Annotated in this window: 59 protein-coding genes and 1 riboswitch (2 of these 60 only partly in view); of the genes, 31 read left to right on the top strand and 28 right to left on the bottom strand. The window is 66.1% G+C overall.

What is annotated here, in order from left to right; translation table 11 throughout:
* From ON32_RS04300 to ON32_RS04285, 5 genes are all read right to left on the bottom strand, one after another.
* On the bottom strand, positions 1–523 hold the beginning of the coding sequence (locus ON32_RS04300; RefSeq protein ID WP_040788744.1) for an aminotransferase-like domain-containing protein. Its footprint begins 653 nt before the window's first position; 523 of the gene's 1,176 nt are visible here — the first part of the coding sequence; the start codon lies at positions 521–523; its stop codon lies beyond the left edge, outside the window.
* A gap of 319 nt (positions 524–842) precedes the next feature.
* On the bottom strand, positions 843–1,013 hold the full coding sequence (locus tag ON32_RS29520; RefSeq protein ID WP_157224069.1) for a hypothetical protein: 171 nt from the start codon (positions 1,011–1,013) through the stop codon (positions 843–845).
* 128 nt (positions 1,014–1,141) lie between these two features.
* The gene (locus tag ON32_RS04295; RefSeq protein WP_040788743.1) at positions 1,142–2,155 is read right to left on the bottom strand and encodes a DUF8176 domain-containing protein; all 1,014 of its coding nucleotides are present in this window, start codon (positions 2,153–2,155) and stop codon (positions 1,142–1,144) included.
* A gap of 74 nt (positions 2,156–2,229) precedes the next feature.
* Positions 2,230–3,210 carry a hypothetical protein gene (locus ON32_RS04290; RefSeq protein ID WP_245550786.1) on the bottom strand — a complete coding sequence of 327 codons (981 nt, stop codon included), beginning with the start codon at positions 3,208–3,210 and terminating at the stop codon, positions 2,230–2,232.
* 354 nt (positions 3,211–3,564) lie between these two features.
* Positions 3,565–4,968 (bottom strand): NAD(P)H-quinone dehydrogenase, encoded by a 1,404-nt coding sequence (locus ON32_RS04285; RefSeq protein ID WP_040788742.1) that lies wholly within the window; start codon positions 4,966–4,968, stop codon positions 3,565–3,567.
* A 196-nt stretch (positions 4,969–5,164) separates the two neighbouring features.
* Here ON32_RS04285 and ON32_RS04280 point away from each other — a divergent pair, with 196 nt between their 5' ends.
* Positions 5,165–5,644, top strand: a complete 480-nt coding sequence (locus ON32_RS04280; RefSeq protein ID WP_040788741.1) for a gamma-glutamylcyclotransferase family protein — start codon at positions 5,165–5,167, stop codon at positions 5,642–5,644.
* Between the two features lie 89 nt (positions 5,645–5,733).
* Here the strand turns inward: ON32_RS04280 and ON32_RS04275 are convergent, their stop codons facing one another.
* Positions 5,734–6,900, bottom strand: coding sequence for a M20 family metallopeptidase (locus ON32_RS04275; RefSeq protein WP_040788890.1), 1,167 nt, complete (start codon positions 6,898–6,900; stop codon positions 5,734–5,736).
* Between the two features lie 17 nt (positions 6,901–6,917).
* Complete coding sequence (locus tag ON32_RS04270) at positions 6,918–8,102, bottom strand: M20 family metallopeptidase (protein ID WP_040788740.1); 1,185 nt, start codon at positions 8,100–8,102, stop codon at positions 6,918–6,920.
* Positions 8,103–8,297: 195 nt separating this feature from the next.
* Here ON32_RS04270 and ON32_RS04265 point away from each other — a divergent pair, with 195 nt between their 5' ends.
* Positions 8,298–9,104: a purine-nucleoside phosphorylase gene (locus ON32_RS04265; RefSeq protein ID WP_040788739.1), complete on the top strand. Its 807-nt coding sequence runs from the start codon at positions 8,298–8,300 to the stop codon at positions 9,102–9,104.
* The gene (locus ON32_RS04260) at positions 9,025–10,620 is read left to right on the top strand and encodes a phospho-sugar mutase (RefSeq protein ID WP_051132826.1); all 1,596 of its coding nucleotides are present in this window, start codon (positions 9,025–9,027) and stop codon (positions 10,618–10,620) included. Before ON32_RS04265 ends, ON32_RS04260 begins: the two co-directional genes overlap by 80 nt.
* 59 nt (positions 10,621–10,679) lie before the next feature.
* On the opposite strand, the gene upp is transcribed toward ON32_RS04260, so the two are convergent.
* Positions 10,680–11,303 (bottom strand): uracil phosphoribosyltransferase, encoded by a 624-nt coding sequence (gene upp / locus ON32_RS04255; RefSeq protein WP_040788738.1) that lies wholly within the window; start codon positions 11,301–11,303, stop codon positions 10,680–10,682.
* A gap of 296 nt (positions 11,304–11,599) precedes the next feature.
* Here upp and ON32_RS04250 point away from each other — a divergent pair, with 296 nt between their 5' ends.
* The 5 genes from ON32_RS04250 to ON32_RS04230 all read left to right on the top strand — a co-directional run bounded on the left by ON32_RS04250 (position 11,600) and on the right by ON32_RS04230 (position 15,092).
* On the top strand, positions 11,600–11,914 hold the full coding sequence (locus tag ON32_RS04250) for a hypothetical protein (RefSeq protein ID WP_040788737.1): 315 nt from the start codon (positions 11,600–11,602) through the stop codon (positions 11,912–11,914).
* Positions 11,915–11,918: 4 nt separating this feature from the next.
* The gene (locus ON32_RS04245; protein ID WP_040788887.1) at positions 11,919–13,022 is read left to right on the top strand and encodes an NlpC/P60 family protein; all 1,104 of its coding nucleotides are present in this window, start codon (positions 11,919–11,921) and stop codon (positions 13,020–13,022) included.
* On the top strand, positions 13,019–13,369 hold the full coding sequence (locus tag ON32_RS04240; RefSeq protein WP_051132824.1) for a hypothetical protein: 351 nt from the start codon (positions 13,019–13,021) through the stop codon (positions 13,367–13,369). The genes ON32_RS04245 and ON32_RS04240 overlap by 4 nt, the downstream gene beginning before the upstream one ends.
* A gap of 76 nt (positions 13,370–13,445) precedes the next feature.
* Positions 13,446–13,784 (top strand): YbaB/EbfC family nucleoid-associated protein, encoded by a 339-nt coding sequence (locus ON32_RS04235; protein WP_040788736.1) that lies wholly within the window; start codon positions 13,446–13,448, stop codon positions 13,782–13,784.
* A 33-nt stretch (positions 13,785–13,817) separates the two neighbouring features.
* A complete protein-coding gene (locus ON32_RS04230; protein ID WP_040788735.1) occupies positions 13,818–15,092 on the top strand; it encodes a SatS C-terminal domain-containing protein in 1,275 nt (424 codons plus the stop codon).
* A 149-nt stretch (positions 15,093–15,241) separates the two neighbouring features.
* Here ON32_RS04230 and ON32_RS04225 read toward each other — a convergent pair whose 3' ends face one another.
* The 3 genes from ON32_RS04225 to ON32_RS04215 all read right to left on the bottom strand — a co-directional run bounded on the left by ON32_RS04225 (position 15,242) and on the right by ON32_RS04215 (position 18,310).
* Complete coding sequence (locus ON32_RS04225; RefSeq protein ID WP_040788734.1) at positions 15,242–16,339, bottom strand: adenosine deaminase; 1,098 nt, start codon at positions 16,337–16,339, stop codon at positions 15,242–15,244.
* A 159-nt stretch (positions 16,340–16,498) separates the two neighbouring features.
* Positions 16,499–17,797: a thymidine phosphorylase gene (locus ON32_RS04220; protein ID WP_040788733.1), complete on the bottom strand. Its 1,299-nt coding sequence runs from the start codon at positions 17,795–17,797 to the stop codon at positions 16,499–16,501.
* Positions 17,798–17,872: 75 nt separating this feature from the next.
* Entirely contained in the window at positions 17,873–18,310 is a 438-nt protein-coding gene (locus tag ON32_RS04215) for a cytidine deaminase (protein ID WP_051132823.1), read from the bottom strand.
* 267 nt (positions 18,311–18,577) lie between these two features.
* Between ON32_RS04215 and sdhC the strand changes: the two genes are divergently transcribed.
* The 12 genes from sdhC (at position 18,578) to ON32_RS04145 (ending at position 31,278) form a co-directional block, all read left to right on the top strand.
* Positions 18,578–18,976 (top strand): succinate dehydrogenase, cytochrome b556 subunit, encoded by a 399-nt coding sequence (sdhC, locus tag ON32_RS04210; RefSeq protein WP_040788731.1) that lies wholly within the window; start codon positions 18,578–18,580, stop codon positions 18,974–18,976.
* 4 nt (positions 18,977–18,980) lie between these two features.
* A complete protein-coding gene (locus ON32_RS04205) occupies positions 18,981–19,412 on the top strand; it encodes a succinate dehydrogenase hydrophobic membrane anchor subunit (protein ID WP_040788730.1) in 432 nt (143 codons plus the stop codon).
* 93 nt (positions 19,413–19,505) lie between these two features.
* Positions 19,506–21,275 carry a succinate dehydrogenase flavoprotein subunit gene (gene sdhA / locus ON32_RS04200; protein ID WP_040788729.1) on the top strand — a complete coding sequence of 590 codons (1,770 nt, stop codon included), beginning with the start codon at positions 19,506–19,508 and terminating at the stop codon, positions 21,273–21,275.
* The gene (locus tag ON32_RS04195) at positions 21,275–22,054 is read left to right on the top strand and encodes a succinate dehydrogenase iron-sulfur subunit (RefSeq protein ID WP_040788728.1); all 780 of its coding nucleotides are present in this window, start codon (positions 21,275–21,277) and stop codon (positions 22,052–22,054) included. The genes sdhA and ON32_RS04195 overlap by 1 nt, the downstream gene beginning before the upstream one ends.
* Before the next feature lie 121 nt (positions 22,055–22,175).
* Positions 22,176–22,559, top strand: coding sequence for a hypothetical protein (locus ON32_RS29515; RefSeq protein WP_157224068.1), 384 nt, complete (start codon positions 22,176–22,178; stop codon positions 22,557–22,559).
* Between the two features lie 758 nt (positions 22,560–23,317).
* Entirely contained in the window at positions 23,318–23,761 is a 444-nt protein-coding gene (locus ON32_RS04185) for a CBS domain-containing protein (RefSeq protein WP_040788726.1), read from the top strand.
* Between the two features lie 43 nt (positions 23,762–23,804).
* Positions 23,805–25,097: an ArsB/NhaD family transporter gene (locus ON32_RS04180; protein ID WP_040788725.1), complete on the top strand. Its 1,293-nt coding sequence runs from the start codon at positions 23,805–23,807 to the stop codon at positions 25,095–25,097.
* Positions 25,098–25,754: 657 nt separating this feature from the next.
* Positions 25,755–27,335: a sodium bicarbonate transporter family protein gene (locus ON32_RS04165; protein WP_040788722.1), complete on the top strand. Its 1,581-nt coding sequence runs from the start codon at positions 25,755–25,757 to the stop codon at positions 27,333–27,335.
* A 405-nt stretch (positions 27,336–27,740) separates the two neighbouring features.
* Positions 27,741–28,208 carry a CBS domain-containing protein gene (locus ON32_RS04160; RefSeq protein WP_040788721.1) on the top strand — a complete coding sequence of 156 codons (468 nt, stop codon included), beginning with the start codon at positions 27,741–27,743 and terminating at the stop codon, positions 28,206–28,208.
* Between the two features lie 498 nt (positions 28,209–28,706).
* Positions 28,707–29,624: a metal ABC transporter substrate-binding protein gene (locus tag ON32_RS04155; protein WP_169331586.1), complete on the top strand. Its 918-nt coding sequence runs from the start codon at positions 28,707–28,709 to the stop codon at positions 29,622–29,624.
* The gene (locus ON32_RS04150) at positions 29,621–30,355 is read left to right on the top strand and encodes a metal ABC transporter ATP-binding protein (protein WP_040788720.1); all 735 of its coding nucleotides are present in this window, start codon (positions 29,621–29,623) and stop codon (positions 30,353–30,355) included. The genes ON32_RS04155 and ON32_RS04150 overlap by 4 nt, the downstream gene beginning before the upstream one ends.
* 5 nt (positions 30,356–30,360) lie before the next feature.
* On the top strand, positions 30,361–31,278 hold the full coding sequence (locus ON32_RS04145; RefSeq protein WP_051132858.1) for a metal ABC transporter permease: 918 nt from the start codon (positions 30,361–30,363) through the stop codon (positions 31,276–31,278).
* A gap of 6 nt (positions 31,279–31,284) precedes the next feature.
* Here the strand turns inward: ON32_RS04145 and ON32_RS04140 are convergent, their stop codons facing one another.
* Positions 31,285–31,977 (bottom strand): JAB domain-containing protein, encoded by a 693-nt coding sequence (locus ON32_RS04140; RefSeq protein ID WP_083873985.1) that lies wholly within the window; start codon positions 31,975–31,977, stop codon positions 31,285–31,287.
* Between the two features lie 228 nt (positions 31,978–32,205).
* Here ON32_RS04140 and ON32_RS04135 point away from each other — a divergent pair, with 228 nt between their 5' ends.
* Together ON32_RS04135 and ON32_RS04130 are read left to right on the top strand one after the other, a co-directional pair.
* Positions 32,206–33,090 carry a phenylalanine 4-monooxygenase gene (locus ON32_RS04135; RefSeq protein ID WP_040788719.1) on the top strand — a complete coding sequence of 295 codons (885 nt, stop codon included), beginning with the start codon at positions 32,206–32,208 and terminating at the stop codon, positions 33,088–33,090.
* Between the two features lie 65 nt (positions 33,091–33,155).
* Positions 33,156–34,448 carry a D-alanyl-D-alanine carboxypeptidase family protein gene (locus tag ON32_RS04130; RefSeq protein WP_051132822.1) on the top strand — a complete coding sequence of 431 codons (1,293 nt, stop codon included), beginning with the start codon at positions 33,156–33,158 and terminating at the stop codon, positions 34,446–34,448.
* Positions 34,449–34,633: 185 nt separating this feature from the next.
* On the opposite strand, the gene ON32_RS30475 is transcribed toward ON32_RS04130, so the two are convergent.
* Complete coding sequence (locus ON32_RS30475; RefSeq protein WP_281032213.1) at positions 34,634–34,756, bottom strand: hypothetical protein; 123 nt, start codon at positions 34,754–34,756, stop codon at positions 34,634–34,636.
* A 190-nt stretch (positions 34,757–34,946) separates the two neighbouring features.
* Between ON32_RS30475 and ON32_RS27545 the strand changes: the two genes are divergently transcribed.
* Complete coding sequence (locus ON32_RS27545; RefSeq protein WP_083873984.1) at positions 34,947–35,381, top strand: hypothetical protein; 435 nt, start codon at positions 34,947–34,949, stop codon at positions 35,379–35,381.
* On the opposite strand, the gene yhjD is transcribed toward ON32_RS27545, so the two are convergent.
* The 3 genes from yhjD to ON32_RS04105 all read right to left on the bottom strand — a co-directional run bounded on the left by yhjD (position 35,378) and on the right by ON32_RS04105 (position 38,584).
* Positions 35,378–36,403 (bottom strand): inner membrane protein YhjD, encoded by a 1,026-nt coding sequence (yhjD, locus tag ON32_RS04115; protein ID WP_051132821.1) that lies wholly within the window; start codon positions 36,401–36,403, stop codon positions 35,378–35,380. The genes ON32_RS27545 and yhjD overlap by 4 nt on opposite strands.
* A 177-nt stretch (positions 36,404–36,580) precedes the next feature.
* Positions 36,581–37,615 carry a tryptophan--tRNA ligase gene (gene trpS / locus ON32_RS04110; protein WP_040788718.1) on the bottom strand — a complete coding sequence of 345 codons (1,035 nt, stop codon included), beginning with the start codon at positions 37,613–37,615 and terminating at the stop codon, positions 36,581–36,583.
* Between the two features lie 21 nt (positions 37,616–37,636).
* On the bottom strand, positions 37,637–38,584 hold the full coding sequence (locus ON32_RS04105; protein ID WP_040788876.1) for an oxygenase MpaB family protein: 948 nt from the start codon (positions 38,582–38,584) through the stop codon (positions 37,637–37,639).
* A 207-nt stretch (positions 38,585–38,791) separates the two neighbouring features.
* Here ON32_RS04105 and ON32_RS04100 point away from each other — a divergent pair, with 207 nt between their 5' ends.
* Positions 38,792–39,427 carry a TetR/AcrR family transcriptional regulator gene (locus ON32_RS04100; protein WP_083873983.1) on the top strand — a complete coding sequence of 212 codons (636 nt, stop codon included), beginning with the start codon at positions 38,792–38,794 and terminating at the stop codon, positions 39,425–39,427.
* Positions 39,428–39,437: 10 nt separating this feature from the next.
* Here ON32_RS04100 and ON32_RS04095 read toward each other — a convergent pair whose 3' ends face one another.
* The 3 genes from ON32_RS04095 to ON32_RS04085 all read right to left on the bottom strand — a co-directional run bounded on the left by ON32_RS04095 (position 39,438) and on the right by ON32_RS04085 (position 41,363).
* Entirely contained in the window at positions 39,438–39,968 is a 531-nt protein-coding gene (locus tag ON32_RS04095; protein WP_040788717.1) for a barstar family protein, read from the bottom strand.
* The gene (locus ON32_RS04090; protein WP_083873982.1) at positions 39,968–40,465 is read right to left on the bottom strand and encodes a guanyl-specific ribonuclease; all 498 of its coding nucleotides are present in this window, start codon (positions 40,463–40,465) and stop codon (positions 39,968–39,970) included. Before ON32_RS04090 ends, ON32_RS04095 begins: the two co-directional genes overlap by 1 nt.
* Positions 40,466–40,580: 115 nt before the next feature.
* The gene (locus ON32_RS04085; RefSeq protein ID WP_040788873.1) at positions 40,581–41,363 is read right to left on the bottom strand and encodes an exodeoxyribonuclease III; all 783 of its coding nucleotides are present in this window, start codon (positions 41,361–41,363) and stop codon (positions 40,581–40,583) included.
* Positions 41,364–41,433: 70 nt separating this feature from the next.
* Between ON32_RS04085 and ephH the strand changes: the two genes are divergently transcribed.
* Positions 41,434–42,273, top strand: a complete 840-nt coding sequence (gene ephH / locus ON32_RS04080; RefSeq protein ID WP_040788715.1) for an epoxide hydrolase EphH — start codon at positions 41,434–41,436, stop codon at positions 42,271–42,273.
* 43 nt (positions 42,274–42,316) lie between these two features.
* Here ephH and ON32_RS04075 read toward each other — a convergent pair whose 3' ends face one another.
* The 3 genes from ON32_RS04075 to ON32_RS04065 all read right to left on the bottom strand — a co-directional run bounded on the left by ON32_RS04075 (position 42,317) and on the right by ON32_RS04065 (position 46,109).
* Positions 42,317–43,558 (bottom strand): acyl-CoA dehydrogenase family protein, encoded by a 1,242-nt coding sequence (locus ON32_RS04075; protein ID WP_040788714.1) that lies wholly within the window; start codon positions 43,556–43,558, stop codon positions 42,317–42,319.
* Positions 43,559–43,793: 235 nt separating this feature from the next.
* Positions 43,794–44,501 carry a hypothetical protein gene (locus ON32_RS04070; protein ID WP_040788713.1) on the bottom strand — a complete coding sequence of 236 codons (708 nt, stop codon included), beginning with the start codon at positions 44,499–44,501 and terminating at the stop codon, positions 43,794–43,796.
* A 390-nt stretch (positions 44,502–44,891) separates the two neighbouring features.
* Positions 44,892–46,109 (bottom strand): NADP-dependent isocitrate dehydrogenase, encoded by a 1,218-nt coding sequence (locus ON32_RS04065; protein WP_040788712.1) that lies wholly within the window; start codon positions 46,107–46,109, stop codon positions 44,892–44,894.
* A gap of 262 nt (positions 46,110–46,371) precedes the next feature.
* A riboswitch (SAM riboswitch) is annotated at positions 46,372–46,482 on the top strand.
* Between the two features lie 49 nt (positions 46,483–46,531).
* Between ON32_RS04065 and metX the strand changes: the two genes are divergently transcribed.
* Positions 46,532–47,674: a homoserine O-acetyltransferase MetX gene (gene metX / locus ON32_RS04060; protein WP_051132820.1), complete on the top strand. Its 1,143-nt coding sequence runs from the start codon at positions 46,532–46,534 to the stop codon at positions 47,672–47,674.
* A 12-nt stretch (positions 47,675–47,686) separates the two neighbouring features.
* On the opposite strand, the gene ON32_RS04055 is transcribed toward metX, so the two are convergent.
* A complete protein-coding gene (locus tag ON32_RS04055) occupies positions 47,687–47,932 on the bottom strand; it encodes a DUF3017 domain-containing protein (protein ID WP_051132856.1) in 246 nt (81 codons plus the stop codon).
* Between the two features lie 465 nt (positions 47,933–48,397).
* Between ON32_RS04055 and ON32_RS04045 the strand changes: the two genes are divergently transcribed.
* Positions 48,398–48,862, top strand: coding sequence for a tRNA (cytidine(34)-2'-O)-methyltransferase (locus tag ON32_RS04045; protein ID WP_040788710.1), 465 nt, complete (start codon positions 48,398–48,400; stop codon positions 48,860–48,862).
* A 65-nt stretch (positions 48,863–48,927) separates the two neighbouring features.
* Here the strand turns inward: ON32_RS04045 and ON32_RS04040 are convergent, their stop codons facing one another.
* The 3 genes from ON32_RS04040 to ON32_RS04030 all read right to left on the bottom strand — a co-directional run bounded on the left by ON32_RS04040 (position 48,928) and on the right by ON32_RS04030 (position 50,675).
* The gene (locus ON32_RS04040; RefSeq protein ID WP_040788709.1) at positions 48,928–49,158 is read right to left on the bottom strand and encodes a DUF167 domain-containing protein; all 231 of its coding nucleotides are present in this window, start codon (positions 49,156–49,158) and stop codon (positions 48,928–48,930) included.
* Complete coding sequence (locus ON32_RS04035) at positions 49,115–50,077, bottom strand: DUF4349 domain-containing protein (RefSeq protein WP_083874017.1); 963 nt, start codon at positions 50,075–50,077, stop codon at positions 49,115–49,117. Before ON32_RS04035 ends, ON32_RS04040 begins: the two co-directional genes overlap by 44 nt.
* Before the next feature lie 145 nt (positions 50,078–50,222).
* A complete protein-coding gene (locus tag ON32_RS04030) occupies positions 50,223–50,675 on the bottom strand; it encodes a hypothetical protein (protein ID WP_040788708.1) in 453 nt (150 codons plus the stop codon).
* A 155-nt stretch (positions 50,676–50,830) separates the two neighbouring features.
* Between ON32_RS04030 and ON32_RS04025 the strand changes: the two genes are divergently transcribed.
* Positions 50,831–51,802, top strand: coding sequence for an SDR family NAD(P)-dependent oxidoreductase (locus ON32_RS04025; RefSeq protein ID WP_040788707.1), 972 nt, complete (start codon positions 50,831–50,833; stop codon positions 51,800–51,802).
* Between the two features lie 157 nt (positions 51,803–51,959).
* Positions 51,960–53,198: a tryptophan synthase subunit beta gene (gene trpB / locus ON32_RS04020; RefSeq protein ID WP_040788867.1), complete on the top strand. Its 1,239-nt coding sequence runs from the start codon at positions 51,960–51,962 to the stop codon at positions 53,196–53,198.
* Between the two features lie 3 nt (positions 53,199–53,201).
* On the opposite strand, the gene ON32_RS04015 is transcribed toward trpB, so the two are convergent.
* Positions 53,202–54,455 (bottom strand): serine hydrolase, encoded by a 1,254-nt coding sequence (locus tag ON32_RS04015; RefSeq protein WP_245550784.1) that lies wholly within the window; start codon positions 54,453–54,455, stop codon positions 53,202–53,204.
* 256 nt (positions 54,456–54,711) lie between these two features.
* Positions 54,712–55,317, bottom strand: coding sequence for a TetR/AcrR family transcriptional regulator (locus ON32_RS04010; RefSeq protein WP_040788706.1), 606 nt, complete (start codon positions 55,315–55,317; stop codon positions 54,712–54,714).
* A 76-nt stretch (positions 55,318–55,393) separates the two neighbouring features.
* Between ON32_RS04010 and ON32_RS04005 the strand changes: the two genes are divergently transcribed.
* Together ON32_RS04005 and ON32_RS04000 are read left to right on the top strand one after the other, a co-directional pair.
* Positions 55,394–56,188, top strand: a complete 795-nt coding sequence (locus ON32_RS04005) for an alpha/beta fold hydrolase (protein WP_040788705.1) — start codon at positions 55,394–55,396, stop codon at positions 56,186–56,188.
* Positions 56,189–56,378: 190 nt separating this feature from the next.
* Positions 56,379–56,654, top strand: partial view of an alpha/beta fold hydrolase gene (locus tag ON32_RS04000; protein ID WP_040788704.1) — the beginning only. Its footprint extends 564 nt past the window's final position; 276 of the gene's 840 nt are visible here — the first part of the coding sequence; the start codon lies at positions 56,379–56,381; its stop codon lies off the right edge, out of view.

Here is a 56,654-nt window from a genome sequence, read left to right as displayed (position 1 = left end):
AATTGCTCACGGTATGCACCACAGCGGGCCGTTCACCACGGGCGAGCAGCTCCGCCAACCGATCCACCCGCAGTCCTTCGGCGTCCATCGGCACCGCCATGATCCGGGCTCCGGCCGCGCGGAAGACCTGGAGCGCGCCGACATAGGCCGGGTCCTCGACCACCACCAGGGCGCCCGGGTCGAGCAACACCTCGGCCAGCAACGACAGCGCCTGTTGGGAGCCGTGGGTGACGAATATCTCGGCCATATCGACGGGCCGGCCGAGACGCGCCGATTCCCGGACGGCGAGCACTTCCCGCAACGGACCCCAACCGGGAGATTCGGTGTATTGCAGACTCGCGCTATCGCGAAGAGCGGCCTGTGCGGCGACCGCGATCCGTTCGCCCGGCATGAGCTCCGCGTCGGGCAAACCGCCTGCGAGGCTGACGATGTCCCCGCGGGAAGTGAGTTTCAGCAGGTCGCGAATGGCGGAGCTGGTGAGCCCGGAGAGCTTACCGGCCAGCCGCGGACGATGCGAGGACATGGAACCTCCGAGGATAGCGGGCGTTGTCCCACTATCTCACAGAGTGACCATACTCTGAAATATAATCCCATAATATGAGATGCAGGACATAATTTGCCTGATCCGCGTCATGCCGAACTACAATTGGTCCCACCAATATCAGCTGCCAACATATCAGCCACCAACATATAAGCCACCAACGTATAAGCCACCGATATCGCGTCGGTCATGCTTCGGCAGCCGGTACTCCCATACGACTCGACCCCATCCCGAAATCGGGATGGGGTCGAGTGCGGTGCCGCTCAACCGAACCACTGTTGGTTCGGCCGGGGATTCGGTTCTACCGGTGCGGGCAGGTCTTCGAGACACCCGGCTGGCACTTCGGCGGCGGAGGCGTATCGGTGCAGTTCTTCGACACCCCCGGCTGACAAGGACCGGCCGCGGCAATACCCGGCGCCATCGACACCAGGCCGACCGCCAGCACGGCACCGGCAACGAATTTCGTGATCACAGGTAACTCCCTCCCATTGATGTAGAACCCGAACGCTACCGGACGAACGGTCGTACAGACAAGGGGGAATACTTTTCGGATCGCGCGAAAAAAGTTGCGGCAGAACTTTTTTCACGCGGCACACGCTGTCACTCGTATGGGTCGATCAACTGGATGAGGGTCCGCCCGCCCAAGTTCACGGTCGTGACACCCTGCCAATACACCAGCCGGGTGTCGTCGGGACGCAGCTCGGTGATTTCCACATTGAAGTGTTCCGGAGCCGTTTCCACGATACGCAGACAGTAGGTCGTGCCCTTCGGGATCTGCTCGTCGATGACCTTCTGCAACTCGGTGGGCGCCAACAGATTCGCTCCCGGCGCCGCGAACGTATGCGCCAAGGCCGCATCACGCTCGGCGTAGTACGCATGCTGGAAACCGAGAATCGCGCCTGCCCCGCTGGAAGTATCGCCCGGGCCGTTACCGGTGACCACCTTCCCGTCCCGGGTGGCCGGGCAGTCCAGGGTGGTGGCAGGCGGCGCGGCGGCGCCCTCCTCGTTTCCTCCCCGGGTCAGCACCAGCACCCCGACGCCGACGGCCACGGCGATCACGACCACGACCGCGGTGGCGAGAAAGATCATCCGCTTACCGATGGCCGGACCACGACGTTTGGTCGGGGACAATGCACTCGCCACCGATTGCGGTGTGAGCTGCTGCGCTATCGGGTCGTTGTCCCAGGACAGCAGGGACGACGACCGTTCCTCGGGCAGCCCGGTTCGATCGGTCGACGGTGCCGACGCCGGGCTCCACCGGGTATCCCGCTCGATGGGATGGCGAACGGTGGCATCCGCATCCGGTTCCCGGGGCGCGGAGGGAAACGCCGGTGGGGCCGACTCCGTGGCGGGCCGGGGTACCGGGGCCGACAACTCCGGACCGAAGGCGTCCGAGGCGCGGAAGGGCGGTGCGGGTGCGGGCGGGGCGGGCTCCGTGGCCGGCCGCCAGGTGAGCTCGGAGTGTGCGGACCCCGAGTCGGGCTGCCACGCCGGGACGGACAGCTCACCGGTCGGCGGCCCGAAATCGGACACCGGCGGACCGAATTCTCCGGTCGGCGGTCCGAAATCGGCCTTGTCCGATCCCCGGTTGCTGCCTTCACCCTCGCCCGTCACAGCCCCTCCTTTCCAGGACATGCGGGTGGGGCGGCCGCACGCAGCGACCGCCCCACCCGTCCGATCTGCCCGTGTCAGTACTGGAGTGAACCACCCCACTGGGTGGTGGCGCCAGCGATATCGATCGTCTCCGGGCCGAAATCACCCGCAGGGAACAGCGGCGGCGGCTTGATCTGCGCCGCGGCGTCGAGCGCGGCCTGACCACCCGGCTGGGCGGCGATCCACTGCTCCACGGCCGCCCGGGCGGCGTTCAGCTGCGTGGTGTCGATCACGGTGCCGACCGTCTGGTCCGTCAGCCCCGGCCCACCCACGAAGGCATCCACCTTGACGGTATTCACATCGACGAACTCCACCGACACACCGGCCTCACCGGGACCCTCCGGCGTCCGGTAACCGACGGTGCCGACATAACCCGACTCGTTGGTGAAGTGATGGGTGTTGGCGACATGCCCGGGCAGCAGGCTGCCGCCATCGATGCTGGCGCCGAACTCGGCGTGCGGTCCCTCCATCTCGACCACCGGCGCGGCCGGAGCCGATTCGAAGCGAGGGGCCTGCCAGGCCGGCGGCTGGACCAGGGTCTCCAGCTCCGAGTCAGGGGTTTCGGAGTCGGGAGCCTCGGCGTCCTCGGCGCCCGGCTGCTGGGCCCGCGGAGCCGATCCCTCGGGGGCGGGCGCTCCCTGCTCGCGCGGGGTCAACGCCGGATCGGCGCTATCGGGACGGCCCGGGACCGGCAGCGGCGCCACGCGCGGCGGGGTGACACCCGGCTGAACGGGCCGGGTGGGCTTTTGGTCCCCGGGGGCGGAGTCCTGTTCCGGGGTTACCACACCCGGCTGGCTCGGGGTCGGCGTGCTGCCCTGTTTGTCCTGCGGGTCCTGTATGCCCGGCTGACTCGGGCTCGGGCTCGGCTGCGTGGTCTGCGGACCGGCTTCGGGATCGGTGGTGCCCGGCTGCACGGGGGCCGGGGTCGTCGGCTGATCGTTCGGAGCTGCCCCCGCGGGCGACGCGAAGAGCGTGGCCACAGCGGCCGCCGTGGCCAACGGCAGCGAGGTACTCACCGCGGTACGCTGCGCCCGGTTCGGCTTATGATGTCTCACTTCTCGCCCAATTCCTCTCGAATGCGGCCCTGACGACCCGCACCCAGTCATCACAACTGACGAGATACGCGACAACGGAACGACCCGGGGCCGTTCGCCGTTCGCGCCCGATAGGACGAGCCCCCGACAACAAACCACGCGACCGCCCGCCGATCGCATCTCTGCCCCGGAAGTGAACCACACCCCGGCCGATACGGCAACGCGGCGAATACATCCCAGTGGAAGGAAGACCTGCCGAGCGGAAAGGTCACCGGAACGCGCCGGGCACAGCCGATTCCGGGGCCCATGCGGTCACCTGCGCGTATATCTCGATGCTCACCCCAGATCGTCGTGTCGCATGAGCTGCCGCGCGGCCTCGGTCACCGAGCCGGTCAACGACGGGTACACCGAGAAGGTCTGCGCCAGATCGGTGACCGTCAGATTGTTCTGCACCGCCAGCGCGATCGGCAGGATCAGTTCGGAGGCGATGGGCGCCACCACCACACCGCCGATCACCACACCGGTGGCGGGCCGGCAGAAGATCTTGACGAACCCGCGCCGCAGACCGGCCATCTTGGCCCGAGGGTTGGTGTTCAGCGGCAACATCACCGTGCGGGCGGGCACCTCACCGTTATCGATGGCCGTTTGACTCACCCCGACCGTGGCGATCTCCGGACGAGTGAACACCGCCGACGCGACGGTTTTGAGCCTGATCGGACTCACCCCCTCGCCGAGGGCGTGATACATCGCGATCCGCCCCTGCATGGCCGCCACCGACGCCAACGGCAACAGTCCGGTGCAGTCGCCCGCCGCGTAGATACCGGGCACCTGGGTGCGCGACACCCGGTCCACCCGCAGGTAGCCGCCCCGGTCCAACTCGATACCGACATTCTCCAGACCCAGATCGGTGGTGTTGGGGGTGGATCCGACGGTCATCAGGGCATGGGTACCGGTCACCGTACGGCCGTCGGCGAGCACCACCTCGACACCGGTGTCGGTCCGCCGCACCGAATCGGCCCGCGCGTTCCGGACGAGCTCGACCCCGCGTTCGGCGAAGGCGTCCTCGAGCACCAGGGCGGCGTCGGCGTCCTCACCCGGCAGCACCCGGTCCCGGCTGGACACCAGCTTCACCTGCACACCCATCTCGGTGTAGGCGGAGACGAACTCGGCGCCGGTCACACCGGAACCCACCACCACCAGGGTCTGCGGCAGTTCCGTCAGATCGTAGAGCTGACGCCAGTTCAGGATGCGTTCCCCGTCGGGCACGGCACCGGGCAGCACCCGCGGGCTGGCACCGGTCGCGATCAGCACCACCTCGGCCTCGAGGGTTTCCTCTGTCCCGTCGGCGAGTCGGGCCTGCACCCGGTGCGTCACCCGTCCGGTGCCGCCGTCCAGCAGATACCCCCGTCCCGCCAACAGCCGCACTCCCGCGGTCTTCAGCTTGGAGCGGATGTCCGACGACTGGGCCAACGCCAATGCCTTCACCCGTTCGTGCACCTCGGGCAGCCGGATTCCGGCCTGACTCGGATCAAGCGTGATTCCGAGATTGCGGGCACGGCGCAGATCGGTGCGCACACCGGTGGAGGCGATGAAGGTCTTCGACGGCACACAGTCCCAGAGCACGCAGGCCCCACCGATACCGTCCGAGTCGATCAGCGCGACCTCGGCCCCGTGTTGCGCCGCCACCAGCGCTGCCTCGTAACCGGCCGGTCCACCACCGATGATCGCAATACGAGTCATGCACCCCTCCGCTCGAAGCAGTTCGGACCGGGATCTCCGGTACCCGTCAACGTTATCGGTCCAGGAAAACGACTGTGCGCGCGCGGGTCGCCACCACTCGGGCATCGCCCCGGCCGGCGTCGAAGCGATATCCGACCACGCCCATCCGACGCGGCGCCGGACACACTCGGTGAGGCACCGGCTACCCTTTTCTACCGTGCCGATCTACGCCGCTTACGGGTCCAACATGGACTCGACCCAGATGCTCGAGCGCTGTCCGCACTCCCCCATGTACGGAACAGGCTGGTTGGAGGGCTGGCGACTCACCTTCAGCGGAGACGACATCGGCTGGGAGGGACCGCTGGCCACGGTGGTGGAGGAACCCGGCTCACGTGTCTTCGTCGTGCTCTACGACGTCTCCCCGGAGGACGAACAGCGACTGGACCGCTGGGAGGGCTCGGATTTCGGTATCCACCGCAAGATCCGGCTGCGGGTGACCCCGAACCCCGGCACCGGAACCGAACCGATCCTGGCGTGGCTGTACGTGCTCGACGCCTACGAGGGCGGCCTCCCGTCGGCGCGCTACCTGGGTGTGATGGCGGACGCGGCGGAGAAGGCCGGCGCACCCGCGGACTATGTGCACGCCCTTCGCACCCGCAACAGCCGCAATGTCGGCCCCGGCAACACCTTCACCTGATATCCGCCCGAGATCACCGGAGCCTTCCCGTCCCGGGTATCGAATTTCCCGCGCCCCACAGGCGGGTCGCGACCGCGCGGTCGCGACCGTCAAACGCCGTAATTCAGCACGATATTGGTGAAGATGCGCACCCCGACGGCGAGAGCACGTTCGTCCAGGTCGAACGTGGGTTGATGCAGATCGAGCTGCTCACCCTGACCGGACCACACCCCCAGGCGGGCCATGGCGCCGGGGACCTCCTCCAGATACCAGGAGAAATCCTCACCACCCCCGGACTGCGGAGTGTCGGCGAGCGCATTGGGCCCCAGATCGGTGATGGCGCGTTCGAACATGCGCACCGAATGTTCGTCGTTGACCACCGGCGGCACACCGCGGCGGTAGTTGAGCTGGTAACGGACCCCGGTGGGGGCCAGCAGACCGTCGACGATCTCGTGCACCATCGGTTCCAGCAGCGACCAGGTGGCGTGGTCACCGGTGCGGACGGTGCCGGTGAGCATACCGGTCTGCGGGATCGCATTGGGTGCCTTGCCGGCGCTCACCGCACCCCACACCATGACCGTGCTGGTGCGCGGGTCGATCCGGCGACTGAGCAGCCCGGGCAGACCGGTGATGACGGTGCCGATGGCATAGACCAGGTCGCTGGTCAGGTGGGGGCGTGAGGTATGACCGCCGGGCGAGTCCAGGACCAGTTCCACGGTATCGGCGGCGGAGGTGATGGCGCCGACCCGGATACCCACCCGGCCCACTTCCAGCCGCGGATCGCAGTGCAGAGCGAAGATGCGCTCGACCCCCGACAGGGCGCCGGTGTCGACCACGTCCAGCGCGCCACCGGGCATGACCTCCTCGGCGTGTTGGAAGATCAGGCGCACTCCCACCGGCAGCTCCAGGTCGGCCAGGGCCAACGCGGTGCCGAGCAGGATGGTGGTGTGCGCGTCATGACCGCAGGCGTGCGAGACCCCTGGGACGGTGGAGGCGAAATCGTGACCGGTGAACTCCTGGAGCGGCAGGGCGTCCATATCGGCGCGTAGCGCGATGCGTGGGCCCGCGTCGGGGCCGATGTCGCAGATCAATCCGGTGCCGCCGGGAAGAACCCGGGGGGTGAGTCCGGCCTTGGTCAGCCAGGCTCCGACGAACTCGGTGGTGGCGAACTCGGCACGGGACAGTTCCGGATTGGCGTGGATATGCCTGCGCCATTGGACGAGATCGACCGTGTGCTCGGCCAGCCACGCCTCTACCGCGTCCTGCCCGCTGCGCACCGAACGGCCGCTTGTGCTCACCGAATGTCCTCCTGTCGTCGAATAACCCCCTGCAACAATCTCTCCCTGTGTGCTTCATCGCTCGTGACCACGATCGCGGTACGCGCGAGTGCCATGGCCCCGTCCAACACGGCGCGATCGGCCGAGGCGTTCACGCTCGCCACCGCGAATCCCGGCTGATGCGTCACCGCGCCGCCGGCCTCGATGCCGATGACGGGGTGAATCCCCGGCAGGACATTGGTCACATTGCCCATGTCCGTGCTGCCGAACGGCCGCTGCGCCTCGAGCTCGGGCGCGATCGGCGTCCGGCCCAATCCGATGATCTGCTCTCGATAGGCAGCCAGTAGTGCCGGGTCGGGCGTGAGCTCGGTGTAGGTCGGAGCGAGCGTCCGTATTTCGTGGGTGCAGCCGGCCGCGAGGGCGCCCGCCTCGAAGCAAGCCGACGCACGTCGCATCAGATTGCCGAGGGATGCGGAGTCGACTGCGCGTAGGTAGTACAGCAGTTCCGCACGTCCGGGCACGATATTCGGGGCCACGCCACCGTCGCCGACTATACCGTGAAGTTGCTGGCCGGGCCGCAGATGCTGCCGCAGCAGGCCGATGGCGACCTGCGCGATCGTCACCGCGTCCCCGGCGTTTCGGCCTTCTTCCGGAGCGGCGCTGGCGTGCGCTTCCCGCCCGTGGAAAACCACGGACAGATCGGCCAGCGCCAAGGACCGCGCGCCGACGATGTCGTATGGCCCCGGATGCACCATCATGGCCATCGCCACATCGTCGAAAACCCCGCGTTCGAGCATGAGCACCTTGCCGCCGCCGCTCTCCTCCGCGGGAGTGCCGAGCACCAGCACGGTGATGTCGAGCTCGTCGGCCACCTCGGCCAGTCCCAGTGCCGCGCCCACCGCCGCCGCGGCGATGATGTTGTGCCCGCAGGCATGCCCCAGATCGGGCAGCGCGTCGTATTCGGCGCACAGCCCGACCGTCAGCGCCCCACTGCCGTAGCGCGCCCGGAACGCCGTGGGCAGCTCGGCGACTCCCCGCTCGATCTCGAATCCGCGTTCGGCCAGCGGTGTGAGTACCTTCGCCACACTGCGGGTCTCCTCGAAGGCCAGTTCGGGCTCGCGGTGGATATCGTGCGAGAGCGCGATCAGCCGGTCACCCGCGCCGGCGATCGCAGCGTCCGAGCTCGCGACCCGATCGTCCATCGACCGAGCCCCCACCTCACCGGAGCCACGGGTAATCGCCATGGTCCCAGTCTGGCACCACCCCCACCCGAACCCGTTCACCCCCGATCCCCTGTCGGGAACGCCTCGGAGCACCCGCACCGGCCGCCGAACACGGAACCCGTCGGCGTCACGACCCCGCGTCACCGAGGACGGCGCGAAAGATACAGTGTCGCCATGCTTGCCGAACAGGCTGTAGACCTCGCGCTCGCGGAAGAAGCCGCACAGGCGATCGCCGAACGGACCTCGGTGAAACGGCATCGGGTGGCGGTGATCCTCGGCTCGGGTTGGCAGAGCGTCGTGACCGAGATCGGCACTCCGACCGCGTCGCTGCCCATGGCGGAGCTGCCCGGATTCGCCGCGCCCACCGCGCAGGGCCATGTGGGGAAGGTGCTGTCGGTACCGGTCGAACAGACGCCCGTTCTGGTACTCATGGGCCGCCGGCATCTCTACGAAGGACATGAGCCCACCGAGGTCGTCCATCCGGTGCGGACCGCGGTGGCGGCGGGGGCCGAGATCGTGGTGCTCACCAATGCGGCGGGCGGTATCCGGCCCGGTCTGCGGGTCGGGGAGCCGGTGCTGATCGCCGACCACCTGAATCTCACCGGCCGCACGCCGCTGACCGGAGCCACTTTCGTCGACATGGTGAACGCCTGGGATCCCGAACTGCGCGCGCTCGCCAGAGCGGTCGATCCCGCCCTCACCGACGGTGTGTACGCCGGGTTGACCGGTCCGCAGTACGAGACACCCGCCGAGATCCGCATGCTGGCCACCCTCGGCGCCGATCTGGTGGGGATGTCGACCGTGCTCGAGGCGATCGCCGCCCGCGCTCTGGGTGCCCGATTGCTCGGCGTCTCGCTGGTCACCAATCTGGCGGCCGGGGTCACCGGCGCACCGCTGTCCCATGCCGAGGTCCTGGCCGAGGGGCACGCGGCAGCACCGCGCCTGGGCCGACTGCTGCGCGGGATTCTCGAGCAGTGCTGACGGCGGTGCGACGCGAATGTTGAGATTCGGCACCGCCGGTCTGCGGGGACCCCTGGCCCCGGGGCCGGACGGGATGAACGAGACCACCGTGGCCCGCGCCACCGCCGGTCTGGCCGCATGGCTCGGCAATCGCTGCCTGGGCGGCGGTCGAGTGGTGGTCGGCCGGGATGCCCGACACGGTTCCGCCGAGTTCGCCGAGGTGACGGCGGAGGTATTCGGCGCCGCGGGGTTCGCGGTGACGCGACTGCCGGACCCGTTGCCCACCCCGGTGACGGCCTTCGCGGTCCGGGAACTGGGCGCGGTGGCCGGGGTGCAGATCACGGCCTCGCACAACCCGGCCTCCGATAACGGGTACAAGGTGTATCTGGATGGCGGCGCGCAGTTGATCGCCCCGGCCGATACCGAGATCGAACAGCGGATCGCGCAGGTCGTCGAGCCGATTCCGCGACGCCCGGTACCGCCGTCGGGCGCCGAGATCCTGTCCCGCTATCTGGAGCGGGTGGCGGGGGTGCCGGAACGGATCGGCGGCACAGGCGCACGAGCCGATATCCGTATCGCCCTCACTCCCCTGCACGGTGTGGGTGGGGAGACCGCGGTGCGGGCGCTCACCGCCGCCGGGTTCACCGATATCCACGTGGTGGAGGATCAGTTCGCCCCCGACCCCGATTTCCCGACCGTCGCGTTTCCGAACCCGGAGGAGCCCGGGGCCACCGATCGGCTGCTGGCACTGGCACAACGGGTGGACGCCGACCTGGCCGTGGCCCTGGACCCGGATGCCGACCGCTGCGCCATCGGTATCCGCACCCCGGCCGGCCCGCGCATGCTGCGCGGCGACGAGACCGGGGTGCTGTTGGCCGATGCCGTGCTGCGCACCGCGCCGCCGAATTCTCTGGTCGCCACCACCATCGTGTCCTCGCGCCTGCTGTCGCGCCTGGCCGCGGCCCGCGGTGCCCGCTACGCCGAAACCCTGACCGGTTTCAAATGGCTCACCAGAGCGGGCGAGGGGTTGGTCTACGCCTATGAGGAGGCGATCGGCCACTGTGTGGACCCGGCGGCGGTACGGGACAAGGACGGTATCTCAACCGCGGTGTTGGCGGCGGACCTGGTGGCCCGGTTGAAGGCCGAGAGTCGTACGCCGGCCGACCGGCTCGACGACTACGCCGTGGAGTTCGGAGTGCACGCCGGCGATCAGGTCTCGCTGCGGCTTCCGGCCCCTTCCGCCGCCGCGGAGTTGTTGCGGCGGCTGCGCGAGGCGCCACCGCGCGAACTGGCCGGGACCCCGGTCGAATGCGTCGACCTGTCCACCGTCCGGGGCCGAATGCGCACCGACGCGCTGGTTTTCACCGGCTCCGGTATCCGCCTCGTCATCCGGCCCTCCGGGACCGAACCCAAGCTCAAGTGCTATTTGGAAGTGGTGCAGCCGGTGGCCGGGCGCGCCGCACTGGAAACGGCCGAATCCCTGGCGGCGGAACGGCTTTCCCGGTTGAGCGAATACTGCCGGACTCTCGCCACCTGAGGTGCGGCCGGCTCACACACACAACCGACTCACACACAACCGACTCACACACAACCGACTCACACACAACCGAATTGACGGTCTCCCGCATCCCCCAATCCGGGCACGATGAAGGCGTTCTCGTTCAATCCCTCGTCCACGGCCGCGGTGACCAATCGGACCGGCAGCCCGGACGCCTCGAGCGCCGCGACCCCTTCGGGGGCGGATACCGCGCATACCGCGGTGATCTCCCGCGCCCCACGCGCCACCAGAAGCTTCAGCGTATGCAGCATCGACCCGCCGGTGGCCAACATCGGATCCAGGACGAAAACCGGTGTGTCGGAAAGGTTCTCGGGTAGTGATTCCATGTACGGGGTGGGCCGGTGGGTCCTCTCGTCCCGGGCGAGCCCGACAAAACCCATATGAGCGCGCGGTATCAGGGTCGCGGCGGCCTCCACCATGCCGAGCCCGGCGCGCAGTACCGGAACCAGCAGCGGAGGTCGGGCCAGCCGAATGCCTTCGGTCGGCGCGACCGGGGTGACGATATCGAACCGTTCCGCCGGTGCGTCCCGCAGCGCCTCGTAGATCAGCAGGCCCGAGAGGTCCTTCAGCGCCGCGCGGAAGGCGTGGTCCGGCGTCCGCTCGTCCCGCATGATGGTGAGCAGACTCGCGGTGAGCGGATGGTCGACGATATGCGTGTGCATGAAAGGAACGATATGCGTCCGTGCGCCCGGGGCCCGGCCATGCGCGCGTGCTCCACGCGTCACCGGGAGGCGGGCGCACCGCGACCGCGTAGGCCGGGCCCGGTCGAGGACACGGTGACGGGCGAGGGCCGCTAGGGTCGGAACATATCGGAACATCGGAACATCGGAACATATTCGCCGCCGTACGCGTCGGGTTCGGAAATTGTCGTCGAACCGGAACCGTTCGGGTTGTCTGCGCGTCCAATCGAGTAGATGACATACTCTGCCCGGGAAACGAAGTCGATGGGGGAAGTCTGATGGTGAACATCTCAGCCGACGCCGAGGGTATCGCCGCCTACGGTGCGACCGCTCAGGTGATGGCCGGTGAGCTCGCCGCGGCCGGCGCCGACGCGGCGATCGCCGCGCCCGCAGCGCTGGGGCCGATCTTCGGTCTGATCGGAGGTGATTTCCTGGCGGCGTACGCGGCCGCGCACGCCGGTCATATCGCAACCATCGGGCAGCTGTCCGCCGTATTGGGCACCATGAGCGGCGCGGCGATCGGTTCCGCGGTGAGCTACGGGGAGGCCGACCTGAACAATGCCGCCGCGCTGCGCAGCGCGGCGCAGGAGTGATCTCGTGATCGACATCAACGCCATCGCGAAACCGATATTCGATCTGCTGGCCAGTTTCGGCACCGGCGTCCTGCCCGCCGACGGTGCCGGCAACGCGCTGCGTTCGGCTTCCACCGCCATCGACCAGGTGCACGCGTTGGGCCGGGCGAGTATCAACCAGATGAACACCGCCTGGGATGGTCAGGGCGCCGACGCCGCCACCTCGAAGGCGTTGCGGGTACAGACCACGGCGGCCACCATTTCCGACCGCGGTAACGAGATGGCGACGGTGGTCGCTCAGGCCGCGACCCATGTGGAGACCGGGCAGAAGGAACTGACCACCATCGCCCAGTCGTTCGTGAACACCGCGACCTCGCTCGCACCCACCCTGGGGACCCCCGCCGGGCTGAGCATGCTGGTGGGCTCGGCCATCGACCATCTCGGCCAGGCGCTGAACGTGGTGGGCCGGGTACAGGGCGAACTACAGACCCAGACCGCCTCGATGCAGGAGTTGACCCCACCTCCGCCGACCCCGACGGCGGCGAATACCGCAGCGGTGGCCCCACAGGCCATCTCGCAGGCGGTATCGGGGGTTTCGGGTATCGCGAGCACGGCCGGTTCGCTGATGAGCTCCGCGATGAGCAGCCCGAGCCTGAGCAACAGCACCTCGAAGGGAATCCTCGGCAAGACGAGCACCTCCGCCGGTGCCACGAACCAGGGCAGCGACGGCAACGGGGTGAAGATCACCCTGCCGGACGGGAGCGTGGTGGAGGCGCCGAACCAGAAGGCGGCCACCGCGGTGAAGGCGGCGCTGAGCGCGGTCGGCACTCCCTATGTCTGGGGCGGTAACACTCCGGGCGTGGGGCTGGACTGTAGCGGGCTCACCAAATGGGCGTACGGCGAGGCCGGTGTCGAACTCCCCCGGCTGGCCCACGAACAGGCCAATGGCGCCACCCCGGTATCCGCGGGCGATCTGATGCCCGGTGATCTGGTGGTGTGGGACGGGCATGTCGCCATGGTGGTCGGTAACGGACAGATGGTCGAGGCCGGTGATCCGGTCCAGGTCGGCGCAATTCGAACGGAGAACTGCGGTATGGAATTCTACGGTTTCTACAGGCCCACCTCATGAGCGAACAGCAATCCCCGCAGATACCCAATGTGACGGTATCCACCAGCACGAACCGATCCGGCACCATCACCGTCCGGGCCACCGACCAGGGCATGCCGGTGGAGATCAAATTCGAGCGCAGCGAATACCGCTACGGCGCACAGGCACTGGCCGACGAGATCCTTCGACTCACCCGGCGCTCCACCATCGCGGCCAAGGCCCGACGGCGGGAGATCCTGGCCGAAGCCGGTATGCCGAACGAGGTCCTCGACGGCCTCGGGCTGCCCACCCGGCAGCAGGCGGTGGACGAACTGGACCGCATCGATGACGCCGATACCGGCCCGACGAGCTGGATGAGGCCCGTATGAGCGGCCGAAACCGGCAAGTGGTGGCGGAGCGTGACCACGCAGGGCGCTCGCTCATGCCACGAAAGGACACAACAGCATGAGTGCGGAAATGGATGCCCTGGTGGCAGGCGCCACCAGGAAACTGGAGGCGCTGGAAGCGGCGCTGTACGGCCTGAAGCAGGTGCGTGGACGGTTCTCCACCGAAGACGGCCTGGTTTCGGTGGAGGTGGACGACAACGGAGCCCTGACGGCTCTGCACCTGTCCGAGTCGGTGACATCGCTTCCGCCGGCCGAGGTGTCCCAACTGATCATCTGGGCCTGTCGGCAGGCCGCCGAGGACGCGGGAAATCAGCGGTCGAACGTTATTGCGGCTCTGAACGAGTCATTCGCCCCGGAACCGCAGGACGCCACGGGAATATCGGGGGCCTCCGGATAGTGCCTGAGCCGGAAGCTCGATAGGCTTCCGCACATGGCTTCTGGAGACATCGTCCCGATCGAGCTCTGTCTCACCGACGGCGATCTGGTCACCCTGTGGGCACCGCGCTGGCGTGACGGCGACGACGAGTGGGAGGCGTTCCTGGGTAATGAGGACGCTCTCTACGGTTTCGAATCCGTAGCGGAGCTGGCCGCCTTCATCCGGACCGACAACGACAACGATCTGGTCGATCATCCCGCATGGAAGATCGTGGCGGGGCTATCGGCGGCGGAGTTGGAACCGGAGGCCGAGCATTCCTACGACCTGGTCGGTGTTCCCGAACTGGTCGCGGGCGATCCGGATGTGGATTCCGTCGCCGAGCTCGAGGACACCCTCACCATGGTTCGCAATATCGGCGAGGTGTGCGAGCTCGATACGGTGACCAAGTTCTTCGGATCGCATCCGGTGCTCGGCGCGCTGGCCGGCGGTGTGCGTTCCTTCGCCGGACGCGAGGGCATGGAGCTGTGGCACCAGATCGGCGCCGCGGTGGCCAAGGACTGGGACGATGTACTCGACGCCATTGATTCGGTGGTCCGCACTCCGGAAGTGGATTCCGAGGCGGTCGCGATCGCCGAGGCCGAGTTGCTCGCCGCCGAGGAGAACATCGTCGATGCCGAGGACGCCGATACCGACACCGAGGACTTCGAGCCGGTCGATCTCGACGAAGACGACGAGGACGAAACCGGCGAGGAGGACGGCGACGACGAGGACGACGAGGAGCTGACGTTCTGGGACGAGGTAGGCATCGACCCGATCAAGATCGTCGCATCGGGCGCGACCTATTTCACCCTGCGCTGTTATCTCGACGACGAACCGATCTTCCTCGGTTCCAAGGGCTCGATCCTGGTGTTCGGTTCCGAACGGGCATTGGCCCGCTACCTGGCCGATGATCACGACCACGACCTGTCCCGGGTGAGTACCTACGCCGAGGTGCAGACCGCTGCCATCGACGGCTCCCTGGAGGTGGAGGTCACCGACGAGAACATCTACGTTCTGCCCGGTCTGGCCGACGACCTGGCCGCCGGCCCCGAAGCGGTGGATGTGGAGCAGCTGGATCTGGCGGTGGAGCTGTTCACCGATGCCGCCGACTACGCCGGGGACGATACGGTCGAACAGGCGCTCGCCAAGTCCACGCCCCTGGGCTGGTATGTCTCCTACCTGCTGAATCCCGATCCCACCCGGCTGGCCCCCAATCCGCCTTTCACCGCCGAGGCCGAGGCCTGGCGGGAACTGGAACGCTACTTCGAATCCAAACTGTCCCCCCAGTAACCATCACCGGCCCTCTCCCGAAACCGTCTCCGTGCGGGTCGCGCCGGCGCGACCCGTTTCGTGCTCGGCACCTGTCACCGCGAGTCCCGGTGCCGTGGCACGAGGGTGTTGCGCACCAGCCACACGAGAACGCCGCACGAGAACGCGGCTCAACCCAACAACACGGCGTAACCGGGTTTGATGATGTCGTCGATGATGCGCAGGCGTTCCGGGAACGGGATGAACGCCGATTTCATGGCGTTGATGGTGAACCGTTCCAGGTCGCTCCATCCGTAGCCGAACGTCTGCACCAGTTTCAGCATCTCCAGACTCATACTGGTGTCGCTCATCAGCCGGTTGTCGGTATTGACGGTGACCCGGAACCGCAGTCGGGCCAGTAGGTCGAAGGGGTGCTTGTCCAGTGAAGGGACAGCGCCCGTCTGCACATTGGACGAGGGGCACAGTTCCAGCGGTACCCGCTTGTCCCGGACATAGTTGGCGACCACCCCCAATCTGGCGTCCTCGATCGCGTCCGGGACGTCGATATCGTCGGTGATCCGTACCCCGTGCCCGAGTCGATCGCTACCGCAGAAGGCGAGCGCTTCGTGGATGGACGGCAGCCCGAACGCCTCACCGGCGTGGATGGTGAAGTGGGCGTGGTTGGCCCGCAGATATTCGAAGGCGTCCAAGTGTCGGGTGGGCGGGTATCCGGCTTCGGCGCCGGCGATATCGAATCCGCAAACACCCTGGTCGCGCCAGCGCACCGCGAGTTCGGCGATTTCTCGAGAGCGCGCGGCGTGCCGCATGGCGGTCAACAGGCAGCGCACCACGATCGGCCGCCCGGATTCGGCCGCCAGCTGTTCGCCCTGCCGGAAACCGGACAGGGTGTGTTCCACCACCTCGTCGAGGGTGAGTCCCCGTTCCAGGTGTTGCTCCGGGGCGAATCGGATCTCGGCGTAGACGACACCGTCGGCGGCCAGGTCCTCCGCACATTCGCGGGCCACCCGACGCAGCCCGTCCGCGGTCTGCATAACGGCGACGGTGTGCTCGAAGGTTTCCAGGTAGCGCACCAGGGACCCGCTGTCGGCCGCCTCCCGGAACCAGTTGGCCAGTGTTTCGGCATCGGCGGCGGGCAATCCGTCGTAACCGCAGTCCTCGGCCAGTTCCAACACGGTGGCGGGTCTGAGCCCGCCGTCCAGATGGTCGTGTAGGAGCGCCTTCGGTGCTTGGCGGATCGAGGCGAGGTTCAACGGCATCGGTCCAGTCATGCCACGACGGTAGTCGTCCGTTCCCGGTTCGGTAGGTGAGTCGGCATACTTCACCGCGAATGGTCGTCGGGTGTTCACCTTGTTCCCCCACGGTTTGCTCGCCTTCCCGCACGTGGTGGCCGATGGGCGTATCCGCCGGTGGTCGGTTCGACCGTGCGGTTACCGGCGTTCGCCGACGCGTTCGAGGACGAGCGGTCCGGGTGGGCGGACCTCCGGTGCGTCGGTGATGGTGATCGCGTCCTCCAGCGCGGCCAGCGCTCGGGGGAATGCGGCCGGAGTGTCGGTGTGCAGGGTGAGCAGGGGTTGTCCGGCGGTGACGGTGTCGCCGCGGCCGGCGTGCAGGTGAATGCCGGCGCCCGCCTGCACGGTTTCGCCCTGTCGAGCCCGCCCGGCGCCGAGCCGCCAGGCGGCCGTACCGACGGCGAGGGCGTCGAGCCCGGTGAGGATGCCGCCGCGTTCGGCACGGACGGTCTCGGTGTGGGTGGCGCGCGGCAGTGGGGCATCCGGGTCACCGCCCTGGGCGCGGATCATGGCGCGCCAATGATCCATGGCCCGACCGTCGGCGAGGGCGTCGGCCGGGTCGGTGTCGAGCCCGGCCAGGGCCACCATCTCCCGGGCGAGGGTGAGGGTGAGTTCGACGATATCGGCGGGCCCGCCACCGGCCAGTACCTCCACGGCCTCGGCGACTTCGAGGGCGTTGCCGACCGTGCGCCCCAGTGGGGTCGACATATCGGTGAGCAGGGCGACGGTGCGCACACCCGCGTCGGCGCCCAATTCCACCATGGTGGTGGCCAGCTCACGGGCTTCGTCCCGGGTTTTCAGCAGGGCCCCGGAGCCGACCTTCACATCCAGGGCCAGGGCCGCGGTTCCCTCGGCGATCTTCTTGCTCATGATCGAGCTCGCGATGAGCGGCAGGGACTCCACGGTGCCGGTGACATCGCGCAGGGCGTAGAGCCGTTTATCGGCGGGTGCCAGGTCGGCGCCCGCCGCACAGCACACGGCGCCCACCGCGGGGTCGGCCAGGATTTCACGCATCCGGGCCGGGGTGAAGTCGGCGCGCCAGCCCGGTATCGATTCGAGTTTGTCGAGGGTGCCGCCGGTGTGACCGAGCCCGCGGCCGGACAGTTGCGGTACCGCTGCCCCGCAGGCGGCCACCAGCGGGGCCAGGGGCAGGGTGATCTTGTCCCCCACGCCACCGGTGGAATGTTTGTCCACAGTGGGGCGCGGCAGATCGGTGAAGTCCAGCCGGCGGCCGGTGCCGAGCATGGCGGTGGTCCAGCGCGCGATCTCCCGACGGGTCATTCCGCGCCAGACGATCGCCATGGCCAGCGCCGACATTTGTTCGTCGGCGACCTCACCGCGGGTGAAGGCATCCACCACCCAGTCGATTTGTGCGTCGGAAAGCTGTCCGCCGTCCCGTTTCGTAGCGATGACCGATACCGCGTCGAATGCTGTCACCCGCCCAGTGTCACAGCGGAACGGCAAGGCTGCGATGTGAAAACGCCCGGTGGTGCGACCCTGGTCTGCTGCCGGTCAGATCCGTCCGGCGTTCAGGTCGTCGGGGCCGAAGGCATCGGCCAGTAGACCGCCCAACCGCACCGGACCGTTGCGGTGGTCCACCAGGAGCTCGGCCCCGCCGAACTCGTAGAGCACTTGTCGGCAGCGGCCACAGGGCAGGAGAATCTCCCCGCGCGAATCGCACACCGAGACCGCCAGCAACCGTCCACCGCCGGCCGATTGGTGGTTACCGACGAGTACGCATTCGGCGCACAGCCCCAAACCGTATGAGACATTTTCCACATTGCAGCCCTGCGCGATCGAACCATCGGCGCGCAGCGCCGCCGCACCGACCGGAAAGCGCGAATATGGGGCATACGCATGACGCATAACTCGAAATGCGTTGTCACGCAATGTTTTCCACTCGATTTCCGGCACCGCGATCCTCCTGCCACAGCGTCGGCGGATGGGCATGCGAAAGCCGCCGCGGAACCCGTCACGACCCAACAAAGGTAACCCTAACCCAGCCGGATGTTACGCAACGCACCGCACGCCGAATTAGTTCCCGGAATCGCAGAGGATTAGAGTCCACATCAGATCGGTTCAGGTTCCGACGCGAGCCGGAATACGGCAACCGCTGGGTATACACCCCGCGCGGGCCGCCGCCGGCGATGCGGCTGTGGCGGCCGGTGTCGGATCCTCAACCGGGTCCATCAACGATGTTGGAGGCACCGAACTCTTATGACCACGATAGAGGCTCCGGCTCAGCCGAAGCGTAAGACGCTCTACCGCGGCGACCCCGGAATGTGGTCCTGGGCACTCCACCGGATCACCGGTGTCACCGTGTTCTTCTTCCTTTTCGTGCACGTCTTGGACACCGCGCTGGTCCGGGTCAGCCCCACCACCTACGACGAAGCGCTCGAGATCTACAAGACCCCCGTCGTGGCGCTCATGGAGATGGGGCTGGTCTTCTGCGTGCTGTTCCACGCGCTCAACGGTGTGCGAGTGATCCTGATCGACTTCTGGTCACAGGGCCCGCGTTACCAGAAGCAGATGCTCTGGGGCATCCTGGGTCTGCTCGTGGTGCTGCTCGTGCCCGCTGTCGGACGCATGTTCTTCCTACTGTTGACGGAGCACTGAGACCATGACCGCACCCGTTCTCGGCAAGTCCTACGATCGTCCGGCGAGCCTGGATCTGCCTCGCGCCCCCCGCGGCCGTACCCGCAACAACTTCGAGAAGTACGCGTGGCTGTTCATGCGCTTCTCCGGTGTCGCGCTGATCCTGCTGGTCCTCGGCCACATGGCGATCATGCTGCTGCTCGACGGCGGCGTGAAGCGCGTGAACTTCGCCTTCGTGGCCGGCCGCTGGTCCAGCCCGTTCTGGCAGATCTGGGACCTGACCATGCTGTGGCTGGCACAGCTGCACGGCGGCAACGGCCTGCGCACCGTGATCGACGACTACTCGCGTAAGGACTCGACCCGGTTCTGGCTCAAGGTCCTGCTGGTCCTCTCGATGATCCTCATCATGGGCGTGGGCACCTACGTCATCTTCACCTTCGACCCCAACATCAGTTAGGAACGGTCTCCTCCGCATGAGTGAGCGCAGCGAACGAATCCATGACACAGCGTGCTTCGCACATGCCGGAGCCGCGCGAAGCGAGGCGCAGGCATGAGTGACACCCGACCGGTTCAGGAGCACCGCTACGACGTCGTCATCGTCGGCGCCGGCGGCGCGGGTATGCGGGCGGCGATCGAGGCGGGACCCCGAGCGCGCACCGCGGTGCTGACCAAGCTCTACCCGACCCGCAGCCACACCGGCGCGGCCCAGGGTGGTATGTGCGCCGCGCTGGCCAATGTCGAAGAGGACAACTGGGAATGGCACACCTTCGACACCGTCAAGGGTGGTGACTACCTGGTCGACCAGGATGCCGCGGAGATCATGGCCAAGGAGGCCATCGACGCGGTGCTCGACCTGGAGAAGATGGGCCTGCCGTTCAACCGCACCCCCGAGGGCAAGATCGACCAACGCCGGTTCGGTGGACACACCCGCGACCACGGCAAGGCTCCGGTGCGCCGCGCCTGCTACGCCGCCGACCGCACCGGTCACATGATCCTGCAGACGCTGTACCAGAACTGCGTCAAGCACGATGTGGAGTTCTTCAACGAGTTCTACGTGCTCGACCTGGTGCTCACCGAGACCGAGCGCGGCCCGGTGGCCACCGGCGTGGTCGCCTACGAGCTGGCCACCGGTGAACTGCACGTCTTCCACGCCAAGGCGATCGTCTTCGCCACCGGCGGTTCCGGGCGGATGTACAAGACCACCTCGAACGCGCACACCCTCACCGGCGACGGTATGGCGATCGTGTTCCGCAAGGGTCTGCCACTGGAGGACATGGAGTTCCACCAGTTCCACCCGACGGGCCTGGCCGGGCTGGGTATCCTCATCTCCGAGGCGGTCCGCGGCGAGGGCGGCATCCTGCGCAATGCCGACGGCGAGCGCTTCATGGAACGTTACGCCCCCACCATCAAGGACCTGGCGCCACGCGATATCGTGGCCCGCTCCATGGTCCTCGAGGTGCTGGAGGGCCGCGGCGCCGGCCCCAACAAGGACTACGTCTACATCGACGTGACCCACCTCGGCGAGGACGTGCTCGAGGAGAAGCTGCCCGATATCACCGAGTTCTCCCGCACCTACCTGGGTGTGGATCCGGTGAAGGAACTGGTGCCGGTATTCCCCACCTGCCACTACGTCATGGGTGGTATCCCCACCCGCATCCACGGCGAGGTGCTGCGCGACAACGACAACATCGTCCCCGGCCTGTACGCCGCCGGTGAGTGCGCGTGCGTCTCGGTGCACGGCGCCAACCGTTTGGGCACCAACTCGCTGCTGGACATCAATGTCTTCGGCAAGCGCGCCGGTATCGCGGCCGCCGAATACGCCCAGCGGGTCGATTTCGTGGACATGCCGGAGAAACCGGCGCAGATGGTGCAGGAATGGCTGGCCAACCTGCTGTCGGACCACGGCAACGAGCGGGTCGCCGATATCCGCACCGAACTGCAGCGGTCGATGGACAACAACGCCTCGGTGTTCCGCACCGAGGACACCCTCAAGCAGGCCCTCACCGATATCCACGCGCTCAAGGAGCGCTACGCCCGGGTGTCGGTGCAGGACAAGGGTCGCCGCTACAACAGCGATCTGCTCGAGGCCGTGGAGCTCGGCTTCCTGCTGGAGTTGGCCGAGGTCACCGTGGTGGGTGCCCTCAACCGCAAGGAGTCGCGTGGTGGCCACGCCCGCGAGGACTACCCCGAGCGCGACGACGTGAACTTCATGCGGCACACCATGGCCTACAAACAGGGCACGGAGCTGCTGTCGGATATCCGGCTGGACTTCAAGCCGGTGGTGCAGACCCGTTACGAGCCGATGGAGCGTAAGTACTGATGACCGCTGTAGCCGAGAACTCCGCTGCGTCGGCGCCGAGCCCCGCGCCGGTTCCCGAGGGCTCGACCATGATCACCGTCAAGGTGGCGCGGTTCAACCCCGAGGACGGTAAGGGCCAACACTGGGAATCGTTCCAGGTCCCCACCCTGCCGACGGACCGTTTCCTCAATGTCCTCATCTACATCAAGTCCTACCTGGACGGCACCCTGACCTTCCGCCGTTCCTGCGCGCACGGTGTGTGCGGCTCCGATGCCATGCGTATCAACGGTGTGAACCGGCTGGCATGCAAGGTGCTGATGAAGGACATGCTGTCCAAGGACGGCAAGCCCATCACCATCACCGTCGAACCGATCCGCGGTCTACCCGTGGAAAAGGATCTGGTGGTGGATATGGAGCCGTTCTTCGACGCGTTCCGCGCGGTGAAGCCGTACCTGATCACCTCGGGTAACGAGCCCACCAAGGAGCGCATCCAGAGCCAGGCCGATCGCGCCCGGTTCGACGACACCACCAAGTGCATCCTGTGTGCCTGCTGCACCACCTCGTGCCCGGTGTACTGGCACGACGGCAGCTACTTCGGCCCGGCCGCGATTGTGAACGCGCACCGCTTCATCTTCGACAGCCGTGACGAGGGCGCCCGGGAGCGTCTGGACATCCTCAACGATGTGGAGGGTGTGTGGCGCTGCCGCACGACCTTCAACTGCACGGACGCCTGCCCGCGCGGTATCGAGGTCACCAAGGCGATTCAGGAGGTCAAGCGCGCGCTCATGTTCGCCCGCTGAAACCTCCCGATAGCACCGAGGGCTGTTCACCTGTCATAGGGTGAACAGCCCTCGGTGCATCTCCAACCATTTCCGCACTGCCCCGATATAGCTCTCTCGCGGTTACGGCGACATCCCATTAATGGTCATACAAGGATTTCACAAGGTCGAAGTGATGCAATTACGTTTGCACCAACAAGCAAGATTGCTCACCGACACCACGAACAGGCATGGATATGACCACCCTTCAGGTGACCGCAGCGACGGTCGTCGCCATCGATGTGCTCGTCATCCTGACAGGACTCTGCTGGCCGACAAGACAGTCGACTCGCCGACGGTCCGCAACCTCGACACGCACCGCGTCACCGCCGGACCGGCTGCCGTAGAACCGATCGTAGTGATCGACAGTCCTCTTCTTCTCCAGGTGGAGATCACCCAGGAAGCTCTCGATATACACGACGGTTGGTTCGAGCGGTTCGCCACGTTCGCCCTCCCGAACCACAGGACGACGAACGGCCCGACCTGATTACCGTCCGTCCCGAACGGATCTGGACAACCACCGTGGAATCCGGGTCACCGGTCGGAGAACACGGCAGCCCGGGGCGAGTATCGACCATTGGCGAGGCGCATCGGATTGTGCAGAAGCACAAGACATGTCGGCTCGGAGGCCGTCCACGCACATGGCCGCCATGACCCGGCCGATCGCCTCGGGCATGAGGGTACCGGCTACGCTGAGCCCACGAGAGCGATGTCCGGGTCGGCGTGGTCCTGCACGGAATACGAATGGACCGCCGAGCATGTCGTACCGTCGCACTGACTTTCGTCCGGGGATGGCAGAAAGGTACAGGTCGGTCGAGGCTTCGGCGTCGGCCGAGGGTCTCGACGGGCTACGCCGCCTTCCATACGAAAAACTGTATCTCGAACGGCGCACCGTGGATCACGGACCGGTCTCTCCGAACATGCCGAATCAACACACTCCCTCCCCATCGTGCACAACGCGGGCATCCGTGTTTCGTTCTCCCGGTGCCGACCGGAACACCGGTCGCCGAATCGCAACTACACCCGGTCGAGCAAGGTTTGCCGGGACGACGGAAGGCTCTGGTTGATTTGCTACAAGCCGATCCTTACGGCATCTTTACAGGGGGCGTGCCGGGAAGTCTGGTCGGCAAAGCGGTCCGCATCCGGGCCGCGTCGAAGTCGAACTGGAGTATTTCTTGGCGCTCGTGGACCGTGTTGCGACCTCTATCCCCACCCCGGATCGCTCGGTGGCCGTCTTGTGCATGTGTGCATGCCGATCAGATGGCCGAGGAATATCCAGTGGCCACGATGGATACCCATGCGCCGGCCGCGGCCGGACTGCTCGCCGAGCACCGGTTGCCCGGCCTCGTGATCGCGGGCACGGATGGCCGCCCTCGGGCGGTGCTGCCGGCCTCCCAGGTGGTGGATTTCATCGTCCCGAAGCATGTGCAGAGCGACTCACTGCCGACCGGGGTGTTGAACGAGTCGATGGCGGACCGGATCGCGGAGAAACCCAGCGGCAAGCAGGTGCGCGATGTAGTGCCCGAGCGGTTGATCGACGTACCCGCCGTCAAGGCCGACGACACCATTGTCGAAGTCGCCGCTGCGATGGCCCGGGTGCGATGTCCGCTCATCGCGGTAATGGACGAACGACAACTCGCCGGGGTGATTACGACCTCACGGCTGCTCGCGGCTGCGCTACACCACTGAACCCCGCCACCAAGGGCTCGACCTCTGGAGTGGGAGGGCTTCGATGACCTTCGTTGCAGTGATGGTGTTCGCGGTCTCCTACGTTCTGATCGCCACCGAACGCATTCACAAGACCGCCGCAGCGCTCGGTGGCGCCGCAATCGTGCTCGGGCTCGGCATACTCGGCGCCGAGGACGCGTTCTACTCCCATGAAACCGGCATCGACTGGGACGTCATCTTCCTGCTGCTGGGCATGATGATCATCGTCGGTGTACTACGCCAGACGGGCGTGTTCGAGTACACCGCGATCTGGGCGGCCAAGCGCGCCAAGGGGTCTGCGCTGCGGGTGATGATCCTGCTCGTCCTGATCACCGCGATCGGATCGGCGTTCCTGGACAATGTCACCACCGTTCTACTGATCGCACCGGTTACGCTGCTGGTGTGTGACCGCCTCGACATCAACCCGGTTCCATTTCTGATCGCCGAGGTCATCGCCTCCAATATCGGTGGCGCCGCAACTCTGATCGGTGATCCGCCGAATATCATCATCGGCAGCCGATCGGGCCTGTCGTTCAACGACTTCCTGGTGCATATGACGCCGATCGTCATCATCGAGTTGTTGGTGTTCACGCTGGTCCTGCCTCGTTTGTTTCGCGGCGCGTTCGACGTCGCTCCCGAGAGAGTCGCCGACGTCATGGCGCTCGACGAACGCGAAGCCATCCACAACCCACGCCTGCTGCTCAAATGCGGAGTGGTATTGGCGGCGGTGTTCACCGGATTCGTGGGGCATTCGGTGTTCCACATCGAACCGTCGGTGGTCGCGCTGCTCGGCGCCGGCGTACTGGTACTCGTTTCCGGTCTGCCGCAACGCGACTACCTGGCCGCCGTGGAGTGGGAGACGCTGCTGTTCTTCGCGGGCTTGTTCGTCATGGTCGGCGCGCTGGTGCATACCGGGGTGATCGAGCAACTCGCCGAGCTCGCCACCGACGCCACCCATGGCAACGCCCTCCTCGCGGTCATGCTCATTCTGGTCGTCTCCACGGTGCTGTCCGGCATCATCGACAACATCCCCTATGTCGCCACCATGAGCCCCTTGGTCGCCGGTCTCGCCACCGGTATCGACCATCCCGCCGTCGACTCCGGCGCCTTGTGGTGGGCACTGGCTCTCGGCGCGGACTTCGGTGGCAATCTCACCGCGGTCGGCGCCAGCGCCAATGTCGTGATGCTCGGGATCGCGCGCCGCGCCGACCACCCGATCTCGTTCTGGGACTTCACCAAGAAGGGCATTGTCGTCACCGCCATCACCATTGCGGTCGCCGCACCCTACCTGTGGTTGCGCTACTTCGTGTTCGGTTGACCGGCGGCACCACCCACCGGTTTCCCGGTTGGACGCGATTCAGCTCCCGGATTGTTGCCGCGGCGTATGAGTAGCACGAGCGCTACGAACGTTGCGATCAATGTCAGAGCGACAATCATGGCCACGGCCAATCCATCTCGATCCAGTGGGGTACTGGTCTCAGGCTACCCACCGCGCCGCCGAGATAAGCTCCTTTCTGGCAGTGACTTTCGAGTACCAAGGCACGAAATCCCAGGTAATCGACCAGAACACGCAGCATCCGGTGTATGGCAACGGAAGGTTGGCCCTGCAGTCAGGGGTAACCGGTAGCAAGTCCACCGCGACCCACGACTTGCCTTGACGGAATCTTTACGGCATCTTTACTGGGAGGAGCGCCGGGAAGCCTGGTCGGCAGCTCGACTCGAGGTGGGTCGAGCTCAGCAGTCCATGGACGAGGTGCTTATCGGTGCTACAACGAATCGCTGGAGAGACCTCGGCGGGCCACCGCCGGCGATCGCATTCTGCATTACCACAACCCCGCCGCTCGCCTACTCATCGTTCGAAAACGTGAGCATCGGCCCGCTCGACACCGCGATCGACCATATCGGCAAAATTCCGGTCCCATCCATATGAGAAGCACTCTTACGAGATCGCCTCACTGTTCGAATAAGGTAATACGTGTCAAAAGAACAGAAAATCATTTCGGACGTCCCGCAAAAGCATGAGATCGACCTCCTGACCTACACCGGCCGATTGGGCGGCGGCCTTCGGGCGGATTTGCAGCGCAAACTACCTTCCTATATCAGTGACTTCAAGGACGGGCTGCATCCGAAAGTCGCAGCGTCCGTCAGTTTTCTCTTTTTTGCCTGCCTTGCGAATGCTATTGCCTTCGGCGGCCTCACCGGTGTCATGACCAATGGCGAGATCGGCACCGTGGAAATGATTATGGTAACCGCCATCGGCGGAATACTGTTCGCGCTTTTTTCCGCCCAACCCCTGACCTTGTTGGGCGGCACCGGACCCATCGTCATCTTCACCGGCCTGCTGTACACGATGTGTCAGCGTTTCGACCTTCCCTTTTTGCCGGTCTACGCCTGGGTAGGTGTATGGTCGGGCATTCTCATACTCGTCCTCGTGGTGACCGATGCCAGCGCCCTCATGAGGTTCTTCACCCGCTTTGTCGACGAGATCTTCGCCGTCCTCATCGCTGTCATCTTCATCGTCGAAGCGGCGCGCTCTGTGGTGTCGCCCTTCACCGCGTCACCTCGCAACAACGCGACCGCCCTGCTGACCGTGGTCCTGGCACTGGGAACATTCCTATTGGCCCGTACCTTCAAGGCGTTCCTCCAGACCAGATATCTCCAACGCGGTTTGCGCGAGTTCGTGGCAGATTTCGGACCCACCATCGCCATCGCGCTGATGACAGTATTCGCTTTGACGTTGCCGGAGGTCGAGGTGGAGGCCGTGGCCATTCCCGACCATTTCGGCACCACCACCGGCAGGTCCTGGCTCGTCGACATGTTCTCGGTGCCTGTCTGGCTGATCATCGCCTGCCTCGGGCCGGCTATTCTGGTCACTGTTCTTCTGTTTCTCGACCAGAATATTACGACTCGCCTGGTCAACAACCCTTCGCATGCCCTCCGAAAAGGTGGGGGCTATCATCTGGACCTGGCTGTCGTCGGCATCATCACCGCGGTGTGCTCGGTGTTCGGTTTGCCCTGGATCGTGGCGGCCACCGTCCATTCCCTCAACCACACCAAGAGTCTGGCGACCACCGCACGACAAGCCGACGGTTCCGGTGCCGAGCGCATCCTGGCCGTCCGAGAAAATCGGATCTCCCCGCTCTTCATTCATATCCTGATCGCGGCCTCGATTTTCATGTTGCCGCTGATCAAAAAAATTCCGATGGAGGTACTTTTCGGCCTGTTCCTGTTCATGGGTTTCGCCACCCTCAACGGGACGGACTTCTTCGCACGGTTGAAACTGTGGTTGACAGACCGCAACCTGTACCCCGACACCCATTACGTTCGCCATGTCCCCTGGAAGGTCATCCACCTCTTCACCTTGATCCAACTTCTCTGCCTGGTGGTGTTGTGGGTCCTCAAGAGCAGCCCGGTGGGGATCCTGTTCCCCTTGTTCATCGCGATGCTGGTGCCGTTGCGCCTCCTGCTCGGCCGGTGGTTCCAGCCACAGCACCTGGCACTGCTCGATAGCGAGGAGGAAACCGACGATGCCGGCATGGGAGATTTCCGACCCTGAGATCGAGATTCAGCGGTGGTTCGTCGAGGTGGGATGCAAAGACTCAGTGGACTCGCCGTAAAGCGCGGGGCCGGTTTCCGATGCCACTGGGTCTCACATCTTCTCCAAGCCGCGCACGACCGAGTCGGATCCGGCGCCGAGGTCGACCTCCAGCGGTTGCCATCACACATCGAGTACCGGATCACCGCTCTCGCAGGCAATGAGCAGCGCGACACAGTGAAATACCGTATCGAATCAGGATGACCCGCCGTATCGCTTCCTTCTGTCATTGATCACCCTGTCGAGCTCCATGATCGGAATGCCGACCAGAAATGCCCGCCTCGCGGCAAGGTTTTACTTTCCGACCACCGCATAAACGGACATAATGGACATTGTCGACATTCCTTTGGCCACAAGGAGTCAGCTATGCGAGCGCGGGATCTTGCCGGGCCGTATGTGTCGGTCTCCACCGATAGCGGCGCCGCGGATGCGGCCTGGCTGCTGGCTACCGAGAGCACGCCTGGATTGGTCGTCGTGGACACGGACGCGGAGCCGTGCGCGATCCTCACCACCGATCAGCTACTCGAGTTCCTCGTTCCCGCATATGTGCGCAACAACCACACGCTGGCCGCGGTGATCGACGAGTCACACGCAGACACACTGGCGGCGGCATTGACCGGACGGCAGGTCTCCGATTGTCTGGCGCAGTGCTCGCCGTTGCTTCCGGCCGTACCTTCCGATGCCACGACCGTTGAGATCGCCGAACTCATGGCCAGTGTGCGTAGCCCCCTGGTTGTGGTGCTCGACGATCACCACGGTGCACGCCGCTTGTATGGCGTGATCACCGCGAACCAGCTGTTGCGCCATCTTCTCACCTCGACGGATCGAGTGTAAGGACAAATGGCGACGTCACGAATCACGTGACAACCCAGATCCCCTCCCCACGGTCACGGCGATATCCCGCCATGTGGGCATACGGCATCAACCGGCGAACAACACAACCCGCTACCTCGTCGGACGTGTGGACGCGATTCACGGTATGCCACGGGAACGCATGCACGGCTGTTCTACTACAGGTATGAGGGATATTCCACGGATCCGGCGAGGAAGACCAGGGAGATTTTCTGGACGTCGAACGACCCGATGGAACATCAGCGCGGGATCTGCACCCGACAACCCATGGTCGGTATGAGCCGATAGGTGGCCGATCCGGAGAAGGATATCGAGAGTCGGCCGCCCGACAGTATTTCGGGAATCTGCGTCGCGCACGGAGATCGGGGTGATCGTGGAGCGTTCCATGCCGATGCGTCGGCTCCACCCGCCGCCTACTTGAATATTAGGGTTACCGAACATTAGAATTTGGGTGTGCTCAATCGACGTTCCGATAAGGGGATGCGATCAGCGCTCCGGATCGGAGCCCTACTCGCGGTCTGCGGACTGGCGTTCGCGACGGCCGGATGCGATTCGTTCCATCTGCCCCGCACCGGAGATCCGGTGGTGGTGACGACGTTCACCGTGCTCGCGGATATCGCCGCGAATGTGGCGGGTGAACATCTGGTGGTGGAATCCCTGACGAAACCGGGAGCGGAGATCCACGGCTATGAGCCCACCCCGGGGGACATCAAGAAAGCGGCCAAAGCGGACCTGATCCTCGACAACGGATTGAACCTGGAGGCCTGGTTCGCCCAATTCGTCTCCGGAATGGATGCCGAGCACGTCACGGTCAGCGAGGGTGTGCGGCCGATGGACATCACCGGCGACGCCTACCGGGGAAAACCCAATCCGCACGCTTGGATGTCGCCGCTGAACGTGCAGATCTACGTCGACAATATGGTCACCGCGTTCTCCGAACTCGCACCGGAGCACATCGCCGATTTCCGGGCCAACGCCGAACGCTACAAGGCCCGCCTGCAACAGGTGCACGACGAACTGATCGCCGCGGTGAGCGCGCTGCCGCGCAACCAACGAGCCCTGGTGACCTGCGAAGGCGCCTTCTCCTACCTGGCCCGCGACGCCGGGCTGACCGAACGCTACATCTGGCCGGTGAATGCGGAGGCCCAGGCCACTCCGCAGCAGATCACGGGTGTTATCGAGTTCGTGCGGGACAATGCGGTACCAGCGGTGTTCTGCGAATCGACCGTATCCGACGCCCCCATGCGGCGGGTGGTGGAGGCCACCGACGCGGAGTTCGGCGGAGTGCTCTACGTCGATTCCCTGTCGGCGGCCGACGGGCCGGTGCCGACCTATCTGGATCTGATCCGCCACGACGCCGAAACCATCGCCACCGCACTCACCGGGAGCAAACCATGACCGTCCCCGCGCTCCACATCGACGATGTCACCGTGCACTACGGCGAGGTGCTCGCGCTGGACCGGGTGCGGTTGACCGTGCAACCGGGCCGGGTGTGCGGGCTGATCGGGATGAACGGCGCCGGGAAGTCGACCCTGCTGAAAGCGATCATGGGTCTGATCACCCCGGAGCACGGAACGGTGCGGATCCACGGGGAGAAACCGGCGGCGGCGCGACGGGCGGGGGTGGTCGGCTACGTCCCGCAGAGCGAGGCGGTGGACTGGGCGTTTCCGCTGTCGGTGCGGGAGGTGGTGACCACCGGCCGCTACGGACGGATGGGGTTCACCCGTCGGGCCCGCCGAGCCGATCGCGACGCCGTGGACACGGCCCTGGCCCGCGTGCATCTGACCGAACTGGCCGACCGGCAGATCGGCCAACTGTCCGGCGGGCAGCGCAAACGGGCATTCGTGGCACGCGGTATCGCCCAGGGCGCGAGCGTGCTGCTGCTGGACGAACCCTTCGCCGGGGTGGACAAACGTTCCGAGTCCACTCTTACCGGTCTGCTGCGGGAACTGGCCGCCGACGGGGCGACGATCCTCATCTCCACCCATGATCTGCATGCCCTACCCGGGCTGGCCGACGAGGCGGTGCTGCTACTGCGGAAGGTCCTCGTCCACGCCGACCCGCAGGAGGCGCTACGGCCGGAGAATCTGGCGCTCGCCTTCGGACTCGATGTACTGGAACAGCGGTGAACGGCATGGATATCGGCACACTCCTGCTCGAACCACTTCAGTACGCGTTCATGGTCCGCGCATTCGCCGCCGCCATCATCGCCGCGGTGGTGTGCGGTCTGCTGTCGTGCTGGTTGGTATTGATCGGTTGGTCGTTGATGGGCGACGCGGTCTCGCACGCGGTACTGCCCGGCGTGGTGCTCGCCTATATCGCGGGGGTGCCGTTCGCGGTGGGCGCGGTGATCTTCGGTTTCCTCGCGGTCGCATTGATCGGGGTGGTCCGCGATACCAGTCGGGTGAAAGAGGACGCCGCCATCGGCATCGTGTTCACCACACTGTTCGCATTCGGCCTGGTGTTGGTCTCGGTGACGCCGAGCCAAACCGATCTCAACCACATCATCTTCGGCAATCTGCTCGGTGTGGCCCCCGCCGAGCTCACCCAGATCGCCACCCTGGCCGCGATCGTCTTCACTGCACTGATTCTGAAACGAAGAGATTTCACTCTCTATGCCTTCGACGCCACCCATGCCTTCGCCATCGGTCTCAACCCCCGACTACTGGGCGCGACACTGCTCGGCCTGCTCGCGCTCACCTCGGTGGTCGCCCTCCAGGCGGTCGGCGTCATCCTGGTGGTGGCCATGCTCATCATCCCGGGATCCACGGCCTACCTGCTCACCGACCGATTCGGGCGAATGCTGCTCATCGCGCCCACGCTGTCCGCCTGCTGCGCCATCGCAGGCCTGTACATCAGCTACCACCTCGACACCGCTCCCGGCGGCACCATTGTGGTCGCCCAAGGCGTGGTGTTCACCCTGACCTACCTGTTCGCCCCCCGACACGGAATCCTCGGCAAGCGGTCCGCCGCGGCGCGGCTGCGGCGCCGATCCGCAGCCGCGCTACCGGCCGCACCGACGTCGGAAGGTGTTCCCACCCCGGAACTCTGATCTCGCTCACGAGCCCGGCGACCACGGCCGGACCGGCTCCGCGGCACATCGCCACCGCTGTCCGGCGATCACCACATGACCGAGGAATCGCAGCCCGACGATACCTGCGGCCTCGGCCAACAGAGCGGTGGCCCGACGGTCGTCGTAACTGGGCGTCGGATCGCCCGACGGGTGGTTGTGCGCAATGGCGAAAGCCTTTCCGTCGTGCCGCAGCACCGTGTTCAGGATTTCCCGCACCGGCACCGCCACCTGATCGATGGCGCCCTCCGCCACGAAAACCCGCCGCCGCAGCCGATGACGGGTATCGCAGACCAACACCACCAACCGTTCCACCCGCGCCCCGGCGAACAACGGACACGCGGCCCGCGCCATGGCATCGGAACAATCCAGCAGCGGCGCCGGGTCCGAACCGTAGCGGGCCCGAGCGGCCAACTGGAAGGCCGCGACCACCGCCGCTGCCTTCGCCGCCCCGACCCCGCAGCGGCGGGCCAACTCCTCCGGTCGCGCCACCGCCAGTCCCGCCACCCCGCCGTACTCGACCAGCAGCGCGGCGGCGAGTTCCAGGGCATTCTCCCCACGCCGCCCGTACCGCAACAGCAGTGCCAACAATTCGACGTCACTGAGCGACTGCGGGCCCAGTGTCACCAGCCGCTCCCGTGGGCGCTGGTCGACCGGCAGACCGGTGATCGGTATCGACAAGATTCCCCCCGTGCTCGACGATGCGTGCTCGGATTATGCCCGCGACGACCGACAGGTCTCGTCGGACGGGAACCCGGCAGGCAGCGGGCGACCACCGGCCATCTCCGACCCCGGGGAGGATTCACCGGTGGACCGCGATACGACGAAGAGTTTCCCGGTAGCTAGGCAGTTTGCCCAGCCGGCGGCGGGTTCGTTGTGAGAACGACCGGACAGTGCTTGCATCGAGGCATGTTCACCGAAGCTCGGCTGTACTCACCGGTGACCCGCGGCCACGACGGTGATGTCACGGTGCATCTGAGCGACGAGCATCCCGGCGTACACGACCCCGAATACCGGGCCCGCCGCAACGCCATCGCCGCCCTGGCACTGGGGCACACCCCCGGCGCGCCGGTCCCGCATATCGACTACACACCCGACGAACACCGGGTCTGGCAGATCGTCTCGGCCGAACTGGCCCGGCGTCATCGCCGCTATGCCTGCGCGGAAGTGCTGGACGCGGCCGCGCGACTGGCCCTACCCACCGATCATATTCCGCAGTTGGACGAGGTCTCGGCGGCGCTGGAACCGTTGACGGGGTTCCGTTACGTCCCCGCCGCCGGTCTGGTCCCCCTACGCGAATTCTTCGGATCGTTCGCCGAACGCACCTTCCACGCCACCCAATACATCCGGCATCACTCCGCCCCGCTGTACACCCCGGAACCGGATGCCATCCACGAGGTGATCGGGCACGCCAACCAGCTCGCCAGTCCGCGTTTCGCCGCCGTCTACACCACGGTCGGCGCGGCGGTCGCCCGGCTGGTCACCGAAACGGCCCTGAAGTTCCTGGCGAATGTGTTCTGGTTCTCGATGGAGTTCGGTGTGCTCCGCGAACACGGCGAAGTCCGGTGTTACGGAGCCGGTCTGCTCTCCTCCTACGGAGAGATCGCGGAGTTCCGCCGCGCCGAACTACGCCCACTCGACCTGACGGCCATGGGCACCGCCACCTACGACATCACCCACTACCAGCCCGTTCTCTACTGCGCCGCATCGCTCACCGAAGTCGAGGACGTGATCGGCGGATTCTTCGCCGAGATGGACGACGAGACCCCGCTGCGACTGCGGGCCGGCCCCTGAGGCGGCAGCGCGGCCTGACCTCCTCCCCCCCTGAGGGATGGCGAATCCACGCTACTCTTCGTCCAATGAATGTCTGGGAGCTTCACCGTCGCACCGCACGTCGAATCTGGCCGGTGCTCACCGCCACCGCCCTGGCGGTCGGTCCGATCGCACTGTGCGGACCCGCGGCGGGCCAGCCACCTCCCATGCCGACACCGTTCGTCACGCCCGCCACCGATCACTGCCCGTACAAGACACAGCCGCGCCCACCGATCGATCTGTCGGAGGTGCCGCGACCGGGTGAGCCGTCCCCGGCTCCGCTGCCGGTGCCGAACCGGACCGTGGGCGGGGAAAAACTCGCGGCCTGCGGCGTCGTGCTGCCGGAAGGGGCGCCGCCACCACCGGCGGATATCTCGGCGACCGCCTGGATGGTGTCGGATCTGGACACCGGCGCGGTATTGGCGGCCAAGGACCCGCACGGACGCTACCGTCCCGCCAGCACGATCAAGATACTGTTGGCCACCGTCGCCCTACGCAACCTGGACCTGGACAAAGTGGTGGTCGGCACCCAGGCCGACGCGGATATGGAGGGCACCCGGGTCGGTATCGGCCCCGGCGGTCGCTACACCAACCGCCAGCTGCTGCAGGCGCTGCTCATGACGTCGGGTAACGACGCGGCCCATGCCATCGCCGCCCAGTTCGGCGGTGACGAGGCGGCCGTGGCGAAAATGAACGATCTCGCGAAATCCTTGCGCGCCTTCGATACTCGTGCCGCCACCCCCTCCGGTCTGGACGGTCCCGGAATGAGCACATCGGCCTACGATCTGTCGCTGCTGTTCCGAGAGGCCATGGCCATTCCACTGTTCGCCGAGATCATCGGCACCGAACAGGTGGATTTCCCCGGCTATCCGCCGAATCCGGCCATTCCGGGTGATACCGACCATCCCGGCTTCCCGATCGGCAACGACAACCAGCTGCTCTACAACTACCCGGGCGCGCTCGGCGGCAAGACCGGTTTCACCGACGACGCCCGCCAGACATTCGTCGCCGGGGCCGAACGCAACGGCCGCCGACTCGCGGTCACCCTGCTACAGGCGGACGTACTGCCGATTCGCCCATGGGAACAGGCGGCCCGACTGCTGGACTACGGTTTCGCGCTCGATCCGGCGCTATCGGTCGGGCAACTACCCGACGACGAACCGAAACCCGAGTCCGAGGTCACGGTCCTGGCCGCGCCGCCCGGGGAGGGAGTCGGCAACCTGGCGCAGGCGCCGAGTGGGAACGACCACGAACAGTGGCGCATTCTGGCAATGATCGCCGCACTGGTGCTGATCCCCACCGGCCTGCTGTGGACCTGGCATATCCGCACCCGCCGCTGATTCGTTCCGCACCGGTCGACCCCGAACGGTTTGCGCGCGAACGGAAAACGAGCGACAAACCTCAGCGATGAACTGCCGTGAAACGGGCCCGAATTCGGGCCCGTAACCAATTGTCGAACGGCTCACCGAGTCGCCGGGGAACAAACGACATGAGTGCCGAACACCGGGGTGGCGGCGAGTCGGCATCACCACTCGACGAGGACCGCGCCGGTACGCAATGGCAGGCCCGGCTCGTGCGGCTGTTCACCGAAACGATCCCGCTCGGCGATCGAGACCAGCACCGGAACCGAATGGCTCGACCTGTTCAAGGCACTTCTCGAGGCCGTCGCGGACTGATCCCGGTTCCACCTCGGACACGGTCCCCGATTTCCGCGATCACCCCGTCGTCGAACAAGTGATCAGGAATCGAGAAGCCCGCCCCCGACTCCGTCATTAGCGTCTTCATCGATATGCGCGCGGCAGACCGCCGGGACGCGAATCCGTGTCGAGGAGATCGCAATGAACTGGAACAAACGGATCCGGCGGACACACCGGATACTGGCCCTCGTCTTCACGGTGACCCTTGTCGTCACCATTGCCGCCCTTGCGCTGAGAGGACCGTTCTGGGTGTCCTATCTGCCGCTGCCCCCACTCGCCCTACTCCTGTTCACCGGGCTCTACCTCTATGGGCTGCCGTTCGTCGCGGCCCGGTCGGGCGGGCGCTCCGCGAGCACCGCGCCCACATCCTGGACCAGGCGCCTGCACCGCCTGGCGGCCGCCGTGTTCACCCTGACCGTCCTCGCGACCTTCGTGGCATTGGCCCTGCCGGAACCCATGATCTGGGTGTCCTTCCTGCCGCTGCTGCCGCTCGGCGTGCTCCTGCTCTCCGGTCTGTATCTGCTCGTGCTGTCGTATCGCGGAGCGCGCCGGCGGACCTCGACGGTTCCGGCCTAACGGCCCCGCCGCAACCGGCCGATCCCCAGTGCCGCAACGAATCCCGCACCGATCAGGGCCAGCGCACCGCCGGGGGACATCCCGGCAGGCGCGGCCACCCGCGGTTGGATGATCGCCGGACCGGGAACCGGGGCCGGGACGAGCTGCTCGTTCTCCCGGGTGGTCGCCGCCCACGCGGTCGCGAACAAAACGATCCGGTACACCACATAACTGAACACCATGAGGCCGATCACCGAACCGAACGCGGCGCCGGCCGGTGAGTCCAGCACCGACCGCAGATAGATCGAGGCCACCGTCTTGAACACCTCGAACGCCACCGCCGCGAGCGCCGCGGCCCGCACCGCACTGGACAGGGTGACCGGTTGCCGAGGCAGACGCGCGATAACCCACACGAACACCGCCCACGAGGCCAATATCGCCAGCACCGTCGACAGCGCCCACAGCACCAACCGCGCCCCGGGCATATCGGCCAGCCCGACGAGTTCGAGCAGCCGTCGACCGATCCCGCTCGACGCGACCGCCGACAACCCCAACGACACGACGAACGCCAAACCGAGTCCGATCAACGCCCCCAGATCCGAGATCTTGGTGCGCAACCAGTTGCCGCCCTCGCTCGGCTGTTCCCACTGTTCGGTCAGGGCGGCACGCAGATTCGCCATCCAGCCCAAGCCGGAATACAGACCGGTGAGCAAACCGAGAACGCCCACCGTGGTGCGGGAGCGGACGGCCTGATCGATCAGATCGTTGAGCTGATCGCCCATTTCGCCCGGGATGTTCTCCACCACGCGGTCCTGCAGCTCTCCCAACAACTCCGCATTACCGGCCAGCACGAAACCGGCGGCGGCGAACGCGACCATGAGCAGCGGAAACAACGAGAGCACGGTGAAATACGTAATTCCCGCCGCATAATAGTCACCACGCTGCCGCTGGTATCTGCCCGCCGCACGCATCAGATGATCGAGCCATGGCCGCTCCTGCACCTGACGCTGCGCCGCGGCCTTGATGTTGTCGATCGCCTGCACCAGCCCTGCCCTCCGCTGTGTTCGATGGCGGTCTCGCTGCCCCTCCGTGGTCACACTCCGCTACCGCCTCCGGGGCCGACGCTCGGCCGCTGTGTTCGATGGCGGTCTCGCTGCCCCTCCGTGGTCACACTCCGCTACCGCCTCCGGGGCCGACGCTCGGTCGCCGGCCGCCGGACGTCACGGGGCGAGGAAACCCACCCGGTCGTAGACCTGTGCCAGTGTGTTGCCGGCGATCTCGCGGGCGCGTTCGGCGCCGGAGGCGAGGATCCGGTCGAGTTCGGCCTGATCCGCCAAATACTCTTCCACTTTCGTCCGCAGTGGCGTGAGGAATTCGACCAGCGCGTCGGCCACATCGGATTTCAGATCGCCGTAACCGCGACCGGCGTAGTCGCGTTCCAGGGTGACGATCGGGGTTTCGGTGAGCGAGGACAGGATCACCAGCAGATTGCTGATACCCGGTTTCTTCTCCGGGTCGTAGCGGATTTCGCGTTCGGTGTCGGTGACCGCGGACCGCACCTTCTTCGCCGTGATCTTCGGATCGTCGAGCAGGTTGATCAACCCCGCCTCGGACGAGGCCGATTTACTCATCTTCGAGGTGGGATCCTGCAGATCGTAGATCTTGGCGGTGCCCTTGACGATATGAGCCTCCGGCACCACGAAGGTCTTCTTGAACCGGCTGTTGAACCGCTGCGCGAGGTTGCGGGTGAGCTCGAGGTGCTGGCGCTGATCCTCCCCGACCGGCACCTGGTGTGGCCGGTACAGCAGGATGTCGGCGGCCATCAGAATCGGATAGGTGAACAGGCCGACGGTGGTGTTCTCGGCCCCCTGTTTCACCGATTTGTCCTTGAACTGCGTCATCCGGCTCGCTTCGCCGAAACCGGTGAGGCAGCTGAGCACCCAGGTCAGTTCGGCGTGCTGGGGCACATGGCTTTGCACGAACAGGGTGGACCGCTTCGGGTCGATTCCGATGGCCAGCAACTGGGCGACGGCGCGACGGGTGCGGTTACGCAGTTCCTTCGGATCGTGCGGCACCGTGATGGCGTGCATATCCGGGATGAAGTACAGCGCGTCGTAATCGTCCTGCAGATTCACCCAGTACTGCAGGGCACCGAGGTAGTTGCCGAGATGGAACGAGGCGCTGGTCGGCTGAATCCCGGACAGCACCCGCTGTTTGCGGTCCCCGGTGGCCGGGGTCTGGGCAGGACTGGACATACCTCGATCTTCGCATGTGGTTCAAGCCGAATTTCGCTCCACCCAATTGCGCGGATCGATCCCGGGCATGCTCGACAGACCTCGTCGGACGAGGCTCTGCTCCCGTTTGGTCACCAGCTGGTACATCGGTGCGCTCGGCCCGGTCAATGCGGCGCGTATCCGGGGCAGCGTCAACCACGACGGCACCCCGTGGGCGGTGCGTACCGCCCGGGTCAGGGCGCGGTGGGTCATTTCCTCGGCGATTCCCCAGCGAATGTCGTACATCCGCCGTATCCGCGGCGGCAGACTGCCCTGGATGAGAAGGAAGAACGTGCTCTCCGCCTGACGCAATGGCGCCGGTGACGGGTACGGCACCATCCGGCCGGCCAGATATTGGCCGACCCGACGGGCCTCATCGGTGAGGTACACCTCGTCGGAGGCCAGGTAGTCGTCGTAGTAGCGGCGGAAGGCCGGATAATCGGCCGGTGCCGCTTCTCGCGGCATCCCGAACAGCTCACCCCAACGCACATAGTCCTGGTACAGGTCCTCACGTTCGGTGTCGGTGAGCCGGCGGACCAGTAGATCGTGCATGACCTCGGCGGAATCGAAGGTGAATGCCATGGTCATGAACATCAGATGCGGATCGTAGGCCGAGTAGGCCGTTCCGGCGGGGTGCTTGTCACCCGCATCCTCGGGGAGCGCCCCGACCACCCGGGCGTGTCGCTTCCCGGTGAAGACGAGGGCCCGGTCGGCTTCTTCCCGGGTGCCGAAGAACACGGCCTCGAACAGTTGGCCGGTGAGCGCCAGCCGGGTGTAGGGGGTGGCGCGGTGTTGGGTGGTTTCGGCGGTGCCGACATACAGCAGCGGATGGACCGCACCGATCACCAGGGCCCGAAGTCCGTAGGTGAGGCCGACGGCGCGTTTGCGCATAACCCGTCGAATCATCGAATCGTCGGTGAAGTAGCCGGTGTCGCCGGTGGATATGGCCATGGCAGCCTCCTGATCGAGCTCCTTCCCCAACATCCGGAGCATCTGGCAATAGCATCCACCAGATTTTCGATTGTGGCAATACTCATTGCCACTCACCGCCCAAATGCCACTCACCGCCCAAATGCCTCTCGGGTCCGAAGGCGGCGACTTCGAGGTGCGACCCGCATACCGTCCGGCTTCGAATCGAGACCTGCCAGAATCGGAGAGGTGACAGCGCAGCGAACGTACGGCGGAGTCTCCGCCCAGCAGCGACGAGCGCAGCGGCGTGCCGCGCTGCTGGAGGCGGCGCTGGAGATCATCGGCAATCAGGGATTGGCCAAGCTCACCGTTTCCGGTATGTGCACCCGGGCCGGACTCAACGAGCGCTATTACTACGAGAGCTTCGGCAGCCGTGACGATGTGCTCACGGCCCTGCTCGAGGGCATCGCGGCCGAACTCGCCGCCGCCATCCTCACCGCCCTCGAGACCGCGCCCGCCGATACCCGGGCCAAGGCCCATGCCGCCATCACCGCCGGTGTGCACGTGCTCACCGACGATCCCCGTAAGGCCGAGGTGGCGCTGGTGGCCTCGATGGCGACACCCGCACTGCGGGCCCGAACCACCGAGACCATCCGCACCTTCGCCCGTCTGGTCGCCACCGAGGGCATCGAGTTCTACGGCATCACCGATCCCGCGCCGAACCCGGTGATCGATTTCCGCGCCACCTATCTGGTGGGCGGCCTCATCCAGACCCTCACCGGCTGGCTCCACGGCGACCTGCCCATCGACCGCGACCAATTGATCGAATACACGACCGATGTCTTCGTACTCTTGGGCGAGGACCTGGCCGGCCGACTCGACTGAACCGCCGCCCTCACAGACGCACCGCGACGGCGGGCAGCCACCGCGGACGACCCTGCAACACCACTCGGAACGCGATATCCCGCCCCGCCCAGAACTCCGCGCAGTCCTGTAGCGCGGCCGTGAACCACCGCCGCTCGTCCGGGGCCTCGGCGAGCACCTGATCGGCGTCCCTAATCGCCACCACATAGCCGAGGGCCGGCCCCAGGAAATCGTCCAGATCACGCAGACAGTCGTCGAACGCGTCCTTGTTCCCGCCGAAGTAGTACGGAAATTGCAGCGCCGCCGCGAACTCGTCGAACAGCCCCGTCACATCGCGCATCCGGTCCCCGCGCAATTCCCGCACCCGATATCCCGACGGGACCTGATATCGCACGGCACTGAATTCGGCGGCATCCGCCATGACCGCACCGACAACGGATTCACCGCTGCGGCTCGACGAACCGCCCGCCCCGGTATCGGCACTCGACGCCGTGCCGGACCCATTTCCCTCGGCCTGCCCGGGGCGGGCCAGAAAGCGCGCGAGTGGAACGGTTTCGGCCATCAGCGCATCCTCGTGAAGGTCTCGTAGTGGTCACCGGTGTACCAGGCCGAACCGTCACTGCCGGTGACGATGCGCTCGGCGTCGCGGGACCGGCCGGGGCGCTTTGGATTCACATCCCATTCCCGGTAGGTGATGGACCGACCCGCCGAATCGCTGTCGGGCAACCGGCCTTCGCGGTTCCCGAAACGCTCCCCGCCCTTGGTGCCGGGCGCGTTCGCCGAATCCGGCCACCGGCCCGCGTCGATCTCCTCCAGGGTGCGATATGCCCGTTCCGGTACCCCGGCGACCTTGGAAACGACGGCGGTATCACTCGTCGACACCGCATCCGGCGCCGCTTTCGCACTCCCGGTCGTGGACGTGGTCGCCGCCCCCGTGACCGCCCCCACGGTGGACGGGACATTCGTATCGTCCCCACCCTGGGTGCTCAATACGGCGACGACGACCGCCACCACCACTGCGCCCAGCGCCGAGAGAATCCGCAGAATCTTCGCCCGCACAATCAATCCCTTCCCGGCCGCACCCGCGACCGAGGCCCGGGGCGGGAATCCGTCCGACTGCTCGGCACCTTAGCGCCCGGGGGTTACCGATCGGGTAACACGCCGCCGGCCGGTTTCACCGGTACTGGACCGTCACCGGGGCGTGGTCGGACCAGCGCTGCGCGTAGGTCGCGGCCCGCTCGACCACCGCCTGTTTCGCCCGCTCGGCCATATCCGGAGTCGCCAGCTGATAGTCGATCCGCCAGCCGGTATCGGTGTCGAACGCCCGCCCCCGATACGACCACCAGCTGTACGGTCCGTCGCCGTCGGGATGCAATCGCCGGACGACATCGACATATCCCGAGGCCAACTGTCGGTCCACCCAGGCCCGTTCCTCGGGCAGGAAACCGGACTTCTTCAGGTTGCCCTTCCAGTTCTTCAGATCCCGCTCGGTATGGGCGATATTCCAGTCCCCGGCGATGACGAACGCCTCGGTCCGAGCGGCCATTCGGGCGGCGATCTCGTCCAGGAAGCGGTATTTCTCATCCTGCCGGACAGTTCCGGCCTCCCCGGTGTGCACATACACGCTACCCACGGTGACCTCTTCGAATTCGGTCTCGATATACCGACCGGCAGCCGCGAATTCGCTCTCGGGTCCGGGGCCCACCCGCACCGAACGCGGGGGGCGCCGCGACAGCACCCCGACCCCGGCGCGTCCCTTGGTCTCCGGTTCGGCGTGCGACAGATACCAGCCGTCGGCGAGGGCGGGCGCCAATGCGGCGGCCACCTGGGTGTCGTCGGCGCGGGTCTCCTGCAGGCAGACGATATCGGCCTCGGTGGTCGCCAACCAGTCCAGCAGGCCTTTCCCGGCGGCGGCGCGTACGCCGTTGACGTTCACGGTTGTGATGATGTACGGCACCTGTCGACCGTACAATGCAGTCCACAGATACTCCCCTAGGACGCCCGTCCAGAAAGAGGTGAAGACGACGATGTCGAACACCTCCGCATCCGCACCGGTCAAGGCGCTGCATCTGGGGTCGGGTGCCCCGCTGCTCCTTCTACACGGAATCATGCTCTCGCCGCATTGCTGGGAGCAGACCGCCGAGCGGCTGGCCGCCCGTTGCGAGGTGTTCGTCCCGGCCCTGGCCGGGCACTGGGGCGGTCCCGACCTGCCCGAGGGGCGTGTCGATGTGGGGGCGCTGGCCGATCGGGTCGAATCGCAGTTGGACGAACTGGGCTGGCGCACCTGTCATATCGCCGGTAACTCACTCGGCGGCTGGATCGGTTTCGAACTCGCCCGACGGGGCCGCGCCCGCACCCTCACCGCCATAGCCCCCGCGGGCGGTTGGACGGCCCCGTCGATCGCGCAGATCCGCGTGGTGGCCGAATTCGCCTCGCTCGCCCTGGCGACCCGGCTCGGTCGCCACCTGGGTTCTTTCCCTGTCAGCAGCCGCATCGTGCGGTGGGCCACCGCGTTCCTGCTGGCCGGCAATGCCCGGGCCGTCTCTCGCCGCGATATCGAGGCCCAGATCACCGCGGCGCTGAACTGTCCCGCCCTCGAACCCATGGTCGCCGCGACCCTGCGCGGCGGGCACCTGTCCGGTCTGAGCGATATCACCACCCCGGTCCGGCTGCTCTTCGCCGAAACCGACCGCATCCTCCCCCGGCGCACCTATGCCCGCCGTTTCCTGCGGGAACTTCCCGAATCCACCGATCGCATCCTGATCGCCGGGGTCGGGCACGTCCCCATGCTGGAGGCTCCCGACCGGATCGCCGGTCTCATCGCCGAACACATCTACGCCAGCCGCGACCACCTGCGAGCGGTATGACCCGGTGGGGAGGGACCGGCGGACCCGTCCCCACTGCCACGTCCTACCCGCCGAGCAGGCCCTTCGCGACATGGGTCACCTGGATCTCGTTACTGCCCGCGTAGATCATCAGGGATTTGGCGTCACGGGCCAGCTGCTCCACCCGATACTCGGCCATGTATCCGTTGCCGCCGAACAGCTGCACCGCTTCCATGGCGACCTCGGTGGCGGTTTCGGAGCTGTACAGCTTTATCGCCGACGCCTCGGCCAGGCTCAGCGGTTTCCCGGCGCGACCGCGTTCGAGAATGGTGAAGACCATGTTCTGCACATTGATCCGCGCAATCTCCATCTTCGCCAGTTTGAGCTGGACCAGCTGGAATTTCCCGATTTCCTGCCCCCACAGTTTCCGGTTGCGCGCGTAGTCGATACCCAGTCGGCGGCATTCCTCGATGATGCCCAGCGCCATGAACGCCACCCCGACCCGTTCGGCGACGAAGCTCGCGCGGGCGCTTTCCCGGCCGTCGCCGCCGGAGTGCTCCTCGGTCTCGCCAAGGAGGTGCTCCCGACCGAGCCGGACATTGTCGAAGAACAACTCCCCGGTGGGTGAGGCGTGCAGTCCCATCTTCTTGAACGGTTTGCCCTGGGTTAGGCCCGGCATCCCCTTCTCCAGCACGAAGGTGAGGACCTTGCGATCGCGCGGAGGAGTCCCGTCCCCCTCGTCGAGCTTGGCGTAGACGATCAGAATATCGGCGAATGGACCATTGGTGATGAAGGTCTTCTGACCGTTGAGGATGTAGTCGTCACCGTCACGCCGGACCGAGGTCTTCATCCCACCGAACGCGTCCGATCCGGAGTCGGGTTCGGTGATCGCCCAGCAGGCGATCTTGCGCAGACTCACGATATCGGGGACCCAGCGCTCCTGTTGGGCGATGGTCCCCCGGGACATGATGGTGGCCGCACCCAGCCCCAGACTCACCCCCATGGCGCTCACCATGCCCAGACACACACCCGATAACTCCCCGATCAATACCGCCATCATCGACTGTTGACCGCCGAGCGGATTACCACCGGTGGACGACGTGCTCTTTCCCCCACCCTGCGCGGCCGCCTTCCGCGCGGCCAGCGCCTTCCCGAAGCTCTCCTCGTTCAGGGCCGCGATCCCGAAGTCCGAGAACAATTTCCGCAGAATCGGATACGGCAGCATCTCACCGCTGTCGAGTGCGTCGAGATTGGGTCGTACTTCCTTGTCGATGAACCCACGCACGGCGTCGCGGACCATCAGATCGCTCTCGGACCATTCGAACATCGGTGTCCTCCTCATATCACCGCTCACCGCCCACACGGCCGGACGGCGCCGGACCGGACCGCCGGTTGCGACGGCCGATACAAGCGACAGCCTGCCGGCCGGGCGGCCGGTCCGGGCCGGAGCCGGGAAAGTCTCCCGATGAGCGGACACCCTCCGTCACGGCACGGGACGCGCGTCACGGCGACGGAGGCGCGACGGTACTCGGCCGGGGGCGTGTGGGCCACCTACGCGAACTTCACGGGCGGGTGGCATGGGCGCGCAGCTTGCCCAATGTCGACAAAACGTTGTCGTGCCACTCCAGAGGCTCGTTGCGCTCGGCCCAGTCCATCCGAGCATGTTCTTCGAACAGCGGACGCAGCGCCCGGATCCGCTCTTCGTATCCGTCCAACTCGGATCGACTCAGATCGTTCGGTACGAACTCGTACCATTGCCCGGAGCCACTCGGGGCCGGTCGCACATAATGACGCACGAAGGGGCTGTCTTCGGCATAGGGGCCATGGACGAAAGCGGGGGCGTGATCGAAACCGTAGATATGGTCGCCGTCCCGCTGCCAGTTCCCGCCCCGATCACTATTGCGGATGAGAAGATCGAGTAGACCCAGCTTACGTGCGTCCGCGGTGTCCATCACCGCCTCCATGGCGGCCAGTTCCCCGGGTGGGCTGGATATCCATTCTCCTGGCAACCGCGGCATGAATATCGAACCGTCCATACCGGCTATCACGGGAGCGACGGGGGCCCCGATGGCCCCACCGATCGCGGAAGCAAGAATTTCGGCGGACCGATGGCGAGGAGTGTCCAACTTCTCTATCAGCTCGAACCCGTCGGGATACACGTGCAGGTCGACAATGCCGCTCTGACCCGTCATCCATGCCGGTGTCCGGATCTCCGGTGCGCCGGATCGTTCGGCCGCCAAGAAACGCTGCCAGAACTCCTGTTCGGACATGACGCGGGACGAAGCACGGGCGGTTCCGCACGCCTTTCGGCGGCGAACGCCCGAACGTCTCGGGAACTCCGCTCCATTTCGGCACGCCCCTCGGCATCCACCCGATTTCCCCCCGCGGAAACCGCCGATAGGTCATCCCTGGCGCCTCGATACCGGCGTGCGATCGCCCCGACCATTCCGGCGGCGGCCTCGGCCACCCGTTTGACCAACTGCCCGGCCGCTGAACCGAGCCTGTTATCCATGGGCCCCCAAAGTACCGATGGATGTCCGAACGGAGAACGCGAACCACAGATCGGACAGGAGCCCGTACTCGGCCACCGCCGGTAGCGGGCCGACACCCGATACAGGTGTCGGCCCCGGCTCAGCGCAATGGGTACTTCATATGCCCGGTCACTTCAGGGCGCGGGCCAGATTGGCGTCGAGCGCCGCGAGGAATTCCTCGGTGGTCAGGTAGCCCTGGTCGCCGCCGACGAGCAGCGCGAGGTCCTTGGTCATCTGCCCGCCCTCGACGGTCTTGATGACGACGTCCTCGAGGGTCTGCGCGAAGCCGATCACCTCGGGGGTGTTGTCCAGTTTGCCGCGGTGTTCGAGGCCGCGGGTCCAGGCGAAGATCGACGCGATCGGGTTGGTGGAAGTCGGCTTGCCCTGCTGGTGCTGGCGGTAGTGTCGGGTGACGGTGCCGTGCGCGGCCTCCGCCTCGCAGGTCTTGCCGTCCGGGGTCAGCAGCACCGAGGTCATCAGGCCGAGCGAACCGAAGCCCTGCGCGACGGTATCGGACTGGACGTCACCGTCGTAGTTCTTGCAGGCCCAGACGTAGCCGCCCTCCCATTTCATGGAGGAGGCGACCATATCGTCGATCAGCCGGTGCTCGTAGGTGAGGCCCGCGGCGTCGAACTGGCTTTTGAACTCGGCGTCGAAGATCTCCTGGAAGATGTCCTTGAACATGCCGTCGTAGGCCTTCAGGATGGTGTTCTTCGTCGACATGTACACCGGGTAGTTCTGCTGCAGGCCGTAGTTGAACGAGGCCCGCGCGAAGTCCTCGATGGACTTGCGGAAGTTGTACATACCCATGACGACACCGCCGTCCTCGGGCATCTTCACGACCTCGTGCACAATCGGCTCGCTGCCGTCGTCCGGGGTGAAGGTCAAGGTGACGGTACCGCCCTGGAAAACCTTGAAGTCGGTGGCGCGGTACTGGTCGCCGAAGGCGTGGCGGCCGATGATGATCGGCTTGGTCCAGCCCGGGACCAGGCGCGGAATATTGGAGATGATGATCGGCGCACGGAAGATCGTGCCACCGAGGATATTGCGGATGGTGCCGTTGGGCGAGCGCCACATCTTCTTGAGGCCGAATTCCTTCACCCGGGCCTCGTCCGGCGTGATGGTGGCACATTTCACACCGACCCCGTGCCGCTTGATGGCGTTGGCGGCATCGATGGTGACCTGGTCATCGGTTTTGTCGCGGTACTCGATGCCGAGGTCGTAGTATTCGAGGTTCACGTCGAGGTACGGGTGGATCAGCTTGTCCTTGATGAACTGCCAGATGATCCGGGTCATCTCGTCGCCGTCGAGTTCTACGACGGTGCCTTCAACCTTGATTTTGGACATGGATCTTCGTGTCCTCCTAGGATGTGTGCCCTCATTGCACGGCCAGGTGAACACACTTGTGAGCGGACCCCGGCTGTTCAACGACAAACGTATACCGCCCCCCGTCGGTCCGGGAGACGGGTAGTGGTAACAAGACGAGCGTACTGCTGAACGGGCCATCCTCGCATGACCGCCCCCCATGGTGAGGCGAGCCACATCGTGTTCCCGTGATCGATAACCGGGATTTCGGTCGACGGGGTCCCCCGGTTACCATGTGGACTCAGGTCATGAGCGCCAGCACGAAGCCCCGGCTCGCTGGCCGGCAACCCTCCAGCTGCGGTGGGGTGCTCCGGGTGATGACCGGGTTCCCGAAAGCCGGGAGCAAGCGCAGTTGGAGGAGGTCCGAGGAATGTGTTGTCCGTTATCAGTATCGAAATAGCCTCGTGACGGTGAGTTCGGAATGGAGCACTGTCCGTCCGGCGCAATTACCGCCACCGGACGGACGACTCGGCACAATCGCCATCGGGGACATCGTGCTGGAGAGCGGAGCAGTCATCCCCGATGTCCATCTGGCGGTCCAACGCTGGGGTGAACTATCTCCCCGGCTGGACAATGTGGTTCTGGTCGAACACGCCCTCACCGGCGACTCCCATGTGGTGGGCGAAGCGGACGATACCCACCCGTCACCCGGATGGTGGAACGGCATGGTCGGTCCGGGCGCCCCGCTGGACACCGACGAGTGGTGCGTTGTCGCGACCAATGTGCTGGGCGGCTGTCAGGGCAGCACCGGCCCTTCCTCGCTCGCGCCCGACGATCGTCCCTGGGGTTCGCGGTTCCCGTGGATCTCCATCCGCGACCAGGTGAGCGCCGAGGCGAAGCTGCTGGATCTGCTCGGTATCGAACGGTTGGCCGCGGTGGTCGGCGGGTCGATGGGCGGTATGCGGGCATTGGAATGGATGATCGGCGCCCCCGATCGAGTGTCCGCGGCCCTGATCCTCGCGGTGGGCCCCCGGGCCACCGCCGACCAGATCGGCACCCAGACCACGCAGATCGCCGCCATCACCAGCGACCCCGACTGGCAGGGCGGCGACTATCACGGCACCGGCCGCTCCCCCTTGACGGGAATGGGCATCGCCCGCCGGATCGCCCATCTGACCTACCGCACCGAAACGGAACTGGAACAGCGGTTCGCCAACCGTCCCCAGGACGGCGAGGATCCGTGGAACGGCGGACGGTACGCCGTCCAGAGCTACCTGGACCATCAGGCCGCCAAGCTCGCCAAGCGCTTCGATCCGGGGACATACGTCCTGCTCAGCGAGGCGATGAACCGACACGATGTTGGTCGCGGCCGCGGCGGCGTGGCGGCCGCGCTCGCCGGCACCCCGGTACCGTGCCTGGTCGGTGGCGTCGATTCGGATCGGCTGTATCCGCTGTACACCCAGCAGGAACTCGCCGACGGACTACCCGGCTGCCAGGGCCTCGAGGTCATTCACTCGATCGACGGTCACGACGGTTTCCTCACCGAAGCGGCGGCGATCTCCAAACTGCTGGTCCAAACCATGAACCTGGCCCGCACCAACCGCTGACCGCCCGTTCGGTCAGATCACACCGAGGGTGTTGATGGTCGCGGCGATGAGCACAATGGCTCCGCCGAGCACGGTGAGCGCCGCGACATCGAACGGTTTGCTCCGCACCGCGAGCAAACCGACCCGATCCGTGGGCAAGCACAGCCGGAACAGCGCCGCCAGTAGCGTCGCGCCCCCGAAGAACAGCGCACCGCGCCGCCACCGGTCCCAGGCGACGAAGGCCACCGCAACCGCTATCACCAGTACCACCACGACCATCGGCAGATGACAGCGCAGGAATCGCGCCACCCGGGTACTGGTACCGGCTTCCCCGGTGCTGATGGTCTCCGCGTCGCTCACGGCCGCGATTCTTCCAGACGCGGGCGGCGCTCGGCAGCCACCGCCGGAAGCCGTCACGGACCGGCCGCCGCGCACGCTCGGCCACCGACCCGGTCATCAACCGATCCCACCAACCGGTCGCCCGGTCGGCAGCGCTCCGATTGATCTTCCACGAATCGAGAAGCGGGCTTCGCGCAATACCGGTGTGTATCGGCGCGACTTCGCAAGCCGTCGACACCGCTGTCCTCGCGGTAGCGGAGCGACTCGAGGCCCCCGAAATCGCGACCCTGGACCTGCGCCACTTCCGCACCGTCCGCGCCCGGCACTCGGCCCCTCTTCGACTTCCGCCGAACCGACCGGCTCCGACTCACCACCTGCACGGCCCGCCTGGTTGACTGGTCGGCTGTGTTCCGATTGATGTTCCACGAGCCGCGCATTCCTCCCAACACCGGTAACGCCATCCGGCTCTCCGCCGGCACCGGGTGTGAACTGCACCTGATCGAGCCCTTGGGGTTCGACCTGTCGGAGCCGAAACTGCGCCGCGCCGGATTGGACTATCACGACCTGGCGAAGGTGACGGTGCATCCGAATCTGGCAGCAGCGTGGGCGGCATTGCGACCGGAGCGAGTATTCGCGTTCACCACCAAGGCCACGACCCGATACACCGATATCGAATACCGCCCGGGTGATGTACTGCTGTTCGGCACCGAACCCAGCGGACTTCCCGAAGAAGTGCTCGCCGACGAGCACATCACCGATCAGGTGCGTATCCCCATGCTGCCGGGACGGCGTTCGATGAACCTGGCCAATTCGGCCTCGGTCGCGATCTACGAGGCGTGGCGGCAGCACGGTTTCACCGGGGCGGTCTGAGTTCCACCACACCACGGATCCCGCGCGCCGTGCGATGACCGGCCCGCCCGGTCGGCGGCAAGCGCTCAGGTATCGATATCGAAACGCTTGTATCGCGAGGTGGCGCCCGCGACCAGGCGGACCGCGCTCTTGGGAACATCGAAGTGCTCGGCCAACAGCTCGACGGCCGCCCGGTTCGCCTTGCCCTCCACCGCGGGTGCGCGGACATAGAGCAGCAGGGTGCCGTCGGCCTGGGTTTCGACCAGCGGCCCCTTACGACTGTTCGGCTTGATCGTCGCTCGAACCGTTGTCGGCACGGGTGGCTCCTGTTTCGGCGGGTGTTTTCGTATCGGCGGGGCGGGTTCGGTTGGGACGACGAACCAGCCGCACGATCCCCCAGCAGATCACACCGATCACCGCGAGGAATCCGGCCCACGGCACGGCCTTGCCCGCGACGACGACGGCGTCCTGCAACCAGTCGACCAACGAGTCCCATCCGGCGACCACACCGGTCCAGAAATTGGTGGGCCCGTCGTCGTCCTTGCCGTCGTCGGAGCCGATAGTGATGGTGAGGGTGGACAGCGCGATCTGGTCGTCGAGCAGGCGTTTCTGCCCGGTGAGGCTGTCCAGTTCTCCCTGCCGAGTCGAAAGGGCCTCTTCGGCGGCGATCAGATCGGCGGTGTTGGTGGCGTTCGACATGAGCGCGCGCAGTCGATCGACCGAGGCGCGCAGGGCGGCGATCCGGGCGTCCAGGTCCTGCCACCGCATGGTGACATCGTCACGATTGGTGGTGATCTCGGTGAGCTCGCCGATGCTTTCCAGGCCGTCGATGAACGCGTCGGTGCGGTCGGCGGGAATGCGCACGGTCAGTTCCGCGCGCGGCTGCTCGTCATCGGTGCCGGGTTGTTCGGTGCGGCTGTCGACCCGTCCTTTCAATTCCGTCACCCGGTCGACCACGGTGGCGGCGGCGGCCAACGGGTCGCCGGCGGTGATATCGACCTGGCCGGTGACGACCTCTTTGCGTTCGGCCGCCTGTGCGCTCGTGTCCTGTTCGAGCGAGGGGCTCTGTTCACGCCGGCCCGGTGCGATGGCGGGGGCGGGCACCGCAGAGTACGAGGAATGGCCCGGACTCGAAATCCTTGCGTTCGAACCCGTTTCGTCGTCGGTGTCATCCCCGCATCCGACGAACAAGAGCAGCCCCAAGAGAGCGATGAGCAACACACCGAGCTTCCGCATGATCGCAGCGTAGTGCTTCCGCCGCAGCGCCGAGCGGTGAAATGGTCGAGGCCGACGAAACTTCGGGGAAGCGACGACCGTGCGCGGACCGGCCGCCACCCCGCCGGGCGGCCGATCCGCGCGTGCCGACCGTTCGACGAAACGGTCAGCAGGCCAATCGTTCCGTGGATTCGGCGTCCAACGCGGCCTCCACATGTTCCAGACCGGTCCGGATCACGTGACGATAGGCGTCGTTGGGGAGAACACCGATATGTCCACGGGCGAGCGCCAACTGCATTCGAGCGGAGTCGAAGTCACCGACCAGTCGGTGACTGTCGGCCAAACTCAGATACAGCGACGGTAGGAATCCGCGAATCCCCTCGTCGAGCGGAATTCCGGGCGTGAAGGCCGAATCGAGCGCCCGCCGATCCCAGAACAGCGCCTCTTCGGCCGTTTCCTGGACATCCGCCAGATGATGGGCGATCACACAGCGATACAGCGGTCCGCTGTTCTCGCCCATCTCGTCCCACAATGCGCGCAGCGCCTGCCGCGCTGCCGCACGATCCACCCCTCCGAGCCGCACCGCGGCATAGATATCCGCCATCCGATCGTCCGTCATGCGGCCCATTATCGCACATATGTTCGAATATTGATCTCGAACATACCGACGAATTTCCAACTCCCCGAACGACTCGGAGGCGCATCACACTCTTGGCAGAGAAACTTACTTTGGAGTAAGTTCAAGTCGGGAAGAACCTGCGAAGGGGCAGCGCCATGACCGAGATCGATAATCGGAAACCCACCCGCGCCACGCGCGGCAAGCGCGAACTCGTCGGACGGCATGTGCTCATCACGGGCGCCTCCTCCGGTATCGGACGGGCGGCCGCCCTCGCCGTCGCGAACAAAGGCGCGGTGGTGCTCCTACTCGCCCGGCGCGGTGCGGAACTCGACGCCGTGGTCGAACACATCCGGTCCACGGGCGGCGCCGCCTACGCGTACCAGTGCGATGTCGCCGATTCCGAGTCGGTGGAGCACACGGTGAAAACCGTGCTGGCCGAACACGGTCACGTCGACATGTTGGTGAACAACGCCGGACGGTCGATCCGCCGCGCCATCCACCGTTCCACCGATCGCCTGCACGACTACGAACGCACCATGGCGGTCAACTACTTCGGCGCCCTACGGCTGACCCTGGCCCTGCTCCCGCAGATGCGGGAGCGGAAATTCGGCCATATCGTCAATATCAGCAGCGCCGGTGTCCAAGTGGCCACGCCCCGCTACTCCGCCTATCTGGCCAGCAAGGCAGCCCTGGACAAATTCACCGAGGTCGCCGCGGTGGAGACAATGGCCGACGGCGTCACGTTCACCACCATCCACATGCCGTTGGTCCGCACCCCGATGATCGCCCCCACCGGCAACCAGGGACGCGCGCGATCCCCGGAATGGGCGGCCGCCACCGTGGTTCGCGCACTCGTCGAACGCCCCCGCCGCATCGATGTCCCGATCGGCACCTTCGGGGAGTACGGCGCCCTGTTCACACCTCGGCTACGCGACCTCATCCTGCATCGCTACTACCGCGCACTGCCCGACTCCCCCGCCGCCAAGGGCGAGCGCCCCGTCTCCGAGAGGCCCGCCGAACCCATCGAACCCACGATTCGACCGCACCGCCCCCGATCCCCGGCGCGCAAGGTCGCCGGCAGCGCGGTGCGCCGCGCCGTGCGCTGGGTGCCGGGCGTCTACTGGTGATCCACATCACGCATTCCCAAACGCGGGAAGTGTCGACATCCTGCGCATACATGCGCTTCACTACTGTTTACTCGTCCGTTGCCGGTAGGTGACCCGGTGATCGCAGAACCGTCCCAGACTTGCGGCGGACAGCTTTCAGGAAAGTGTGTGTGTGCGTATGGTGATCGGATACCCGACGGAGGAAACCTACCGGCACGGAATGTATCCGGACGAGCAGGGGCGTTTCGGTCGTTTCGGAGGCAGATTCGTCCCGGAGGGCCTCATGGCGGCCCTGAACGAGCTGGAGAACGCCTATCACCACGCCGTGAGCGATCCCGGTTTCCTCGCCGAACTGTCCGATCTGTTGCGCGAACGCGTCGGCCGCCCGACCCTGCTGCACCAGGTGCCCCGCTTCGCCGAGCTACTCCGGGTGCGCGGCGCCAAAGTGTATCTGAAGCGCGAGGATATGACGCATACCGGCGCGCACAAGATCAACAATGCGCTGGGCCAGGGGCTGCTGGCCCAGCGGATGGGTAAACGACGGATCGTCGCCGAAACCGGCGCCGGTCAGCACGGCGTCGCGGCGGCGACGGTGTGCGCCCAGCTCGGACTGGACTGTGTGGTCTACATGGGCGCCGACGATATGCAGCGGCAGGAGCACAATGTCGTTCGGATGAAGCTGCTCGGCGCCGACGTCCGTCCGGTGCACAATGGCAGCCGTCGTCTCAAGGACGCGATCAGCGAGGCGGTCCGTGACTGGGTATCGAATGTCACCACCACCCACTACATGTTCGGGACCACGGCCGGCCCGGCGCCATATCCACGAATGGTGCGAGACTTCCAGACCGTGATCGGCGCGGAGGCCAGGGCGCAGATCCTGCGCGCGGAAGGGCGGCTGCCCGATTACGTCATCGCCTGTGTGGGCGGCGGCAGCAATGCCATCGGCACCTTCCATCCCTTCGCCGGTGACGAACGAGTTCGGCTCATCGGTGTCGAGGCGGCGGGACGCGGTATCGAGACCGGTGCGCACGCGGCGACCCTGAGTGTGGGCAGCACCGGCGAGATGGACGGTTCCTTCAGCTACCTGTTACAGGACGAGGAAGGGCAGATCGCCCGCACCCACAGTATCGCCGCGGGCCTGGACTATCCGGGGGTCGGACCAGAACTCAGCTATCTCAAGGACAGTGGGCGCGTGATATTCCGCGCCGCCACCGATGCCGTGGCCCTGCGCGGATTCCGCGCGCTCGGTCGCACCGAGGGCATCATCACCGCCCTCGAATCCGCACATGCCCTCGGATATCTGCTGGAAATGGCCGAACACTCCGAAGTGCCGGCGGATTCGGTCATCCTGCTGTGCCTGTCCGGCCGCGGCGACAAGGATCTCGCCATCGCGGCCCGGGAACTCGGCGTCGCCTGAGGCTCAGAGGTCGAAAACCCGCTCCGCGGTCGGGAGCGGCCCCACGGTCTCGGAGATCCGCGCGACCAACCGCCACGGCCGATCGGTATCGATTCTGGACTTCCCGCTGGTCAGGACGGCGCCGGTGAGCCCACGTTCCGGGTCGGCCCAGCCGTACTGGGTGGTCAGACCGCTACGCCCGAAATGGGATTCGGTATCGCGACCGAATTTCGAACGCCGTCCGCCCAGCTCGTAACCGGCGCGGCTCACCCGCCCGGCTATTCCCGGAATCCACGGGGCCGGTCGTACCGCGGCACGGACGGTCTCCGGCCGCATCATCCGCACCCCGTCGAGCTCACCGCCCCGCGCGAGGATCTCGTAGAACCGCGACAGTTCGAAGGCCGTGGTGACGAGATTGCCGGACGGTAGTTCGGCGGTGAGGAACTCCCGGTTCGTGTCCATGGATTTCGGACCGGACATCGGCCCACCGAGCGCCTTGCCCGCCACGAATGCCGCCAACCGGGGCGGCGGCGGACCGGTTCGCACACTGGGCACCACCGCGTCGACGTCCTCGGGTCGCACCCCGAAATTCGTCCACCGGAACCCCAACGGCTCCAATACCCGTTCGGCCAGATGTTCCCGCATCCGTTTGCCGGTGGCCCGCTGCACCAGCAACCGCTGGATCAGCCCAGCGGTCAGCGCGTGGTAGACGCGGAACCGATTCGGCGGCCAACTCGGCTTCAGATCCGCCAACCCGCGGACACACAGCTCCTCGTCGAACACCAGCTGGTACCCGCGATAGGGTGGGGTCACGAACGGTATCCCGGCCGAATGCGACAGCACGTCGCCGATCGTGATCGTCTCCTTACCACCTGCCGCGAACTCCGGGATATGGGCGCACACCGGATCGTCGAGGGCGAAGGTGCCCTGTTCGACGAGCATGAACATCACCGCGGCCGAAACGCCCTTGGCGGTGGAGAACCCGCAGAACGGGCTGTCGGTCGTCACCGGGATCTTCTCGGCGTCGGGCCCGTCCTTCGGCCCGTTGCCCCACCCGTGTCCGATCGCCCGGTTCAGCACCACCTTTCCGCTGCGACGCAGGCACACCTGGATGGCCGGGGTGGCTCCCATCCGGTACCACCGGCGCACCTCTTCCCAGATCGACTCGATATCCGCCCGGGTCAGGCCCGCGTCGGCCGGGTCGTCCTCGTATCCGAACGAGGTCACGGAGTCCAGGTCGGTCGCTATCGGTACCAGCGAAGAGGTATCTGTGCTCACTGCGCCCAGGGTAATCACGGCGCGAGCGATCCGCCGCTACCGTTCGCGTCGCTCGGCCCGCCGAGCGGTGAGGAAATCGTCGACAAGGCCGCCTTCGGGCACGGGGTCCGGCAATCGGCACCGACACTTGGTCTGCTCATGATGGTCTCCGCCGTCGTGCTGGAGATATGGACCCCGGGGCGCGGCGCGCGGACAACCGTTGCGCCGGAACGGGAACGGTCGACCGCCGCGACCTGAATCCGCTCACGCACCCCGATTACGTTCCCGGGGTGGGCCAGGCCGCCATGGCGAGTACGGCCACGCGCTCGAGGTCCTCTCGCGCGGCACCATCGCACGCCTGAACGGACATCCCCTGTAGGACCGCCGCATAGTAGGTCGCCAATGCCGCGGCATCGGTGTCGGTGGGTAGGCGTCCGGCGGTGATGTCGTCGACGATCTTCTGCCGAAAGGCCTCCTTGGTGGCTTCCCGTCCGGCGCGCAGTTCGGCTTTGACGTCCTCCGATGCGGGAGTGCAATTGGTGGCCGCGCTGATGATCATGCAGCCGGGCGGATGAGCGCTGTCGGTGTAGTCGGCGGCGGCTTCGTGGAGTAGACGGCGTAGCGCGGCGTAGGCGGTTTCCTCCTCGGCCAATGCCCGAGCGGTGAACGCGCCGTAGGTCCGGGTGTAGTGGCGTACGGCTTCGGAGAACAGCGCCCGTTTGTCACCGAATGCCGCATAGAGACTCGGCGGGCGAATGCCGAGGGTCTCGACGAGCGCCGCGATCGAGGTCGCTTCGTAACCATGCCGCCAGAACAGCCGCACTGCGCGGTCGAGTGCCTCCTGTCTGTCGAATCCGCGCGGCCTACCTGCTGCTCTGCCCATGCGGCCAATTTTATAGCGATCACTAAAACCGTGTTATCTTCCATTCTGTATTGACCACTAAAAAATAGGAGTGCCCATGGCCCCCTTTGCTCCCCCGCATCCCGAGCTCGCCCGCACCGTGCTGGGCAACGGTCCCGCGGTCCTGCTCGCGCACGGCGCGAGTGGCGGTATCCGAGCCAACTACGGTCCCGTCCTGAACGACCTGAGCGCACATCACACCGTGATCGGTGTGGACTTCCCCGGTTCCGGAGAATCGGCCCCCGTCGGCGCGGCACTGGAACTGGACGATCTGGCCGATCAACTCGTCGCCGCCGCAACGGCCGAGGGGCACGAGCGTTTCGCGATCGTCGGCTACTCCCTCGGAACCACGGTGGCCCTACGAGCGGCGGCCCGATATCCGCAACGGGTGACCGCACTCGTCCTGACAGCGCCCTTCGCCGCGCCGAACACCCGTCTACGACTGCACGCCGAACTATGGCGCGACCTGTACCGGGCCGGTGAACATCTGCTGCTGGCGAAGTTCATGGTGTCGTCGGCCTGGAACGGCGCGGTCCTCGACGGACTTTCCTCGGCGGAACTGGCCGATATCATTCGGACCACCGCACAGACCCTTCCGGCCGGCTGCGCCGATCAGGCCGATCTCGTCGCCCGCGCCGATGTTCGCGCCGACCTGCCCGCGATCACCGCTCCCACCCTGGTGATCTCCACGACCGCCGACGCTCTTGTGCCTCCCGAACTGCACCGGGAGGTCGCCGAAGGACTGGCCACGGCCCGACTGATCGATATCGAAACCGGCCACCTTCCGTTTGCCGAGAAACCCGCCGACTGGATCGCCTTGATAACGGAATTCCTTCGCGAACAGTCCCTTTGACGGGCACATCGCCCCGATGGCAATGACGTCGGCTGGCAATGACGTCGGCCGAGCACATCGCTCGGCCGAGACGACAACGAAGCGCCGATAAGGTGAACGTGGGTCGGCCCGACGGTCCGACCCACCATGCCGTTCGGACCGGTGCAAGCCGACGATCCGGTAGCGCCGGCCACCTGGAAAGGACCGTTCCATGCGCTCCGCGACCCTGACCGTGCCCGGTGCGACCCTGTACTACGAGATACGCGGCACCGGCCCACTCCTGCTATCGATTCCCGGCGGCGGCGGAGACGCGGGGGTGTTCGACGAAATGGCAGATGTCCTCGAACGACATTTCACGGTGGTGGCGCTCGACCCACGCGGCCATTCCCGCAGCACGCTCGACGATTCCACCGCAGACCGGCGAATCGCGACACAGAGCGAGGACGCCTACCGACTGCTCACCCATCTCAGCGAACGACCGGCATTC

Origin of the sequence: Nocardia paucivorans NBRC 100373 (assembly GCF_000308675.1) — a bacterium.
Lineage (GTDB): Bacteria > Actinomycetota > Actinomycetes > Mycobacteriales > Mycobacteriaceae > Nocardia > Nocardia paucivorans.
This window is presented reverse-complemented; position numbering and strand designations above follow the sequence as displayed.

Bases quoted from the DNA above. Each gene is read 5' to 3' on its own strand.
- ON32_RS04240 (WP_051132824.1), top strand. From the start codon at position 13,019: ATGAGCGAACAGCAATCCCCGCAGATACCCAATGTGACGGTATCCACC.
- ephH (WP_040788715.1), top strand. From the start codon at position 41,434: ATGTCGAACACCTCCGCATCCGCACCGGTCAAGGCGCTGCATCTGGGG.
- ON32_RS04005 (WP_040788705.1), top strand. From the start codon at position 55,394: ATGGCCCCCTTTGCTCCCCCGCATCCCGAGCTCGCCCGCACCGTGCTG.
- ON32_RS04235 (WP_040788736.1), top strand. From the start codon at position 13,446: ATGAGTGCGGAAATGGATGCCCTGGTGGCAGGCGCCACCAGGAAACTG.
- ON32_RS04270 (WP_040788740.1), bottom strand. From the start codon at position 8,102: ATGGACGATCGGGTCGCGAGCTCGGACGCTGCGATCGCCGGCGCGGGT.
- ON32_RS04105 (WP_040788876.1), bottom strand. From the start codon at position 38,584: ATGGCCATATCCACCGGCGACACCGGCTACTTCACCGACGATTCGATG.
- sdhA (WP_040788729.1), top strand. From the start codon at position 19,506: ATGAGTGACACCCGACCGGTTCAGGAGCACCGCTACGACGTCGTCATC.
- ON32_RS04070 (WP_040788713.1), bottom strand. From the start codon at position 44,501: ATGTCCGAACAGGAGTTCTGGCAGCGTTTCTTGGCGGCCGAACGATCC.
- ON32_RS04180 (WP_040788725.1), top strand. From the start codon at position 23,805: ATGACCTTCGTTGCAGTGATGGTGTTCGCGGTCTCCTACGTTCTGATC.
- ON32_RS04010 (WP_040788706.1), bottom strand. From the start codon at position 55,317: ATGGGCAGAGCAGCAGGTAGGCCGCGCGGATTCGACAGACAGGAGGCA.
- ON32_RS04150 (WP_040788720.1), top strand. From the start codon at position 29,621: ATGACCGTCCCCGCGCTCCACATCGACGATGTCACCGTGCACTACGGC.
- ON32_RS04130 (WP_051132822.1), top strand. From the start codon at position 33,156: ATGAATGTCTGGGAGCTTCACCGTCGCACCGCACGTCGAATCTGGCCG.
- ON32_RS04035 (WP_083874017.1), bottom strand. From the start codon at position 50,077: ATGCGGAAGCTCGGTGTGTTGCTCATCGCTCTCTTGGGGCTGCTCTTG.
- ON32_RS04285 (WP_040788742.1), bottom strand. From the start codon at position 4,968: ATGACTCGTATTGCGATCATCGGTGGTGGACCGGCCGGTTACGAGGCA.
- ON32_RS04160 (WP_040788721.1), top strand. From the start codon at position 27,741: ATGCGAGCGCGGGATCTTGCCGGGCCGTATGTGTCGGTCTCCACCGAT.
- ON32_RS04215 (WP_051132823.1), bottom strand. From the start codon at position 18,310: ATGCCCATCCGCCGACGCTGTGGCAGGAGGATCGCGGTGCCGGAAATC.
- ON32_RS04250 (WP_040788737.1), top strand. From the start codon at position 11,600: ATGGTGAACATCTCAGCCGACGCCGAGGGTATCGCCGCCTACGGTGCG.
- ON32_RS04135 (WP_040788719.1), top strand. From the start codon at position 32,206: ATGTTCACCGAAGCTCGGCTGTACTCACCGGTGACCCGCGGCCACGAC.
- ON32_RS04265 (WP_040788739.1), top strand. From the start codon at position 8,298: ATGCTTGCCGAACAGGCTGTAGACCTCGCGCTCGCGGAAGAAGCCGCA.
- ON32_RS27545 (WP_083873984.1), top strand. From the start codon at position 34,947: ATGAACTGGAACAAACGGATCCGGCGGACACACCGGATACTGGCCCTC.
- ON32_RS04225 (WP_040788734.1), bottom strand. From the start codon at position 16,339: ATGACTGGACCGATGCCGTTGAACCTCGCCTCGATCCGCCAAGCACCG.
- ON32_RS04145 (WP_051132858.1), top strand. From the start codon at position 30,361: ATGGATATCGGCACACTCCTGCTCGAACCACTTCAGTACGCGTTCATG.
- ON32_RS04195 (WP_040788728.1), top strand. From the start codon at position 21,275: ATGACCGCTGTAGCCGAGAACTCCGCTGCGTCGGCGCCGAGCCCCGCG.
- ON32_RS04025 (WP_040788707.1), top strand. From the start codon at position 50,831: ATGACCGAGATCGATAATCGGAAACCCACCCGCGCCACGCGCGGCAAG.
- ON32_RS04065 (WP_040788712.1), bottom strand. From the start codon at position 46,109: ATGTCCAAAATCAAGGTTGAAGGCACCGTCGTAGAACTCGACGGCGAC.
- trpB (WP_040788867.1), top strand. From the start codon at position 51,960: ATGGTGATCGGATACCCGACGGAGGAAACCTACCGGCACGGAATGTAT.
- trpS (WP_040788718.1), bottom strand. From the start codon at position 37,615: ATGTCCAGTCCTGCCCAGACCCCGGCCACCGGGGACCGCAAACAGCGG.
- ON32_RS29515 (WP_157224068.1), top strand. From the start codon at position 22,176: ATGGTCATACAAGGATTTCACAAGGTCGAAGTGATGCAATTACGTTTG.
- ON32_RS04030 (WP_040788708.1), bottom strand. From the start codon at position 50,675: ATGACGGACGATCGGATGGCGGATATCTATGCCGCGGTGCGGCTCGGA.
- ON32_RS04260 (WP_051132826.1), top strand. From the start codon at position 9,025: ATGCCGAGGTCCTGGCCGAGGGGCACGCGGCAGCACCGCGCCTGGGCC.
- ON32_RS04205 (WP_040788730.1), top strand. From the start codon at position 18,981: ATGACCGCACCCGTTCTCGGCAAGTCCTACGATCGTCCGGCGAGCCTG.
- ON32_RS04075 (WP_040788714.1), bottom strand. From the start codon at position 43,558: ATGTTCGAATGGTCCGAGAGCGATCTGATGGTCCGCGACGCCGTGCGT.
- ON32_RS04095 (WP_040788717.1), bottom strand. From the start codon at position 39,968: ATGGCCGAAACCGTTCCACTCGCGCGCTTTCTGGCCCGCCCCGGGCAG.
- sdhC (WP_040788731.1), top strand. From the start codon at position 18,578: ATGACCACGATAGAGGCTCCGGCTCAGCCGAAGCGTAAGACGCTCTAC.
- ON32_RS04055 (WP_051132856.1), bottom strand. From the start codon at position 47,932: ATGGTCGTGGTGGTACTGGTGATAGCGGTTGCGGTGGCCTTCGTCGCC.
- ON32_RS04230 (WP_040788735.1), top strand. From the start codon at position 13,818: ATGGCTTCTGGAGACATCGTCCCGATCGAGCTCTGTCTCACCGACGGC.
- ON32_RS04155 (WP_169331586.1), top strand. From the start codon at position 28,707: ATGCGATCAGCGCTCCGGATCGGAGCCCTACTCGCGGTCTGCGGACTG.
- upp (WP_040788738.1), bottom strand. From the start codon at position 11,303: ATGCACACGCATATCGTCGACCATCCGCTCACCGCGAGTCTGCTCACC.